Source organism: Paenibacillus sp. YAF4_2, assembly GCF_052113225.1.
GTDB lineage: Bacteria > Bacillota > Bacilli > Paenibacillales > Paenibacillaceae > Pristimantibacillus.
This window is the reverse complement of sequence record NZ_JBFRCT010000001.1, coordinates 230,687-288,357: the sequence shown is the minus strand read 5'-3', so window position 1 is coordinate 288,357 and position 57,671 is coordinate 230,687. Positions and strand designations below refer to the sequence as shown.

Here is a 57,671-nt window from a genome sequence, read left to right as displayed (position 1 = left end):
TAACATACATAACTTATAGGTTATGACAAAATAGAAAGCTGTGATGTGACAATGGAACTGCTTCAGTTAAAATATTTTCAAATGGCTGCTCGAATGGAGCATATGACGCAAGCTGCGCAGCGTCTCCATATCTCGCAGCCAGCTCTTAGCAAAATGATTGCGTCCCTCGAGTCTGAATTAGGGGTAAAGCTGTTCGAGCGGACAAGCAAAGCGATTCGTCTTAATGAGCATGGCAGGCATTTTCTAAGCAAAGTCGACATTGCTCTGCAGGCTCTAGAAGATGGACAGCGGGAACTCAAGGATTTAACAGAAGCGGCCTCGGAGTTTATTACACTTGATGTACGAGTATCTTCTCACCTGCTTCCCGGCCTGCTAGCCGAATACCGCAAGGAAAAGCCGGATACGCAGTTTCATCTGCTCCAGCATGCTTTGCCAAATGATTATGCTTATGAATTTGATCTCTGCCTATCGGACGGCGCTAATCCACCACCTGGATGCAACTCCGTCTCCCTGCTTAAGGAGGCCATTGTAGTCGCCCTCCCCTCTGAGCATCGTTATGCGAAACGTGAGTACATCAGCTTAGAGGACCTGAAGGAGGAAAGATTCATTAGCCTTCCTCCTGGCAAGTCTCTACGGGAGACAACAGATGCTTTCTGCCGGCTTGCCGGCTTCACTCCGCATATTCAATTTGAAAGTGATGATCCTGCGACTGTCCGTGGACTTATACGAGCAGGGCAAGGTGTTGCCTTTCTTCCGGCCATTACTTGGGGAGGATCAACAGGAGCAGATGTGGTTACAATCCCGTTAAAGGAAGGTTATTGTGAACGATCGATATCCCTTCATTGGCCAAAAGGACGTTATTTGACTCAGGCAGCAACCTCATTCCGGGACTGTACCATTCAATACTTCGCTGAACTTGCGAAGGCTGATACTCCTTAACGAGCTTCATACAAATGCATATCAATGGTGTCAAGATACAGCGTCCACTCTCCAGTTATATAGAGATGGAGACGGTGCATTGCTCGTGTACAAGCCGTATAGAAAAGCTTGCGCTCACTTTCCCGGTTGTACGTATGTGATGAAGCATCGTAAATCAAGACAGCATCAAATTCCACACCCTTAGCCAGGTAAGCCGGGATCACCATGATACCGGTTTCGAAGGTAAGGGTTTCTTTTGTCGTAAGCCGGATTCCTTCGCAGCCCATAGAGCTCAGACTTTCATAAGCCTCACTGCTTTCCTCTGCGGTCTTCGTAATGATGGCAATTGATCCAAAGCCTTCTGCCTTAAAATCAGCTAAATCTTTCGCAATTTGCTTCAAGCGTTCCTCTTGGCTGTTCGATGATTGAATTAATGGCTTGCTGCCGCTCCGATTAAATGGAATAATCTCCTCTCCACCTGGCAGCATAGAACGCGTAAACTCCACATTTTCCTGCGTTGAACGGTAGCTTCGCAGAAGTGGAATCAAGGTCGTTTCTGCTTCACCGTACAGCTTATTAAGTGGAGAGTCTCCTCCTTGAAGCAAGGTGGATTGGGTGAATATCGCTTGACCGAAGTCTCCGAGTACAGTCATCCGGGCATTAGGAAACAGTCTCTTCAGGAATGCATATTGGAATGGTGAATAATCCTGGCCTTCATCCACGAAGATATGCCGCACGATCGTATTCGTTCTCGAACCCTCGATCAGCTCCTTCAAGAATAGATATGGAGTCGCATCCTCATAGAACAACTCACGTTTATTCAACTTATCTTTGGTCTGCTCACTCATTTCCGACCAACATGATGGAACTTCAGCTCCTGCCATCTCACGATATTCAGACTCCTCACCAAACAGCTGCGAGTACAGCCCATTCATATCGATAAACTTCAATCGCTTCACCTTCCGCCGCAGCGGCTTAAAATGCTCCTTCACGATCATCTGACGAAGCAAGTCAACTTGCTGATCAGCAAAGTCGAAAACATTATCTTCACCAATATTTTCAAAATTGTGGATTCGATCATGTACCGCAGCATATCGCTCGGCTGCTTCAAACAGTTCTTCATCACGTTGAACCGTCTTGAGAAGCTTATTGTATGCTTCGACATACTGCTCATTGTCCAGATAATCAAGCTCTTCCGAAACCCAATCCATCTTCTTCTCTTTACGTGCGATGATCTTCAGCTCACTAAGCAGCCATTCCTGTAACTTCTCAACTCGGTTAGCAAGGCGGATTGAAGGATCATAGCTATAGAATTGTTCTTTCATTTGCTCTGCGGTGATGAGGTCACGATCCTGAAGCCTGATCCCCTTAAATAACATCCCTTCCTTGCTGAGCCACTCTGCGTAGTTGCGAAGCACTAGAAGGAAGTCTTCCGATGCCTTGTAGCGAATCCCCTCTACTCTTGCCTCGTATCCTTCTTCATTCTGCATCGTTAGAACATATTCCATTTGGTCAAACGGATCTTCAACCTTCATCGTTGATCCCAGCCAAAACGCAAGATATTCCTGGAACGTTGTTTGCTGCATATTTTCTTCACCAAGCTCTGGCAGTACGGTCGATACATAGCTGTTGAACATCGGATTAGGCGAAAATAAAACGATCTGATCGGCTTTAAGCCGATCACGGTGTTTGTACAGCAAGTAAGCAACACGCTGTAAAGCCGCGGATGTCTTCCCGCTGCCGGCAGCCCCTTGTACGATCAACATGCGGCTCGTATCATTACGAATGATGGCATTCTGCTCCTTCTGAATCGTAGCCACAATACTTTTCATCTGTGCATCTGCACCTTGACCGAGAGCTTGCTGCAGCAATGTATCGCCAATGGTAATGCTAGCATCAAAGAAGTTAATGAGCTGATTGCCCCGAATCTGGTATTGCCGCTTAAGCTCCATCGTTCCTGAAATCTGACCTCCTGGAGTATTATAGGAAGCAGGACCTGGAGAATGGTCATAATAAAGACTTGCTATAGGTGAACGCCAGTCATACACCAGGAATTCCATCCCGTCAGATGCAAGGAATGAAGATAATCCGATATAGACCTGCTCCGTGTTATTAAGGTCATACTCTTTAAAGTCTATTCGTCCAAAATAAGGAGACTTTTGGAGCCGATTAAGACTCTTCCACTGCTGCAGCCGTTTTTGATGGATGCGTTCCCTCTCGGATAACAATGCAGCTTGCTGCTTGATACTGTAGAAGGATTCTTCGAAGTCTTCATCCGTACTTGTATTTACCGTTACTTCCTCCCAGAAATGCTTGCGGAGCTCCGATGCCTGACCGTATAGTTGTAGAACTTCGGGTTCCAATTCCGTTAATTTCTCCTGCAGCTTCTCCGACACGATCTGAAGCCTTAGCTGCTCTTGTTCCCAATCTTTCTTGTTCATTTACCTGAACACTCCTTTTCGAAACTTATTTTGTTGAAAATGACATTTGACATCCCCGGCGCTGCATGATATTATTAAAGTATAGATAAGATGTAATAACTATGCCGATGTAATTTAGGGATGCAGAGATCCTTTTACTATAGCACCTTTCTTTTTAATGTGCAAATCCTTTTTTAACAGCAAAAGCCGCCCAACTGGGCGGCTTTTTTAATGGACTTTTATTTGATCAGAGATTAATGATCTTCGTCGCTATATTTTCACAGAACGCTCGGTCATGCTCAACAAACAGGATCGTAGGCGTATATTCCAGCAGCAGCTCCTCGATCTGCATCCTGGAGATAACATCAATAAAGTTAAGCGGCTCATCCCAAATATGCAAATGCGTCTTTTCGCAAAGGCTCTTCGCGATCAGTACCTTCTTCTTCTGGCCGCCGCTGAACGAGGACATATCCTTCTCGAACTGCACTCGGGAGAAATCCAGCTTCCGCAGTATAGCTTTAAAGAGACTCTCATCAATCCCCTGGTCTCGTGCATAATCGGTCAGATTCCCCTGCAAATGCGAAGTATCCTGCGATACATAAGAAATTTTCAGCTGGCTGCCCTTTCTGAAGGTACCTGTGTAATGGATATCTTCGCCGTTGATTAATTTGATCAGGCTTGATTTACCTGAACCGTTCTTCCCAGCTATAGCAATTCGTTCACCCTGCTCGATCGAGAAGCTGATATCATGGATGACACTTTTTTTCCCATAATAAATGGAGACATGCTCGAGCTCTACCAATTGAGGTTTATGGTAAGCCAGCTGTGAAATTTTTAAACTGTCCGAGTTTTCAATGTTTTTGAGCAGCATGGACTTCTCATCAATCGCCGATTGCTGTCTCTGCTCGATCGATTTTGAGCGTTTCATCATTTTCGCTGCTTTATGGCCAACGTACCCTTTATCCACCTTTGAACCGGAGTTTCTTGTGCCATTTTTGCTCTTCTCTACTTCATTTGACCAGTTATTTGTACGTTTGGCCGCATCAGACAACCGTTTAATATCTTTCCTTAGTTTATCATTCTCACCAAGCTCGTAGTTATCCTGCCGCTCTTTGTTCAACCACCAATCGGAGAAATTACCCTTCTGAATCTCAATATTCGTTCGATTAATGGACAGGATATGATCGACGCAATTATCCAGGAATGTCCGGTCATGAGAAACTAGAATAAAGCCGCTTTTGCTGTTCAAATATTGGCTGACCAGCTTCCTTGCCTCCATATCAAGATGGTTGGTTGGCTCATCGATCAGCAGGAAGCTGTTCTCCTTCAGGAATAAAGCAGCAAGCAGCACTTTCGTTTGTTCTCCGTTAGAAAGCGACTCGAAAGGCCGGTACAGCACATCGTCGGATACCCTCAGCAAAGTCAGCTCGCGCATCAGCTCCCAGAGCTGATAGTCGGGATAAATTTCCTCCACCACATCAATGGTATGATACTCCGGATGCTCGACGTGGAATGGAAAATATTCAAAGGTTACACTCGACGAAATATGACCGCTGTATTCATACTTGCCAAGCAGCAGATTCATGAATGTGGTCTTCCCTCTGCCGTTCCGGCCGGTAAATCCTAATTTCCAATCGGTGTCAATTTGGAAGCTTACATTTTCAAATATATTGTCATAGCTGCCATAATGGGCAAACGTGAGGTTAGATACGTTAATTAATGTCATAAACAAATTCCCCCTGTACATAAATAAAGAGCTGCAAGAAAGTTACCTTTCTCACAACTCAAATAAATATAGCAAATCTAGCCCGCTAATTCGCATGCAGGGTTAGAATGGGATATTCATTGAGATGAAAAAGATGTAGTAACTTTCTTGCGCATATAAAAATAAAACAACCGAAATAGATCGTCCTGGTTTGTTTTATTAATTTATACCATCGCAAGAAATTTCTACATATCTTCTTCATCCCCAATCCTTAAATTAAACGTATCTTAACATAGCCTTTTCCGGTTTTCAACCTTTGGATTTCAGAAAAGTCAACATAATATGGAAGGCCTCATTTGCAGATGCTTCCAAATAGCGGGATGAATAAGGGTCGCTGAAGCCATGCTGCCCGCTGATTTTATGAACCTCAACATGAGGTTTGTCCTTCAGTGAAGGGATGAGCTCATCCACCTGAAAGGATAGCTCAATCTCCGGGTAAAACAATAAGGCAGGGCAAGCTGGGGACACATCCGTGTAGCTGCGAATCCGAGAACCGTAGTAGCCAACGACACCGGCTACATCCGGATTGCTGCTGCAAATCCAGGATGCAGTCGCCCCCACACTAAAGCCGACTAGGAACACTTGCTTGTATGACGCTTTGAGCTCTGTCACTTTTTGCTGAATAGCAGCAGAAGCTTTATCGAAACCGATGTTGGTCATAAAATAGCTGTATGCCTCTTGCTCTTCCTCATAAACGAACGACTCAGGTCGGTCTAGTAAATTCGGACAAAACACATCATACCCATGTTCGCCTAAAGCCTTGCAGATATAAATCATATGATGATTAATGCCATAAATTTCATGGGCAACAACAATGGCGATTTCAGGTTGATTCTTGATCTCAATCATCTCCCTCTCTTCCCTTCCCTTTTCCGCGTCCTTTGTCATTCCCTTTTTTATCGTTATCATCAGATTTGTGCTTGTTCTTTTTGTCTTCCTTATCTTGCTTGCCTGGCTTATTCTTCTCAGGAGGTCCAGGTTTAGTATCTTTATCCTCTGTCTTACCTTTGTCCTTGTCGTCTTTCTTTGGTTTTGCTGGAATACCCGGTGCTTTCGGGAAAGCCAAAACTTTCTCGTCTTGCAGCGCTTCGTTCATCAACTTTTGGAATACGGCCGCTGCCGCCTTGGATGTTGTGGTCAAATAATGGCTTGCATCTGTATGATCATAACCAAGCCAAACCGCTCCAACAAGTTGCGGGGTATAGCCGACAAACCAGTTGTCCTTCATCCCCGCTCCACCTGTACCTGGCATTTCTGTAGTGCCTGTTTTACCCGCTACCGGACGATCCGTGAGCTGAGCCGCGTCGCCCGTTCCTTCACTAATGACACCTTCCATCATGGAGGTCATGGTTCTGGCTATTGCTGGTTCTGTCACTTTAATGCCGTTAACTACTTCTGCGTCAGCGACTACTTCCCCTTCGGCCGTTTCAATTCGTGTTATCGAATGCGCAGGGATCCGGGTTCCGTCATTTGCAAAGACGCTGAATGCTTCCGCCATATCAAGTGGTGAAACCCCTTCCTGCAAGCCGCCAAGGGCAAGCCCTAATGTTCGATCCGCATCCGTCAGCTCGATACCGAATCGATCTGACGATTCCATCCCCGCTTCGATTCCCATCTCGTTTAATAATTTGACTGCCGGCACATTGTAGGAATGAACAAGTGCTTCATAAAGAGACACTTCGCCATGGTAGCTGCCGCCTGCATTTTTCGGCTGATAGCCTCCAAAATTTACGGGTTCATCTACAATGGTATCTTCAGGTGAGTAGCCTCGCTCCAAGGCTGGTGTATACACTGAAATAGGCTTCATTGTTGAGCCAGGTTGGCGTTTCAGTTGAACTGCACGGTTAAAGCCACGGAATGGCTGCTCCCCGCGTCCTCCAATTAGTGCTCGAATACCCCCATCCCTAGGGTCAACCATTACCGCTCCACTTTGGATGAGCTGATCAGAGCTGCTTGCAGGGAACAAGCTGTCTTGTGAATAAACATTTTCGGCAGCCTCTTGCATTTTCGTATCCAGAGTTGTATATATCCGGAGACCACCGTGAAGTACTTCATTCTCAGTAAGGCCGTATTTCTCACCAGCCTCGCGAATCATTTGATCCACAAAATAAGGATACTTTATTGCGTTACTGCTGCTTGGCTTAGAGCTCTGAATTTGAAGTGGTTCGTTAATAGCCTTCTCATACGTTGCTTGTTCAATCTTCCCTTGATTCTTCATAAGCTGAAGCACCACATTTCTGCGTGCTTTTGCCTCGTCCGGATGGCTGTATGGTGTAAGCGCAGATGGTGCCTTAATAATGCCTGCCAAGAGAGCCGATTGAGGGAGCGTAAGCTTATCTACACTTGTGCCAAAATAGATTTCAGCCGCCTTCTTAATCCCCCAAGCCCCTTCGCCGAAATAAATCTGGTTCAAATAATACGTTATAATCTGCTGCTTATCGTAATTTTTCTCGATCTTCTCAGCAAGCAGAAGCTCCTTCCACTTCCTTGTCCAAGTCCGCTCTTGGGACAAAAAGACGTTCTTAGCTAATTGCTGCGTAATGGTACTTGCACCTTGTACGGTTTTCCCATTCGTCAGGTTGGTCATTAACGCACGACCAATTCCCTGTAGGTCCATACCACTATGCTCAAAATACCGCTTATCCTCGACAGCAACAACCGCTTCGATAAGCTGCTCCGGCAAGCTGTCATAGCTTACGGCCTCAGACTTTTTGGGAGAAATACGAAGCGCTTCCTCCTTGTTCTGATCATAAATAATGGTCGCTGCTGGTAGCGGCTCGGCCAGCAGCGATACATCTTGCCTGGATACTAGCATGTTGAAAATAATGACACATGCAACAGCTAGCAGAATGCCAGCCGCTATAACAGCAAGGGCGGCCTTTTTCCAAACGACCCGTTTCTTTGATTTTTTGTGATGCATTTCTGATCTCATACGACTTCCTCCAAGCTTCAGTCAACCTGCTACTTTTGTCTTGGATAATAATTCGTAAACGAGACTTGTTTTCTGTACGTTAGGAACTAAATTTGAATAAAAAAGGCCTGCCACTTTAGGCAGACCTACATCAAGGCTTATGTGTTCTCGTCTCGCTGTTTTCTGAGATCGTTTATGAGGATGTCGAGTCCTCCCTATAATAAAAATCGTAAAATCATAACTGTAACTACTCCAACAAGGATCGTTCCTAAGAGACTGCGAGTAAATATAGCGATTAAGAATGTTGGCAGCGCAGCAAATAACTCGATATTATCCTTCAGAGGAGTGATCTCTCCATCTGTCATCAGCAATTCATTCCCTAATAAAGCAGCCATAACGGCAACGGGAATATAGCTTAGCCATCTCATCGCCAAACCTGGTATTTGCAGACGGCTGAGCACCATGAGCGGAAGCACCCGCGGAATAAAAGTAACGAGTGAAGCACCAATAATAATTGCGAATATTCCCCATCTTATTTCCATTTTTCAATCAGCACTCCTATTGTTGCGGCACTAATGGTTGCGATGATGACCGCCACGCTGCCGGATGTCACCATACTTATTCCCACTACGATGACGACCGCACTCATGACGACAATGAGGTCTCTTGCGAGCTTCTTGCGCCCAAGCAGCTGTAGAACAAGAAGTCCGATGAACATCGCTGACAGTGCAAAATCCAGCCCAAACTTCTCCGGATTCGTAATCCATTGTCCGAAGAAAGCCCCTGCCATCGTAGCGAAAATCCAATTAAGATAAGCGGTCACATTCAGGCCGTTCATCCACTTTTCGCTAAGCGATGTTTGATCAGACGCCTTGTTGATGGATACGCCAAAGGTCTCATCGGTAAGCAAGGAGCCAATCATCATGGTCTTTAACGTGGTTAAATGACGGAAATAAGGCGACAATGCCGCGCTTAACAGGAGATGTCGAAGGTTAACGATAAATACAGTAAATACAATCGCAGCTATGGAACCATGCGCAGCCACCATACCCGCAATAATGAATTGTGCCGAGCCTGCATAAATGAGGACAGACATCAAGGTGATCTCTAGGACACTTAAACCGGATGTATGTCCAACCACCCCTGCTGCAAACCCAATGCTTAAATAACCTAGTAATGTTGGTACGCAATCTTTAATCCCTTGAAGGAAGCTGTCCTCGCTGCTCTCAAATCTAAGTTGTACGTTCTCTTGCTGCATGTACTTCCCTCTCTAGCTGAATAGTTATCCTGCTATAATAGCATAAACCGTATCCTCTGTTAGACTTTTTTCAAATATCAGCAGCTGTCTCTCTTGTCTCTTTTGGTTTGAGCTTATACAAGATCAATCCGGCGATCAGTGTGGTCACACCAATGGCTTTTTGCGGTAAAAAAGGAACCTGTTCTAGTCCAAACCAGCCCGCCGAGTCCCACCATAATGCGAATAACAGTTGAGAAGACATGACGATCGAAATCGCATAGCTTGGCCCTAACAAATTCACTCCGCGGACCACACAAGTAACAACCCCTATCCCAAACAATCCGCTGAACCAGAACCAAACTGGCATCGCTCTCCAGTTAAAGAAATCTGTGCCCTCAAATAGTACGCCCATACTTAGAGAAGCGATAAACCCCATTCCGAGCACCAGAGCAGTTGTCGTGTGCGAATGAACAGCTGCGCTTACTTTATTATTAAACAGCGTTTGGATACTGATTAGTGTCCCCGCCACCAACGCTAAAAATATACCTGCGATCATGACTGATCTCTCCTATCTCCATTCTCATAAATATTACGGCCAGCAGCCGTTTCAAGGCCTCCCCGGTCTTTCAATACAAGTGTTCCGCGATTGCGTTCAATCAAACCTTCCGCGCAAAAGCTTTGAACCACCCTGTTCAAATGCCGATAGCTGGTACCAATTAAGTTCGCCATATCTTTCAGATTAGCGGTACTAACCGCTGCGTCTTCTAGTGAGGTGACAGAAAGCAGATAACTTGCAAGCCTAACCTCTACCGGATATAACAGATTAAAGCTTAGAGATACCGATTTGTTATAAAATTTCTGAGTCACCAAATGAAGCATAAATTGCAAGAAGGAAACTTCCTCTTCATATTGGCTTAACAAACGTTTGTGAATGCCAATAGCCTCGACAGGAGTTACGGCTGTTACGGTATTTAGATTTTCCAATCCCCTGAGACATTCTATCTCCCCAATAACGCCAAGTGGAGAGGTAAAGTTAATGAGCAGCGTTCGTCCTTCAGCCGAGGTGGTGTAAACCTTAACCTTTCCACGCACAAGAAAGAAGAAATATTCCGGCACCTCACCTTGCTGGCAAAGCGCTTCTTCTGGCTCGAACCGATACAGAGACAGGTGCTGCTGTAGTGGCTTCGGTAACACACTCTCAAGAGCAAACTCATTAAGATATTGATTAATCCGCTCTGACTCAAATATTTGCTTCATTGCAGCGCACCTCCTTACTGGATATTATATCCTCTAAAAGGATAAACACAGAATACCAATGATCATCAGACCAAGACCAATCCATTGTGGTGTCTTTAACCGTATAGGAACCGTGCCAAACCAGCCGGCTTTTTCCATCAATAAAGTGACAATAATTTGTGCAATTAGAACAGCCGATACGGTTACAGCTGCCCCATTATGATGAAACGCTGTGATGTTGCTGAACAATATAAACGCAGCAAAAGCACCGCCGAATAGGAATGGCAGCTTCACCTGCGAAAGTTGTCTCCATGATCGATCCCCTGTGAACCATACGATAAGTAATGCCGCCACAAAACCTGTGCCTTGCGTGAGTACTGCTGCCTGCCAGGTTCCAAGATAGTCACCAATTGCCGCGTTAGCTGTGCCTTGTAAGGTAAGGAACATTCCACCAAGCAGGGCATAGAATACGCCTTTCATTTAATTTCCCCCTCCTCGTTAATCCCGCTCCCCTTATTTAACGATGAGCGATGGATTCCGAAAAGGACATATGTCCTCGATTACGATTTTTAGGACAAATAAAAAAAGCATCACCTCTTAAGCAGCGATGCTTTCCTTATCTTTTTCTTTATTGTTGTCATCCTTCTTACCTTGCATTTGATTGTTCAGATCACGAAGCTCTTGCAGCATCTTATCAAGCTCGGAACGAAGCTGATGAAGTTCATTTGTACATAAGAATTGAAGTTTGTCGAGCTCGCTAGCGCTCATATTTCCTGTACGGATCTGATAAAGCAGCTTGTATTGCATCGATTCGCTTTCGCTAATTCGGAATTCCGCCATTTTGACAGGCTCGGTTTTTTGCAATTTAATCATTGTCATCGTTATATAGCTCCTTTGTGCTTTTTTATTATCATAAAGGAACTATATTAACCACGTATTTATTCATTGTTAGATTAGTATTAACTTTAGGGATGAATGTTATCTCCGCGCCCTTACAATAAGAAACCATGGTTCGGTCATTAGACGCTCATACCACCGGCTATACCAGTTACTTGCTTCGGGAAGATCGATAAATTCCTTACTTGGCTGCACCTCAACCATACGATAAGCCGGACGTTCATAAAAAGCGTTATGCCCGCTGCTTGTATCCACATTTCTTTCATAATCAATGGCAAGTTTATCAAAGGCTTGGAGAACTTTTTCTTTCATACCATCACATCCTTCCTCAAATTTAAGATGGAGCAAATCCAATCTGTACTAAGCCTGCTTCTGTGACAGCCAAGTAGATCTGCCGGTTATGTAATACCGGATGGGATACCAGAAAATTTCGGTAATCTCCATCTATTCTTCCTCCCACTCTGTATAGGTGATTTTCCTCTATATGAGCCGAGAATTCAAGCCTACTCTAGGAACAACAAAAAAGCCGCGAAACTCGCGGCTTCTACGCTATTTAAAGTTTACTCCACAATGAGCTTGCCGACCATCTTGCTATGTCCGGCACCACATACAACAGAGCATTGGAACTCATGTTCACCGGCTTTATCTGCCGTAAATTCTGCTGTTCCGTTGTTTTCTTTGATATCCACATTGAAGTCGGGAATGGCAAAGCCATGGAAGCCTTCCGCATTGTTCAGTGTAATTTTCACTTTATCCCCTTGCTTCACACGAATCTCCGGTTGATCAAATTCAAAATTTTTCGCTTTGACAGTGAACGATTTCTCGCCTCCACCGCCAGCAGCATTACCGCCAGTGTTAGTACCAGCATTAGTACCGGCGTTTGTGCCGGCGTTATTACCAGCTGTATTATCTGTACCTGTATTGTTGTTTGTATTATTGTCTTTGCTAGAGCCGCAGCCTGCAGCGGTACCCATGACCGTAACAGCAAGTGAGGCAATCATAAGCAGCTTACGAATATTCATGATGTTGTTCTCCTTTAACCTTTAATTTTTTGACTGGTCAAGCTCAATGATGTTTGATTTGACTTCAGGCTCGTCATCGGCAATTCCTTTTGTCGAGTTTCTGAATTCACGCAGCGTATCGCCAAAAGCACGTCCAAGCTGAGGAAGCTTAGCCGGTCCAAAGACAATTAACGCAATAGCCAATATAATAATCAGCCCTGAAATACCAACGTTGTTAAACATAACAGGCACCTCCCTCCAGGATTAGATCGTTTGCATCGCAAGCTTCCGCCTATAGTAGCGCGTCGAGATAAAAGCGCTGATCTCAAACAAGACAATGAGCGGTAAAGTAACGGACAAATGGGATACAAAATCCGGAGGCGAAATAAGTGTTCCCACAATCGCCAACCCAACATACGCGTATTTACGAACTTGCTTTAGCTTGTCCGGTGTCAGCATACCTATACGCGTCAGGAAGGTCATAACAAGCGGCATTTCAAATGCAATTCCCATAGGCAGCAAGAAGCTGATCAGAAACGACATATAATGCTGAATGCCATACACTTCATTGGCTCCCATCGACTGATTCAGCTTGATCATAAACTTAATCATCATCGGCAAGGCAACCGTGTATCCGAACAGCACGCCGCAGACGAATAGCAACGACGAAGTGGGTACATATAAAAGGGTGCTCTTTGCTTCATTTTCTGTCATGCCGGGTCTTGCAAATGCCCATAAGTGGTACATCAAGAACGGTAAGGTCAAGATGATCCCCACAAGGAGCGCACATTTCATATAGACCGCGATGCCATCTGACAAAGCGAATACGCTCCACTCCACTTCAATCGAACCCAAATGTCCTTTTACAAAGGTAAGTATCCTTGGCGCAACATATAGTCCTGCACATAAGGAGGCAATAAACCAGCCAGCCACAAAGATAAGGCGTTTGCGGAGCTCTGTTAAATGACTGATCAAATCGCTGTCGATCGCCTCTGCCGCTTTGCCCATCGTTTTGCTCACACGAGTGAACCGCCTTTATCCAAATATTTCTGAACCCCTTCTGCCGTCCGGTAAGCCAGTGCACCAACCGTCGAGGTTGGATTATACCCACTGTTATGCGGGAAGTTGGAAGCGCCGCAGATGAACACATTCTCAGCATCCCACATCTGGAGATAGTTGTTGACGACAGAAGTTTTAGGGTCTGCTCCCATAATCGTTCCGCCTGTATTATGGGTGGATTGATAAGGGACGATATTGTATTGCTTAATCGAATCATGAATCTCCGTTTTGGTCGCACCCATCTCATCCGCAATCGCTTTTGTCTTCTGAGCGATGAACTTCACGAGCTCACGATCCTGATCTTCGAAATCAAATGTCATCCGAATCAGCGGCATGCCAAACGCATCCTTATATTCCGGATCGAGATCCAAATAATGATAACGGTTCGGCATACTTGCACCTTGTCCGGTAACGGATAACACCCGGTTTGCGTTATGGATCGTTGCCTTCTTGAACTCAGCTCCCCACTTCGGTGTGTCGGCTGGAACAGGTTGATATTGAATTGGCCGTAAGCCAGTCTGGGTAAATCGGATATTCGCGCCATGCAGGAAGTTCAGATCGCTATGGTCGAAGTTATCGCCATTGAAATCATCAATGCTGCTGCCTAGTGCCCCTGCACCCATGGCGAGGTTAAACTCACGGTCCTCATAAAAGGCACTTGTACTTGCACCATTCACCTGGTAGGCATAGTTACGTCCAACAGAGCCCTTTTCCGTTTGCGGATCGTATGGCTCCCCTAGTTTGGAGGTCAACAGCAGTTTTACGTTCGTAAACAAGTAACCAGCAAGGATAACAACATCTGCAGGCTGCGTATATTCTTCACCTGTTGGTGTGTGGACATAAGTGACGCCTGTTGCTTTTTTGCCATCATGAATGATCTTGGTCACATTGGAATGGGTACGAAGCTCGAACTTACCTGTATTTTTGGCAACAGGTAGCACCGTAACAACAGGATCTGCTTTCGCGCCGTATTCACAGCCGAACCGTTCGCAGTAGCCGCAATATTGGCAAGGTGCTCTTTCCACACCATCAGGATTTTTGTATACCTCAGACAAGTTAGCTGACGGAATAACGTAAGGATGGTAGCCTAGCTTTTTCGCTGCATTTTCAAACAGCTTCATCCCTGGTGATTTCTTCATTGGTCCTGTAGGGAAAGGTGTAGACATCGCACCGATATTAGAAGGTATTTCCTTCTCTCCAGAAATGCCGGCCATTTGTTCATATTTCACAAAATAAGGCTCGAGCTGCTCGTACGTGATACCCCAGTCACGGATCGTCATATTTTCCGGGATTTTCTTTTTGCCATAACGCTCTACTGTCTTGCTGTAGATCTCGAAATCATAAGGCAAGAAACGATAATATTGACCGTTCCAATGAACCCCTGCTCCACCTAATCCATCTCCAAGCAGGAATGACCCGTATGTACGCATTGGCAATGCTCTCATTTTTATCGTGTTCCGGAAGGCTACGGTTTCCTTGGACAAATCCTGCATCAGCTCATAACGTGCGGCATATCGAAGCTCGTCATGTACATGATAATAGTCCTGCGTATCACGGCTTTTGCCTCGTTCAATTCCTACAACGGATATCCCGGCCTTTGACAATTCAGATGCAATTATGCCGCCGACCCAGCCCATGCCAACGATTACAACGGGAACCTTTGGAAGTTTAGTTGCCATTATGCTTTCCTCCTTTATCCGAGCTCAAGATGATCATGCAAGCTCATCGGCTCAAGTTTTACAAATTCTTCTTTTTCGATGTAATCGGTATAGCTCATTTGGTTGCCAGGGAAATTCCTCATTTTCCAGCCGGCCATATTCTTATTGCCGCCATACAGTGGGTCAGCGTAAACTCCCTCTAGCGTCAAATTGAGAAACATGGCGAAGAAGTTCGAAGCTGGAACGTCCTTGATCCCAATATCGTCTTTATCAAAAGCTGTCAAGACGGCATCCTGCTCTTCTGGTGTAATCTCCACAAATGGTTTCTGATATTTCGTTGTGCTGTACTGATCTAGAGCATCCAAACCAAGTGCGATGAGCTCTCTGCGTTTAAATACAAGCTGGTAACCCTGCGTCGCTTCTGCTTTGTAATAAGGAGGTTGCATATAATCCCTTGAATTTGTGCCAAAAGCGCTTGCCATCTGATGGTCGATAAAGAAAGCAACCCCAAGCTCCTTCGCACCTGGTCCTAGATCGTCCTTCGGGAACAGCCGTTCAGCAGCAGCTTCTGCCGTAAGGAATTGATTCTGATTGAAAAACATCAGCGCCTGGTTATAATCTTTGTTATCCGTTGCCGTCTGCGGCGCAGCCGGTGCCTCTTCCTTGTCTTTATCCTTGAGGTTAGCGCCAACTAATCCGCCAATCACTCCGCCTAAAACGACTCCGCCAATTGCTGTACCGGAATACTTAAGGAACCTTCGCCGTGATTCATCCTGCGGCTGATTTGGTTTATCATTTGCCATGATGGTTGTCTCCTTACTATATCTTTTTAGAAGGTTTTCTAATTTTCTTCCAAAAGGTGATAAATTATTCAAATAAGGAAACAACACAAAAAAACCCGCCAAAACATAGCGAGCTTACAAGTAGATGTAAATCTTCTAATCCAACACAAATCAATGAAATAACCTAGAACGGATCAATCCTAGCCTTAATACGATAATACCAGTTCTATTATTAGGAGGTTCGTCCAATATGCTTAGAAAAAGAGCGACAATTAATAAGAAAGCGGTACCATGTTACAAGGTACAAAGGCATGTCCATGAGTTTCAGGGCAGCACTCAGCTTGCTGAAGAAGGAGATGATCGTCATAATCACCGCTTCGCAGGTGTTACAGGTCAAGCGATTCCGCGAGGAAACAGTCATGTCCATGAAATTGATTTGACCAATACAGATTTCTTTAATCATTTTCATAAATTGAAAAAAATTACGACAGGACCAGCTATCCCTGTCGGAAGAGGCAAGCATGTTCATTTTGTAAAAGGCATGACGACCTTCAATGATGGTCATGTTCATCAATTTAAATTTTCGACCTTAATTCAAGCTCCGCTAGTTAAATAAAGACCAAGAAGAGATAGAATGTCGGCTATACCAATCGTCTATCTCTTTTTGAAACTATATTAATACGTTTACCGGTAAACCATTCAAATACGCCTCAACATCTCCTACAATTCCTTGATAAAATCCGCGATACGCAGCTTCCGTTACATAGCCGATATGCGGGGTAGCCAGCACATTTGGCAGCGACCGGAACGGATCATCCTGAGGCAGCGGCTCTTGTTCGAATACATCAATGCCGGCACCAGCTATCTTGCCGGTTCGCAGTGCTTCGAGCAGAGCTTCACGGTCAACGATGGGTCCACGAGAGGTATTGATCAGATACGCAGTTGGGCGCATTCTTTCGAGCTCCTGAGCACCAATTAAACCTCTCGTACGATCACCTAATACAAGATGAATGGATATAAAATCGCTGTTCTCGAGCAGCTCTTCCTTGGAAGACGCAAGCGTAACTCCTGCCGCCTCCGCTTTCTCAGCAGTGAGATTCTGGCTCCAGGCCATAACCTCCATGCCAAAGGCTTGTCCAATCCGAGCAACATTTGTCCCGATATGACCAAGTCCAAGTAATCCAAGTCGTTTGCCTTTCAGATCAACCCCAATGGTCGATTGCCATCCACCGCTCCGTACCGCTTCATTTTCCAGTACAAGCTTCCTTGCAAGACCAAGAATTAGCGCCCAAGTCAGTTCAGTTGTACCCTCGCCCCCACCGCGTGTACCACATACTATTACACCTAATTCGGCTGCAGCTGCGAGGTCAATAGAGTTATTCCGCATACCGGTCGTTACCAGAAGTTTTAAGTTCGGCAAGCGTTCCAGTAACTCTCTCTGGAATGGTGTCCTCTCCCGCATGATCACGATAATCTCGCAATCTATGATCGCGGCAACAAGCTCATCCTTATTGTAAAAATGATGGGTGAACACTTTTAAGTTAATCTGGTCAGTAACTGTCGACCAATCCGCCATTGACAAGGCGGCGTTCTGGTAATCATCTAATACTGCACACTTCATAGGACCTTCTCCTCCTCATACACAAACGATAATAGGCAGAAATTAAAAAAAACAGCAAGCCCCTTAAAAGCTAGTAGGAGCTTGCTGCAGCTTATCATTATTTCGCTTGGATATAGCCTTCAGCTTTCAACAGCTCGGCGATCAATACTGCGCCGCCTGCTGCGCCTCGAAGCGTGTTATGCGACAAACCTACGAATTTGAAATCATAGAGGGAGTCTTCACGAAGACGTCCTACTGATACACCCATTCCGCCTTCAATATCACGATCCAGGTTCGTTTGTGGTCTGTTCTCTTCTTCGAAGTACGTAATGAATTGTTTAGGTGCACTTGGCAGACCCAGCTCTTGCGGACGGCCTTGGAACTCTTTCCAGCGTGCAAGAACTTCTTCTTTCGAAGGTTTATTCTCAAACTTTACGAATACAGTAGCCAAATGTCCATCCGTTACAGGAACACGGATACATTGTGTTGTGATGATTGGCGAGCTCGCTTTTACGATCTCTCCGTCTTCTACGGTGCCCCAAATCCGAAGCGGCTCTTGTTCGCTTTTCTCTTCTTCGCCGCCAATGTATGGGATTACGTTATCCAGCATTTCCGGCCAGTCAGTAAAGTTTTTACCCGCACCAGAGATCGCTTGATAAGTCGACGCTACTACTGTTGTAGGGTTGAATTCACGCAAAGCATGAAGGGCCGGCACATAGCTTTGAATCGAGCAGTTTGGTTTTACGGCGATAAAGCCAGTTGTTGTGCCCAGACGTTTTCTTTGCGCTTCTATCACTTCAAGATGACTTGGGTTAATTTCAGGGATAACCATAGGAACATCCGCCGTCCAGCGGTGAGCCGAGTTGTTCGATACAACAGGCGTGCCTGTCTTCGCATAAGCTTCTTCCAGTGCTTGAATCTCTTTCTTAGGCATATCTACTGCGCAGAATACGAAATCGACTCCTGCGGCAACTTCTTCTACTTTAGAAGCGTCTTGTACGACAATATTTTTAACGGCTTCAGGAATTGGCGTAGCGAGCTTCCATCTTTTTTGGACAGATTCCAAATACGATTTGCCTGCCGAGCTTGCACTCGCTGCGATAGCCGTAACTTCAAACCAAGGATGCTGATCCAGCAATTGAACAAAGCGCTGGCCAACCATGCCTGTTCCTCCAACAATACCAACTTTGAGTTTTTGTGACATAAGTGTATTCAAATCCCTTCAGTCTGATTTTGTATGCCATACCTTACATGTATGCGGTATATTTTCCTTTGCAACTATGGTGAATTCCCCGTCCAATAAAAAAATCCCACCCCCAAGACTCCTATAGTCTCAGGGACGAGATTTGAATACTCGTGGTACCACCCTAAATTCGCGGATATGTCGCCATATCAGCCTCTTCGAGTACGGCATAACAACTGTAACGCTTATACTCTAGCTCTGTAACAGGAGCTCCTGTCACACCATCCCCTACCTATCGGTTCCGATGTGCTGCTCAGAGTCTTTCTTCAATAAATGATTCTTTGCTCCTTTTCAGCAGGCGGAGCTCTCTGGGAAAGAATTCGTTTATTTACTCGTCTCTTCATTGCATTTCATATTGCGATTATAATAACAAAAATCCTACCTGAGGTAAACCCATTTTGCAAAAAAATTAACGGCTTTCAACCGCTATCACATTCAGTTGTTTATAGGCTTTGAAATAAACCCAAGCTGCATTGAGGAGCAGAATGGTTCCAGTTGTGAAGAATACAGCCCGTAGACCAAACCATGCAGCAATTTGACCGCCAAGAATTGAACCGATGAATACGCCAAGATATCCTGCCGACATGGAAAAACCGAACACTCTGCCTGTCAGTGCATCCGGTGTAATTTTCTTAAGAAGAATGTTGACCGAAGGATTAAGTCCTCCAGCTGCCAGACCAAGCAAAAAGCGGAGAACCATAAGCTCCCAAGGCTGATGGACTAAAGCCTGCGGAATAAACAACAGCCCTGCAAAGATTAACGCGATTAGCATTACTTTATGGGCACCAATCTTGTCAGAAAGCCTGCCAAGTCTAGGTGCAGCTATCATATTTGCGAGCCCGGACGAGGAGAATATAACCCCAGCCAGCAAAGCAACATGCTCCGTATTACTCGTTAAACTTGTTACATACAACGTTAGGACCGGCTCAATGGAATACATGGCCATCGTCAAGGCAAAATACGTCACGAACAACGTGATGATTAGGTTTTTCTCAGGGATACTCCCCCATACTTCCTTCATGCTCTGCGCCTTTTTATCTACACGGGTGAAATTCTCTTTCACGAACAGAAGGGTTGTAATAAAGGCGAACATTAAGAGCACTCCGGTAATAAAAAATACATTCCGCATGCCGAAATGCAATTCAATAAAACCGCCGATTGACGGCCCCAGCAGTGAACCTGCAATACCTGCCGTAGACAAAGTTCCGAGCGCCCAGCCGGCATGTGCTTTATCGGTCTGTGTAGCAATTAGAGCTGTACAGGCTGAGGCATATCCGGTAATGATCCCTTGCAGCAAGCGAAGGCCAATCAGTTCATACACATTTTGTGCAAAGCCCATACTAAATATGACGATTGCCATGCCAAGACTTGCCCTTAGCAGCATAGGCTTCCGCCCAAATTTATCTGCAGCGATACCCCATATTGGGGAAAACACAGCGGAAAGGATAAAAGTAATACCAAACGCAAGACCGGAATACTGCTCAACTAAATGGGTATCAGAAACACCAAGATGGTTAATGTACAGCGGTAACACCGGTGCAATCTGGCTCATACCGATACTTGCAACAAACACGCCGAACCAACAGACGTACAGGTTTCTTTTCCAAATTGGCATTGCTGCCAGGCCTCCTTCTATCTAAAGCCCACTTGTTGATTAAGACAGAGTCTGAGTCCAAGCATCAACAGTCTGTACTTCAGCCTGACGAGGGAATACTTTCTCCGTAAGAACGCGGTGAACCTCAGGATCTGCATCGAGGCAGGCATCGGATAGTACGGTAATGACATAATCTTTGTCCGCTGCTTCACGCACTGTAGACAAAACAACACCACTTGTTGAGATGCCGCAGATCACAAGATTCTCGATTTGTTTGCCCCGAAGAATAACCTCCAGATTACTACCGGCAAACGCGCTAATCCGGAACTTCGTGACGACAGGCTCGCCTTGCTGTGGTTTTACTAATTCATGAATTTGCGTGGCATGATCCGTGACAGTCATTCCGCCATGTTTAGCAAGTGCAGAGAAAGACTTATTTCTTGGACTCACTTCAGGGTATCCTTCGCTAAATGCAACCCGAACATAGATTACCGGGATTTGATTCTGCCGAGCAGCATCAATCGCTTTCTGGAACGGGAGCAAAACCTCCTCATTTTCCGCGAATCGCGAAACGAAGCCATTTTGTAAATCCATCACTAATAAAGCGGTATTGTTGTTCATGCGTTGTACACACTCCTTGTTCGTATGATAGTATTAAGCGGAGAACTCTCCTCTTGACCTCTTGATATTAAACGGAGACCTCTCCGTTTGTCAACAAAGGTGGAAAATAATCACTAGGATAGGATGTGAAACGATCGTGAAAGATGAAGAAATCACTCCCCCAAAAGCGGAACGCCGGGATGCTGCCGAGAATCGTCAGCGTATCTTGAATGCCGCTCTTCAATTGTTTGAACAGCATGGTGTCGAACAAGTCAGTATGAATCAAATCGCGGCATTAGCACAGATCGGACCTGGTACCCTATATCGTCGTTACCGAAATAAGAGCGAGCTATGTCTAGACTTGATGAAAGATAATCTGGTGATCCTGTTTGAGGACATTGATGCCTATCTGGAGCAGCAACGGGATGATTCACCAAGCTCGAGACTGAAAGGTATTCTTGGCTTATTCATCCGCTTCCGGGAGAAGAAAGCTCAACTGCTAAAAGGCGTTGAAGATTCTTCTTCTATGAATCGTCCGAACTCAAGGACAAAAGGTCCCCTCTACCACGAGCTTCATGAATTGCTGGTTCAGCTCTTTGATGAGATGCTTGCTGTATCCGGTCAAACTCAGCCTAACAGCGTATTCCGTGCCGATATGCTTCTAAGCGGGATAAGCAGTGACTCCTATTTATTTCAGCGAGAAGTTCGCGGATATACACCAGAGATCATCCTGGAGCAAATTTGCACAACCTTTATCTCAGAAAATTAAGCAAAAAACCAGCAAAATCCATGGAACTGGATTGCTGGTTTTTTATGCTGGTTATAATCGTTTCAACGGCTTCTCTGCAGGACCCTCGAGCACTTCACCTGTGATCGCAAAGCGAGATCCATGACATGGACAATCCCATGTACGTTCCCCATTGTTCCATTCCACTTCACAGCCCATATGCGTACATGTCGTATCCACAAGATATAGCTGACCATCCTTGTCGCGATAACCACCTGCCCGGCGCCCATGGATTTGTACAACGCTTCCCTCATCCTTCTCGAGCAGTTCCGGACGTTTCTTAACATGCTCCAGCTTGCCGGTAATCAGATGCTTGGCAACATCGACATTATCAGTAATCAGCTTGCCTACCGTCTTCCAGGATAAGGAGCGTGATGGAGTGAACAGCGATTCGTAAGGATTATCCTTTTCCATGATCAAATCCCGAATAAGAAGAGCTGCTGCTGTACCGTTCGTCATCCCCCATTTTCTGAAACCTGTTGCGATATAGACGTTAGGGGTTGAAGCAGTTATTCGCCCGATAAAAGGAAGCTTATCTCCCGTTGTCAGATCCTGCGCGGACCATCTGTAGGCAATTTCCTGTAGCTTAAACTGATTTTCAGCAAATCTTCTCAGCTCATCGTAATGATTAATTGTGCAGATGCCCTGCCCTGCTTTATGACTCTGGCCGCCTAGAATAATTAACTTAGATTGATCCTCAAGCTCCGTATAGCGAATGGAACGCTTTGGATCCTCTGCACTTAGATACATACCGCCGGGATAATCATCCTCCACCTTCAAGCCAAGTACATAAGAACGATCGGCATGCATGCGAGCAAAATAAAACCCCTGCCCATCATAGAAAGGAAAATGGGTGCATGAAACGACATACTTGCATTCGATTCTGTGCCCGTCGCTTGTCATGACCTTTGGTGTATCGACTTGTTCTATATCGACAGCCGTAGTTTGCTCATAGATCTGACCACCTTGCTTGATAAATTCATCAACGAGCTTATGAAGATAGTTCAAGGGGTGGAACTGCGCTTGGCTTTCCATTTTAACAGCACCAAACATCGGAAGCTGCAAAGGTATTTTGTCAAGATATGCTCCTGGAATGCCTAATTCCTGATAAGCCTTCGCTTCCTTCTCAACCTTCACGATAAAATCCACATTATGGGTATATACATAAGCATCCTGCATGGTATAACCGCATTCGATTTGGTGCTTGTCGATCGTTTGCTCGATAAAGCTCATAGCCTCTTTCGCCGCTTGATAATACAGAGAAGCTTTCTCTTTCCCTTCGGATTGAATAAGTTCATCGTAGATCAAGTCATGTTGTGCGGTTATTTTGGCTGTCGTATGGGCAGTTGTTCCGCTCAAAATTTCTCCAGCTTCCAACAAGACAACGCGGAAGCCTTCCTGGATGAGTAAATACGCTGTTGTAATCCCGGAGATTCCGCCGCCTACGACAACAATATCGGTCTCACTATTTTGCTCCAGCTTCGGATATTTCGGGCGTTCCGTCTCTGAAGCAGTCCAATAGGACTCGGGAAACTGCGGCAGCTGCTTATGATAGGTCATTGGTATAGTCCTCTCTCTTGTCGGTATACATATTTCCTTAATTTGCACCTGAAGGAGGATTATATTCATTGGTCTGTCAAAGAATTGATCGCTTTCTTGTCTCTCTTATGAGAGGAAGTATGAAGGAAGAACCTGCAATGATTAATACACCACTTATCACATACACCGTAAGAAGTGAGAATGAATTCTTTAAATAACCGGACAAAAACATCCCAATCACCATCATCCCCATAAAGACCGGCATAATCGCTCCAGATACCCGCCCGATATAAGCCATCTCTGTGTTCCGGACAATCAGCGTCTGGATTCCGCCCTGAATGGCAGGATAAACGAATCCGCTAATGATTAGTAAGACTAACGTCAGCCAAATGACAGTGGAAGCTCCAATTCCAATCGTACAGACGGCAGTGACAAGCAAGCCCGAAACAAAGAGCAGCTGCGGTTTTACCTTTTTAGCCGCCCCCATGATTACAGCTCCTCCTATGAGCATAGCAGCACCATTTGTCATCACCAGCCATTGAAGAAAAGATTTCTCCTGCCCCAATTGCTCTACGACGATAAAAATCTGAAGCGGCTGCGTTAGTCCCGATGCAAACCCTACAACCGCAAAGGTTAGGATGAGTGTTCGTAAGGACAGATTAGACCAGACGTAGTTCAGTCCTGCAATTAATTCTTTGGCAACGCTGCTGTCTTCGTTTGTTGTTGATTCGTCTGTGTCTCGAGGAAGTGTTGCTAAGATAAACGATGAACCTAGGAATAGAACAGCCGTAAGGATCAGAGAGACATGAATACCAAGCTTGAGAAAAATAATTGTACCAACGACGGGTCCAAGCACCATAAAAATCGCGGCGAGTGTCTGAGACATCGCCATCACACTCTGCAGCTGCTCACCCGGTACATGCCGTTTATACAGCTTCATAGCTGATGGCTGAGAAAATTGTGACAAGCTGGCGGAAATAAATGATCCGATAAGCAGCGCCATCCATCCACCGGATAGAAGAGCAATCAGAACAGCGACTACGGATAAGGAGGACAGCAGATCACTCCCCACCATGGTCCGCTTTGGCTTCCATCTGTCTGCTAAAGTCCCGCCAATAAGCGCAAACAGAAAGATCGGAGCAAATTCCGCTACCGAGATCAGGGATACATAGACCGGATTATTATCTGTAAGGTCCGTCACATATAGAAGGACGGCATAATTTCGAATCCATATTCCCAAATGCAGAAGCACCCTGGAGAAAATTATCGTTCGAACATAACGATTGGTGAACATGTTAAATACCTCTTATCTTTTGATTTTTTAAAAACTAAACATGAGGTCGCCAGAAGATTTCCTCCAACAACAGGGATAGATTGCTTTTTCCATTTCACCTCTTCAACTCGTTTTCACTAGATTACTTATTTACTAATTTACTAAATAACTGGTGTCAGTGTATCTTGGATTTCCTCGTACGTCAACTCGTTTTTTACAGACTTTTCTAGCTGGCCTCTGTCCACCAATCTCGTTCTTGCCTGCTGCAGCACGGTTTTTCCAACCTATTTGGCAACTTTCCTAAATTGCCCTGAACCTTGTAAACCCTTCAATTCCGCGCTTACAAAAGAAAATCAAAAAACTTTCTGCTCACCTGTCACAAATCCGGATCCTCAATTGTCTTAGATAACGAGAACAACACAAAACGATTATATTGGAGGAAATTCATATGAAATTACGTTTAGATCACCGCGAGGCTAACCCTGCAGCTCTTCAAGCTTTGATGAAACTGGAAGGTACAGCCATGCAATTGAACCCGGACAAAACGCTGTACGAGTTGATCAAAATTCGTGCATCGCAAATTAACGGCTGTGCTTTCTGTCTGGATATGCATACTACGGACGCTCGTAAAATTGGCGAATCGGAGCAGCGTATTAATCTGATCGTGGTTTGGCGGGAAACACCTTTGTTTACTGAGAAGGAACGCGCTGTACTTGCTCTTACGGAAGCACTCACTCTTGTAGCAAACGCTGGTGTCCCACAAGAGATTTATGAAGAGGTTCGTAAGCACTTTACAGAAGCGGAATATGTCGGCTTGATCATGGCGGTTAATGCCATCAACAGCTGGAATCGAATCGCTATTGCTACTGGCATGTTCCCAGGTTGTTACGAGGCTTAACAACAGCTTGTCCCAAAGAAACCACTCTATGGAGAGTGGTTTCTTGTTGTTCTTTACGATATGATCAATTTAGCTAATATTAGGAGGTCGATGTGCTTGACGTCGAACGAAATGACATTGGAAGTGGAACAACTATACCGGGAATTTAAGCCCCTGCTTACCTCAATAGCCTATCGAATGCTTGGTTCCATGAGTGAAGCAGAGGATGCGGTCCAGGATGTGTTCGTCACGGTCAGTAAGCTCGACGGAATCGACATCGAACATCCAAAAGCTTATCTAGTCAAACTCGTAACGAACCGCGTATTGAATCTCATGAAATCTGCCCCCCGCCAGCGGGAAAGCTATCCCGGGCAATGGCTGCCCGAGCCGGTTATTGAGTTCGATACGGAGTCTATGCCGCTTGAAAGCGTCATTCAACATGAGCAGCTAGGCTATGCCCTGCTTGTGTTATTACAGACTTGCACCCCGCCCGAGCGTGCAGTATTTGTTTTGCGGGAGTCCTTCGGATATGATTATGCCGAAATTGCGGCGATGCTGGATAAATCAGAAGCTGCCTGCCGTAAAATTTTCAGCCGTGCTTCAACGAAGATTGGCCATTCTTCTGTCATAGAAAATGAGACATCTCTTGATGACTCCATGAATCGCTTTATTCAATCCTTCTCGCAAGCGACTCATACAGGCCGTTTAGACGGCTTCATCCACCTGCTTACTGACGATGCGGTGCTGTTAACCGACGGCGGAGGAATTGTTCGGTCTGCTCTTAATCCGATTATGGGTCCACAACGAATAATCGCTTTTTTCGATGGCATTGCAAAAAAAGGTGCATTCGAAGGAACCTGGCAGCCGGCATCAATTAGTGGTCAGCAAGGCCTTCTTCTTATGCATAACAATCAGATTGTGAAAGCCTATGTTTTCGAGCCTGATGAACACTCAAATAAAATTAGAGCTATTTATGTGGTCTCTAATCCGGAGAAGCTGACCCGATAGCCTTAAACCAACAGACCTTTTCTCGAACCATGAGAAAGGTCTTTTTTTAATTAAACTTTGCAATTTTCTTTCTTTAGCGTTAAAATAACCAAACATCCTACGTTTAAAGAAGGAGCATGACCATGTTAAAGCAAACGAAACGATTAACGCTTGTCGAGCAAGTCGCTGAGCAGATCGAAGGTTTGATCACATCTGGTGTTTGGGCGGTTGGTTCACGTGTCCCTCCTGAGCCTGAACTAATGGAACAGCTTCAGGTAAGTCGTAACACATTAAGAGAATCCATTCGTGCACTTACGCATGCTGGTTTGTTAAAAACTAGACAAGGCGACGGTACATACGTGTGCTCTTCAAGTGCGCTTGGACCTGTTCTGAAGAAGAGAATTATGCGTTCCAAAATGCTCGAGACACTTGAAGTCAGGCAAGCCTTAGAGCAAGAAGCCGTCAAGCTAGCCGCTTTACGCAGGGACGAAGAGGATCTGGTGAAGATAACCCATTGTCTTGAGCAATGCAAGCTGGCGATTAACACGCAGGATCCCCAAACCTATGCCCAATGGGACATTGAGTTCCATCAGGCCGTTGTCTCTGCTTCTCATAATGACTTACTTATTGAGCTATATGATTATATCTCCGAAAGCCTGCAGCACATTGTAGTGGAGCTATTCGAAAAAGCTGATTTTAAAAAGTACTATGACACGCATGAACAGCTTCTCAAGGCTATCCAAGAACAAGACAGTGATATGGCGGTTGAAATCGCTCATCTATTCATACAAGAATCTCAACAACATCTTACGAGTGACAACACGACCGGAACCGGAGGACATCTTCATGAATCAAATAAACAGTCTGATCAGACCAGAGGTTAAAAAAACTTCCGGGTTTCTGCTCGTATTAGGCATCATTTTTGTTGCAGCCAACCTCAGAGCACCAATCACTTCGGTTGGTCCACTAGTCAATTACATCCGGGAGTCCACGGGTATTACCCATACCGTAGCCGGACTTCTAACTACAGTACCTTTGCTGGCTTTTACCTTCATGTCCCCTTTCGCCCCGCAGCTTGCGAGACGTTATGGCATGGAGCGTGCCATCCTGTATGCCTTGCTGCTGCTGGCGGCAGGTACAGTCATTCGTTCCTTTTCAAGTGCATTTGCGTTATTTGGCGGGACGATGCTGATTGGCTTAGCGATTGCGGTATGTAATGTGTTAATACCTGGTCTTGTTAAACGTGATTATTCGAAAAAAGTTGGTCTGATGACCGGCATATATTCTGTTTCTATGAATTTATGCGGAGCACTTGCTTCGGGGATCAGCGTGCCGCTTGCCCGTGATGCGGGACTTGGCTGGCAAGGTGCTTTAACCTGCTGGCTGGTACTCACAGCGATCGCTATTGTATGCTGGCTTCCACGAATCCGGCAGGTTCAAATGAAAGCAGCTATTTCTCATTCCGACAGCAAATCTGTCGCAGCTAGACCATGGCGTTCCTCTTTAGCCTGGCAGGTTACTTTCTTTATGGGACTTCAATCGTTTATCTTCTATAATTTGGTCGCTTGGCTTCCTGAAATATTAAACAGCCGTGGGATGAGTGATGACACAGCCGGCTGGATGCTGTCGCTTATTCAATTATCCATGCTGCCTTTTACTTTTCTAATTCCGATCATTGCCAGCCGGATGAAAAACCAACGGGTTCTTGTTATTATCACTACTCTTCTCTATCTCGCAGGCATTGGTGGACTCTTTATCGACGGAAATACACTAGTACCTTTATGGTCCGTTCTTATCGGCATTGCAGGTGCAGGTTCCTTCAGTCTCGCAATGTTATTCTTCACCTTGCGAACTCGCACAGCACAAACCGCTGCAGAGCTATCCGGTATGGCACAATCCGTTGGTTACCTGCTTGCAGCCATTGGCCCTTTACTATTTGGTGTCATCCATGACGCAACGCATCACTGGACGGTATCTATTCTGATGCTGATTGCGGCAAGCTTGCTTATCTTTATTTTTGGCATGGGAGCAGCACGTGATCGTTATGTAGGCGATCAAGCCAAATAAACTAAAAAAACAACTCCGACGTTCGGAGTTGTTTTTTATTTAACCTTCTACAATATCAGCTTCCAGCTCGCTGGCGATCTCAAGCATCATCGGAATCACTGCTTCGTTAGTACCGGACACATACAAGTCTCCATCATAAAGCCGGAATGGGATCTTCACTTCTCCAAGGCTCCACATAAAGAAATCCCCATCTATGGACATCGTGCTCTCAGGACCCTTCACCGTAAAGACAGGACTATATTCAAAATCCAGCTTGGCAGCAAACAGCTCCTTGCATTCCTCTATAGTAAGGTCAAGCACATTGCCCGATTCTTTAAGTGATCTAGTAATGCGATAACGTTGGCTCATTATAAGGCTTCCTTCTTTATCAATTGTCATAAACATTCCTATTATTATACATGACTACCCCTCTCTCATCAAAAGGAAATAACCTAGGATGCCGCTAATCGCGGGCAGCCTAGGTTATTTAATTAATGCTATAAAATAACGCCGTCTTTAAAAATAGCTATTTCGCGGAATCCATTACGTTCATTATTCGTCTTACGATCTCCGGAGGCAAGCTCAACGATTTGCCCAAGCAGATCATCCCTTAATTCATCCATTGTCTTGCCTTCAATTAATTGACCAGCATTGAAGTCTATCCAATTCTTCTTACGCTCGGCAAGCTGTGTATTCGTAGCAATCTTGACAGTTGGCACAGGTCCGCCAAATGGTGTTCCACGTCCAGTCGTGAACAACACGATATGCGCTCCAGCTGCGGAAAGTGCCGTTACCGATACAAGATCATTGCCCGGCGCCTGAATCAGATTTAATCCCGGCTTCCTGGACGGCTCTCCGTACTGCAGAACATTCGTTACCGTTGCGTGTCCACCCTTTTGTGTACAGCCAAGCGACTTCTCCTCGAGAGTTGTAATGCCTCCATCCTTATTACCCGGTGACGGATTCTCGTAGATCTCCTGCCCATGCCGAATGAAGTAGGCCTTAAAATCATTAACGAGGTTAACTATCCCGTTAAATACCTGCTCGTCAGCTGCCCGATCCATCAGAATCGTCTCCGCGCCGAACATTTCAGGCACTTCGGTCAACAGCGCCGTGCCGCCTGCAGACGTAATAGCATCCGCAATCCGACCAACTAGAGGATTCGCCGTAATCCCAGAGAAGCCGTCAGAACCGCCGCATTTTAAGCCGATACGAAGCTTAGAAAGTGGCAGCTCTTGCCGTTTGAAGCGTTCAGCATATTCCACCAGCTCGCCAATCAGCTTAACCCCCTCTTCCAGCTCATCTTCAACCTCTTGGGATTTCAGAAACTTCACACGATCCGGGTTATAATCCCCTATCGCCTTCTTGAATGAATCGATCTGGTTATTCTCACAGCCTAATCCAATGACCAGAACACCTGCCGCATTGCCATGCCGCACCAGTGCGGAAAGAAGCTTTTGTGTAGCCGTTAAGTCATCTCCCAGCTGTGAGCAGCCATATGGATGTGGGAAATGATGTACACCGTCGATCGCATTCCCCTCGAATTGGCGATTAGCCAGCTTGGCAATGGTTTCACAGGTTTTATTGATACATCCTACTGTGTTGATGATCCAGATTTCATTCCGGATCCCAACCTCGCCGTCTTCACGAACATACCCTTGGAAAGTTTTTGGTTTCACAGACAAGGCTGGTGCAGAAGGCTTTGACTCCACCATAGGCTTATACTCATATTCCAGCACTTCACCTAATCCAGTACGGAGATTATGGGTATGAACCCAGCGGCCGGTCGTAATATCCTCTTTGGCGACTCCAATGGAATAGCCGAATTTATGAACATGCTCACCTGCAGCTACTGGATGAATAATAATCTTATGACCACGTGGTATCGGCTCAGCGACCGCAACGGATTGCTCGTGCTCGCTGCTATCTGACGAAGGCCATCTGACGATCTCACCGGGCTCAATATCGCGCAGCGCGATGACCACATCATCCTGAGGATGAAGAAGCGTTGCGTTCGTTACGGTTGAATTTCTCATGCTTTCTCCTCCAACTGTGCGAGCTCATCCGTCAATACATCCAGCAATCCCGGTATCTCAGTCAGATCGCTGCCCCACCACGAAGCTCGGCTAAGAACGTCAGCAATCAGCTCTTTCACTTGCAGCTCGCTATTGTCGACTTTGCTCCACAATGCTGTGAGTTCCGAAAGTGCCGCTGCATCATCTCTGATGACTTGACTCTCACCATTAAGCTTGCTGCCTGCATACCCGCCATCTTCCGTTTGCTGAACACGATAGAGCCGAAGAAGGGAAGCAAAGGATTTCATAATAAGCGGCGGCAGTTCGCCTGTCCGTTCATGGTATGCCATAAGCGTCGGCAGCAGCCGAACCTTAAACTTGGACAGACTATTCATCGCAATATCCGTCAGCTTATGCCGGACATAAGGATTGGCGAAGCGCTCAATCACTTGCCCTGCATAGACTCTCATCTCTGCTTCCGGCAGAGGGACTGATGGGACAATTTCATCAAAAATAACTCTGCGAAGCTGCTCGCCGTATACCGAATGCTCGACGACTTCTCTTACTTCTCTTAATCCATGAAGCACTCCAAATGCTGCCATCCAGGTATGTGCACCATTCAGAATACGGACTTTACGCTGCTGATACGGCTTAAGATCATGGGTCCATACGACATTTAATCCTGCCTGTACGAATGGCAGCCGTTGATCCAGCTCCTCTTCGCCTTCAATCGCCCAGATATGGTAAGGCTCTGCTGCATTAAGCAGCCGATCCTTGACACCCCATTCCGCATAACGATCATCAGCTTCCTCAGCAGGAAGACCCGTCACAATTCGGTCGACAAGCGAATTAAGGAAACGATTATGATTTCGAATCCAATTCACGAATGCCTCAGGAAGCTGCCAATCCGCAGCATGCTGCAGGACGATCTCCCGAAGCTTATCTCCATTCCGTTCAACGAGCTCGCATGGCAGCAATAAGAGCCCCTTGCCTGGGTCACCGCCAAAATGCTCAAATCTGCGGAATAGCAGCAGCGTCAGCTTGCCCGGATAAGATAATATTGGCTGATCTGGCGCCCATTCGGATGGCGTGTAGACCAGTCCCGCTTCCGTTGTATTTGATACAATCAGTTCTAGGTCTGAGCTCTCTGCCATAGCCAAGAATTGATTCCATTCCTTATAAGGGTCTATACATGCAGAGAAAACAGAAATAAGCTCCCGCCGATCGATAAGCTCCCCTTCGTGTAATCCTCTAATCCATTGATAATAGAGACCATCTTGCTCGTCAAGTTCCTTGAGCTTAGCCGCGCCAGAGGGCCGCGGCTGTGACACCGCGACGCTGCCTAGGAATAAGCCTTGCTGATTACAGCGATGAATCATCCAGTCGACAAACCCCCGAAGGAAATTACCTTCGCCGATTTGCAGGACTTTCACCGGATAAGTCTTCATTCGATCATAGGCTGCTGCTTCTTCGGCCGTTAGACTTGCATAGTTCAGCGGTTGAATGCCATTTTGCAGCTGGCTCATCGTGAAACCTCCGCCTGAACTTTAATGCTGCCCGATTCTGAGCCGAAACGGAAATATTGTTCCGCATTCCGGTAACATACGCCTTCCACGATTTGTCCAAGCAGCTCCATATCTGCCGGCACTTGACCAGATTCCACCCAATCTCCGAGCAAATTGCAAAGAATTCGGCGGAAGTATTCATGGCGTGGGTAAGACAAGAAGCTCCGAGAGTCCGTTAGCATACCAACAAAACGGCTGATAAGCCCCATATTCGCGAGTGACTTCATCTGTGCCAGCATGCCGTCAATCGTATCGTTGAACCACCAAGCCGAACCGAGCTGAATTTTGCCAGCAATCGTGCCATCCTGGAAGCTGCCGATGATCGTCCCCAGCACATCATTATCCGATGCATTCAGCGAATACAAGATGGTACGCGGCAGACCGCCATTGCTTTCCATGCTGTCCAGCAGTCTAACAAGCGGGCCTGCTAATACACCTGTATGAATCGAATCATAGCCCGTATCTGGACCAAGACGCTTCATCATAGCTGTATTGTTATTTCGGTGAGCATGAATATGAAGCTGCATCGCCCAGCCGTGCTCTGCATACAGACGAGACAAGTACACCAATGTATAAGTCTTGTACTGTGCCTCTTCCTCCAGACTTACAGCTTCGCCACGAAGCGCTTTGGCATAAATAGCTGCCGCCTGCTCCTCAGTGGAATCTGCATACATGACCGTATCGATGGCATGGTCAGATAACAGACATCCCGTCTGATGGAAGAATTCCACTCTCTCCTTCAGTGCTTTAAGCAGCAAGCTGTAATCCGAAACCTCATAACCACTTACGTCCTCCAGACGGCTGATCCATGGCAGGAAAGTCGCACGGTTAATCTCGAGCGCTTTGTCCGGACGGAACGAAGGCCGAACCTGGAAACCATGACGGTCTTCCTCAATGAGCTTAATATGATAGTCTAGCGAGTCCGCAGGATCATCCGTTGTACACACGACACGGACATTAGACACACGAATCAAGTCTTGAGGCGTCATTCCATTGCCTTCGAACACTTTATTTGCTTTTTCCCAAATGACCGGGGCATTCTTCTCGTTAATGAGCTCCTCGATCCCGAATAATCTCTTAAGCTCCAGATGAGACCAGTGATATAACGGATTTCCAATTGCCATTGGAACTGTCCGTGCATAGGCAAGGAAACGATCGTAATCGCTTACTCCTTCGCCGCCAGTCACATATTCCTCGGAGATGCCGTTTGCCCGCATCGCACGCCATTTATAATGATCGCCGTACAGCCATACCTCCGTCAGATTACGGAAGGGTACATTTTCATAGATCGCTTTAGGATCAAGATGGCAGTGGTAATCGATAATCGGCATTGCTTTGGCAAACTGTTCGTACAGGTGGAAAGCTGTCTCGCTATTCAATAGAAATTGATCATCCATAAAAGCTCTCATTCTGCCACTCTCCTATTTATAAAATTTCACAAGCTCATCAACTTTTACAGCTTGGCCAGTGCGGATCGACTTGTTCGCTGCAATACCTGTCAGAATGGAGCGTGCACCGTCGATATGATTAGCCGCACGTTTGAAACGATCCTCAACTGGCACGCCGAAGATATCGTTCAAGAGAACCGGGTCGCCGCCGCCATGACCGCCTTCTGCCTCTTCAAACTGTGCCGTGTAAGCTTCGTCAAACATCGGGAAGACAATGATGTTAACGCCTTGTACCGCGCCTTCAAGCGCTTTGTCGCCTCCGGAGTTAACGTATGACTGTTCAATGACATTCATTTCGATACGGCCTTTTGTACCATTAAAAGCAATACGGTAGCCTTCCCATGGCAGATAGGCATTAAGCGAATACGTCAACAATGCTTTGTTCTTGTAGCGTACAAGTACACTCATCGTATCTTCAATCGAGATGCCATCGCCAAACACGCTTTGGTCGCGACGGTAGCCGTCTTCTGACTCTGCATCCAGGTACATGGCCTTCAGATGCTCATTATCATCAAGCGTAAGGGCAAATGGATCGTCTTTGGCATTCGGATTACCTGTTGCACGCTCATAGAACTTCGTTACTCCACGTTTCTCCGCATTTTCACGTCCGTAGAAGAGCAAATCCCCCATCGCAAATACAGACTCCGGCTCCGAGCCAATCCAGAAGTTAACGAGGTCGAAATGATGCGTCGATTTATGAACCAGAAGTCCACCGCTGTTGCGTTTATCGCGATGCCATCTGCGGAAGTAGTCCGCGCCATGCTGGGTGTTTAGCAGCCACTCGAAGTGAACCGATGTAATATCGCCAATTGTTCCATCTTCAATCAATTCACGAGCTTTCGTATGATGCGGTGCATAACGATAGTTGAAGGTTACGCGCACTTGGCGACCTGTCCGCTCAACAGCATCAAGAATTTCCTGGCATTTCTCCTCGTCAACCGTCATTGGTTTCTCAGTAATGACATCACAGCCAAGCTCAAGCGCACGAATGATGTATTGGTGATGCGTACGGTCGACAGTTGTAACAATCACGTAATCCGGTTTGATTTCCTCGATCATACGCTCGAACTCATCACTCTTATAAGTGCGTATTTCCGGATAGTCGTATTTTTCTTTCAATAGTTTATTGGCATAATCCATACGAACCTGATTAATATCGCAAAAAGCCAGAAGCTCCGAAGTTTCCCGGAATCTGGTCGCTATCGCCTGATAGAAAAATTCCGCTCTTCCGCCTGTTCCTACCTGCACATATGTTTTTTTCGAAGTCATGAATATACCTCTCCTTATTTTGTAATCGCTTTATACCTAAAAGATACAGCAATATTTGCTCAATATCTCCGCAATATATGCTAGAATTATAGCGATGCCGCAAATTTTGTCTTTCGGAGGTACATCTGTCATGAATCTAGGAACCGAACTAACGTATGGCAACTCGGAGGATTTATTTTTCCTCGAATATAACAAACGCAAAGGGCATTTCACGATGTCCATCGACCATATACACGGGCAATATGAGCTTTATTATTTGTTTAGTGGTGAACGGCAGTATTTTATTAAAGACCGTACTTACCCGATTCAAGCTGGTGATCTAGTCCTGATCCCAAGCAATGAGCTGCATAAGACCTCGGATACCGGCGTACCTAATCATGCTCGGATTGTGCTCTATTACAATGAACGTTATTTCGACAGCTACTCGAAGGAAGAAGCTGCTCTACTCCGGTCTCCCTTCCTTGGTTCGCGGAGAGTACTGCGCCTTACCCATCAGGAAAGACTGCGCTTTGAGCAGCTGTTATATGGACTTCTTCAAGAGGTTCAGGAACAAACACCCGGACATGAACTGCCGATTCGTCATGCAGCAGCCGAAGCGTTATTGTTCGCAGCCCGTCATATGATAAACAGCAAACTGGAACCTACCGAAGGATCTTCTCCTCCCTCGCCAGCTGCCGCCAAAGCCATGGAGATTGCAAGCTATATCGCTGAGCATTACCGGGAGCCTTTGACACTGGACGAGCTGAGCCGCAGGTTTCATTTAAGCACTAGTTATCTGAGCCGTACCTTTAAGAAATATACAGGCTTCGGATTAACCGAATATATCGGTATTACCCGTGTGAAGGAAGCGCAGCTCCAACTGCGAGAGACGGCTGAACGTGTGACGGAGATTGCCGCAGATGTAGGATTTGAGAGTTTATCGCAATTCGAGCGTGTTTTTAAAACCCACGTACGCCTCTCGCCGCGGGATTACCGCAATCAATATGGGCAAAAGTGCTAAGCGAATGCAGCGTCAAAAATTACCCTTCGTCTTTTCGTTAAGTGGTAAGGTATAATAGAGGCTTACATCATGTTGAACATCCGGGAGCAAGCAATAATATCATGAGAATGTTATCGAATTATCCTAAAGAGATTAAAGTTTTCCTCTTAGCTAGTCTTATTAATGCCATTGGCAGCGCCTTGATGTGGCCGCTTGTCACCATGTTCGTCTTCGATCAGCTTGGGCGCACCATGTCTGACGCTGGTTTTGTTATTCTCGTACAATCCATTGGCGGCATCGCCGGACAACTGCTCGGAGGTGCACTCTATCACCGGGTTGGTGTCAAAAAGCTCATTATTGGAGCGTTGACATTAAACGCTGCTGGGCTGCTCTTATTGCCGGCACTCAGCCAGTCATGGTCCGTGTTTATCGTCACGATGGGCTTAATCGGGCTGTTTAACTCCCTTTCGATGCCGGCTATTCAAGCTTTTATCGGCTTCCGCTTTGCCGACCAGCGTGGAGAGTTGTTTAATATCGTCTATATCGCCAACAATATTGGTGTTGCGGTGGGTACTGCACTCAGCGGCTTTCTTGCGGATGTCTCCTACTCGCTCAGCTTTATCTTGAATGGTGTGACTTCTGGTGTCTTTGCGCTATTCTTCCTATTCTACCTGCAGCGTGTTGGGACAGGCAGTGGCGACTATGAAGCGATAAAGCTGAAGAAACGTGCTTCAAGCGGGACAAATCTATGGCTGCTTGTAAAAGATGTCCGGCTTTACTTGTTCATGGCACTCGGAGGCATGTTGATCAACTTAGGCAACAGTATCTGGAATACGGGGGTCTCACCTTTTATAATCGAGCATGGTATGTCGAAGCAAATGTTCGGCTACCTCTGGACGCTGAATGGGATTTTGATCTTCGTCGCCCAGCCGGTAACGAATATGATCAAGCGTATTGCAGCAAGCTCCATTAAAGCTCAAATGACTGCAAGTGCCGTGTTTTATATGAGCGGCTATGTTGTTATACTAGCGATGCACAGCTTTTCCGGAATGGTGCTGGGGATGATTCTTACGACTTTGGGCGAGATGCTGATCGCACCTGCTATGCCGGCATTCCTCAGTGAGAACAGCGGCAAAAACGCGCCATTCTATCTAGGCTTAACGGGGGGAATCGGTTCTGTAGGACGGGTGATCGGCCCTTATATGATGGGTGGATTCTATGACAGCGGCGGATTAACTCCGGTTGCTTGGCTGGCTGTTCTGACCGCAGCCATTTCCGTTGTCTCATTTATCATTCATACTCTTGTTAATAAAGAGAATTCAGTCCCGGTTAACTTGCAGAGGCCAGTTAGTTCTTGAATTGGATTAAACAACACACTGCGCATTCGATTAGGCTTACGATCGTCATTGCTCTCGAATTGCTCCGTTTGCAGTAAACCTGGATATAAAAATCACAAACAAAGAAGCCAATCCTTATTAAAATGTTGGTCCCACCAACCACTTTAATAAAGAAAGGCTTTCTTTTTTCTTATATATCAAGCCTCACTGTCCTATAGCATTGGCCAATCTGCATTGCAGTATGGGGAAAGAAAATGCAGGAGATTCGTTTTAACATGGAATCTTGCACATATGTATGAAAGGAAGAAATAAATTAACTGTTACTGCCCTCATGGACTAAATTTCTGCAACGCAGGGGGTGAAACCAATTCCTCTTATCACTCGGGCGACGTTTAACGCTACCGGGGCGATTACTTTTACCGGAAATACACTGGGCTTAAGCCGTTCCGATACGGCAGGCGTACCAGGTACTCAAGATAGTATTGGAGCTTTTACAACGACAAACAACACTTCCGTCTATGGTACATACCCTGCCGGTACGACAAGTGTATACACAAGCAATAGCTCCTCTGCTATCTTGACCTTACCAGCTGGAAGCACCATTCTGTACGCTGAGCTGATCTGGGGCGGTTCTTATATTAACGGAACCGTTGATTTGAGTGCCTTTATTAATAATCCTGTTACGTTCATAACGCCGACAGGAACATCTAGTATTACCTCAGATGCAGCAACCAGAAATCAAGTCGACCTCGGTGGTGGAGCGTTTGCTTATACGCGTTCAGCCAATGTAACGACACTTATCTCGCAAGGCGGAGCAGGCACCTATACGACAGGCAATGTAGTCGGCACCATCGTTATTCCTGGAGATTCTACGGCAAATCATTGCGGATGGACACTTGGCGTCATTTATCAAAATCCGACACTTCCCTTCCGCAACATGTCGCTCCGCGCAGGTGCTGTGCTCGTGCAAGCTTCATCGGGACCTGTGTCAACCACCTTAACCGGATTTGCAACTCCAATCTCAGGTGCCCTTGGAGGAAGAGCATTATTTAGCGCACAAGAAGGCGATGCGAACCGAACTGGTGATCAAGCACTATTTGGCCCTACAACAGCTACTGCGGTTGCCTTATCTGGCACCAATAACTTTGCAGCCAACTTTTTTGCCTCTCAGATCAATAACGATGCCGGTGCATTGAATACAACAGGTACGTTTGGCAATCGAAATCAAACGAATGGTGCACCAGGCTCTAATATCTCAGCTGGCAGGCAAGGCTGGGATATTACGAATGTCGATGTTTCCGCACGCCTGGTTAACAACCAGTCTTCTGCCGTACTAATCCTGACGACTTCCGGCGATGCTTATGTCGTAAATGCCAATGCGATTCAGATCAATATCAATTCACCAACTATTAATGTCGTTAAAGGTGCAAGTGTAGCAGGCGCGGTTGTCGGAGACACGATTACTTACTCGGTTACAGTCAGCAACACGGGTACAGCCAATGCAGCCAGCGTTGTTCTAACCGATGCTCTCCCGACAGGTCTTACCTTTGTCAGTGGAAGTGTAACGGTTGCTGGTGTAGCAAAACCAACGAACGATATTCTTTCCGGCGTTCCATTAGGACCTTTAAATCTAGGAAGCTCCATCATTGTAACTTATCGAGCAGTAGTATCTTCGTTGCCGAGTACATTTTTACTGCCCAATAACGCCAAAGCAGCCTTTACATTCCAAATGGTGGCTGGCGGTGACAATATTACTGGGGTAATCCCATCCAACACGGTATCTACACCGGTATACTCCCCAATCATTGGGATCGCCAAAAGCTCGAATCGCACAACCGCAACTGTAGGAAGTACAGTCACCTACACCCTATTAGTCTCGAATACAGGTAATATTGCAGCGAATGTGACCCTTGCTGATAACATCCCAACAGGAAGCACCTTTATAGCCGGTACATTCCGGGTTAATGGAACGGTCATACCAGGTGCTAACCCCTCTGCAGGTGTTGCGATTGGGTCTATTGCTGCTGGCGCTAGTTCTACCATCACTTTTAACGTACAGGTCAACTCCCTGCCTTCACCACCTCAATTCGTAGACCAAGGCACAGCTACCTATACTTACACTCCACCTGATGGTCGGACGATAACCGGTTCAGCGGCATCGAATACGTATACGCTTCCTGTGTCGCTGCCGAATGTGACGGTGGCCAAATCGGTGAATGTAACCGATGTCGCGGTTGGTGAGACCATTACCTATTCCTCTGTCATCACCAACAATGGAGTAGAAGCTGTCACGAATGTATCGCTGACTGACGTACTGCCAGCTGGTACAACGTTTGTACCAGGCAGTGTTACCATTGGCGGAACTGCAAGCACTTCTGCTAACCCAGGAACGGGTATTGCCGTAGGAACAGTTCCTGCTAACCGTTCAGTTACCATTACTTTACAAGCTGCGGTGACCACTCTGCCAGCAAGCGCACAGCTCAGTAATCAATCCAGTGTTTCCTACACCGTTGGCACCTTTTCCGGAACAACAGCTTCAAACAGCACGATAACGCCAGTCTTTCAACCAGTCATTCCATTAACCAAATCAGCAAGTACAACTTCGGCAACGGTCGGCGACACGATTACGTATACGGTTCTAGCCCGAAATACAGGCAATAGAGCAGCAGCCGTCACCTTACTGGATAATATTCCTGCTGGCTCAACCTTTGTGCCAGGGTCAGTCACGATTAATGGAGCTGCAAGCCCTGCCTCCTCTCCATTAACGGGAATTCCCATTGGAAGTTTGGCACCTGCAGGTCAAACTACCGTTACCTTCCAAACGTTGCTGAACAGTCTGCCGTCTCCTGCTGTGCTCGTAGACCAGGCAACCTCGAGCTATACATACACCTTGCCAAGTGGAAGAAGCCTGAGCGGCGGCAGCAGTTCGAATACCGTAACCATTACAGCCTCCTCTCCGAATGTGACGATTACGAAGACGGCTAGTGCTACAGCAGCTGCTGTGCAGGATGTACTCACCTATACGATGCTTATAACGAACAATGGTATTGCTCCTGTTATTAATGTGGTTCTGTCGGATCCCATTCCTCAAGGAGCAAGCTTCCTTACCGGCAGCGTGACGATCAATGGATCTGTCTCACCTCTTGCTAATCCAAACGCAGGGATTTCACTAGGAACGATTAATGCGGGAGTTACGATTACCGTTACCTTCCAGATTCGAGTCACTTCTCTTCCATCGACCGGATCGCTGAGCAACGTTGGAAGCGTAGGTTTTACTTCCGGGGCTTTTACAAGCACCTCGGTCTCGAATACTGTCATCACACCGGTCTCAGAAGCGGTCGTATCTATTGTCAAATCAGCAAGTACAGCGAATGCAACAGTAGGGGATACGTTCTCGTACAGCTTCACCTTATCGAATTCTGGAAATACGGAAGCGACAGTTACCTTAAGTGATGTTATCCCCGACGGCAGCGCCTTTATCGAGAACAGCGTACTGATCAATGGCGTACCTACTCCAGGTGTAAGTCCTGTAACCGGCATTTCGGTAGGTGCCATTCCTGCAGGCGGGTCAGCAGTAGTCAGTTATGTCGTCAACATTGTTTCTTATCCGGCAAGCAGACAACTCGTGAATCAGGCATCTGCAGCGTATACCTTCACTCTTTCTAACGGAAATCTCGTTAACCGCTCTGCCGTATCCAATACGGTTACGGTTCAGGTCGCATTACCTAATGTGTCTCTTGTAAAAAGTGTGAGCCGGACAGTCGCCGTAGTTGGTGATTCGATGACCTATTCTTCCGTGCTGACGAATAATGGTATTGCTACGGCGAACAACATTGTCCTTCGCGACCAGCTTCAAGCAAGTACGGCCTTTGTTCCCGGAAGTGTCTTGGTTCAAGGTGTTTCCCTGCCGGGGGCTTCCCCAGATTCCGGCATATCTATCGGTAGCCTGGCACCAGGGGCCTCGGTTACCGTAACATTCGAGGTGATCATTACGATGGCAATCCCTACACAGATTACGAACCAATCGACAGCCAGCTTTACTTCCGGTACCTTCTCAGCTACTACGGCATCGAATACGACAGTAACACCGGTTACGCAGCCACAAATTGCAGTCGTCAAAAGCTCCAACTCGAGCAATGCCACTCTGGGTGATTCAATTATCTATACCCTTGTTGTTTCCAACACGGGTAATTTCGGTGCTGCCGTTATCCTCACGGATACCATCCCAACAGGCGCGACCTTCACGGAAAACAGTGTAATCGTGAACGGTGTGCCTTTTCCAGGCATTTCTCCCATTACAGGGATCGATATTGGCAGTGTAGCACCTGGCGGGACAACGACGGTTACCTTTGGGGTAGTCATTACTGCACTGCCATCCCCACAAGTTCTGAACAATACAGGAACTGCTTCGTACTCGTATACACCAGCAGATGGCCGTACGCTTACCGGTTCCGTAAATTCCAATACAGTCAGCTTTCCAGTTAACGCCCCCAATGTCGGGGTAGTATTAAGTGCAAACTACACATCAGTCACAGTTGGAGATACGATCACCTATACAGCCGTAATCACCAACAGCGGGATCGAATCCATTAATAATGTTCAGTTTACTGCCCCTTCTCCAACAGGTTCTTCCTTTATTCCTGGGACCGTTACGATAAATGGTATCCCTGCACCAGGAGCGAATCCTACGGGAGGTGTTCTTGTTGGTCCCATTGCACCTGGCGGGTCTGCGACAATTATCTACAGTAACAGTGTTAACACAGTCCCTGATCCTGCAGTACTGAACAATACGGGTACGGTTACCTTCACGTCTGGTGCGTTTTCTGGTCTAACCAATTCGAATACCGTATCTACGCCTGTGTATCAGCCGGTTATTGCGGTAGCGAAGAGCTCCAGTACCTCCAATGCTTCCGTTGGCCAGACCGTAACCTATAGCTTTATCGTCTCGAATAGCGGTAATTATCCGGCAACGATTATCTTGACCGATAATATTCCTACGGGAACATCTTTTGTACCAAACAGTGCTATTGTCGGAGGAAATCCAGCCCCGGGCGTTGATCCGGTAACAGGCATTCCGGTTGGTTCTATAGCAGCAGGTGCATCGACGGGGGTCATGTTCTCCGTCGTTATCAATTCTTTGCCAACTCCTCAGCAGTTGTCTGACACAGGTACAGCCAGCATTTCATACACCCTGCCAGATGGCAGGCCCTTTAACCAGACAGCCACCTCCAATACAGTTACTTTCCCAGTATCAGCTCCACATGCATCCGTTGTGAAAAGCACAACTTCAACTACCGTATCGATCGGGGATACGATTACTTATTCGACAACCATTACGAACACAGGTATTGCATCCATTAGCAATGTCTTATTTACAGATCCCATTCCAACGGGCGCAAGCTTTGTTGCAGGATCCCTTACGGTTGATGGTATCCCAAGACCTGCTGCAAATCCCGCAACAGGCATCATTATTGATGCCATCACTCCAGGGGGATCAACAACAATTTTATTTAATGTGATCGTGACTTCTCTGCCTTCTCCAGCCGTGCTTAACAATCAGTCTTCTGTCACTTTCACCTCTGGTGCTTTCTCAGGCGTTACTTTCTCGAATACGGTAACAACATCCGTCTATCAGCCGATTTTAAGCGCCGTAAAGACCGGCAGCACCTCAAATGCAACGGTTGGTGATACCGTGACATACACGGTAGCTCTATCTAACACCGGAAACTATGGTGCAAATGTCATCTTAACGGATACCATTCCGACAAGTACCGTCTTTGTTCCCAATAGTGTTATTGTCAATAGTCAGCCAATTCCAGGGGCTGATCCTTCGACGGGAATTCCACTCGGCAATGTTACTGGAACAGCGACGGTCTCCTTCTCTGTTATCATTCAGTCGGTACCAGTTGGCCAGCAGCTTACGAACCAAGCATCCGCAACCTATAGCTATACCTTGCCAGATGGGCGTACATTAGGCGGCTCACTCACTTCCAATACGCTCAATATTCAGGTGTCCGCACCTAACGTTGCGGTTGTCAAATCCGTACCGGTTACAACGGCTGTTGTAGGCGATACAGTCACTTACTCGATTGCGGTTACCAACAGCGGTATAGCACCAATTAATAACGTTGTAATCGTAGATCCTATTCCTGCCGGCTCCGTCTTTGTTGCCAATAGTGTGACCGTGGATGGTCTGCCTCGTCCAGGAGCTGCACCAAATGCCGGAATCTCGATCGGTACCATTGCTCCGGGGGCAACATCCACAGTTACATTCAACTTGACAATTACAAGCCTGCCAACACCAGCTCAGCTAAGCAATCAGGCAAGCGCAACCTTTACTTCCGGCGCATTTTCTGGCTCAACCTTCTCGAATACCGTCATTTTACCAGTCTATCAGGCGATAATCGCCATCCAGAAAACAGCCAATACACTAAATGCAACAGTTGGCGATACAATCACATATGATCTGCATGTTACTAATACCGGCAATCTCCCAGCAGAAGTTACCATAACCGATCCGCTACCTTCTGGTGGAGCATTTATTCCAAACAGCGTACAGGTTAACGGTGTTCCTCAGCCTGGTGCTGTTCCGGCAGCTGGATTCTCGATTGGTATCGTTAATCCTGGACAATTGGTTGTTGTTTCGGTATCCTATGAGGTCGTTATTCAAACCTTGCCGCCTTCTCAGCAGCTTGTGAATACGGCAACTGGAGGCTATTCGTATACTGCACCGGACGGACGGGTGTATACAGGTACAGTGACCTCCAATACGTTATCGATCCCTGTCTCCTCACCGGATGTATCCGTTGTGAAGAGCACAACAGCTATCGATGCGGTGGTAGGCGATACGATTACGTATACGATTGTAGTCACTAATCTCGGTATTGCCACCGTGAATAATGTTATCCTAGTTGACCCCGTTCCTGTTGGCACCGTCTTTGTAGATGGCAGTGTTACGGTTGATGGGACGCCAAGACCATCAAGCAATCCTAATACCGGCATTTCAATCGGTTCTATCGCAGCAGGTGCCTTTTCGACCATTACGTTTAATGTGCTGGTGGTTACGATATGACGTCAGCTCATAATTTTAAGCTTCTGAACCAGACACTTGTCCGGTTCAGAAGTGGTGCTTATGAAAGTGTCGCTTATTCCAATACGGTACTGACACCTTTGGTTGGACCCATATTAACCGCGCAGAAAAGCGCTGCTCCTTCGAAGCTTATCCTTAATCAAACCGTGACATTTACGATTGTAATAGGCAACACTGGTAATCGGTCTGCAAATGTAACTCTAGTTGACGTTCTGCCAACGGGGTTATCATTTATCCCTAACAGCGTCCTGCTGGATGGTGCTCCCCTTCCGGGAGCGTCGCCTGCCACAGGCATTTTAATTGGGAGTGTCCCTGTTGGAAGTACCGTACAGCTTATATTCCAAGCGATTGTCATATCGTTCCCACCTGCTTTTATCTTTCAGAACGAGGCGGCGCTCAACTACAGCTTTACAACGCAGGACGGGAGAGTCGTATCGGATACGGTTCAGTCGAATCGAATTACCCTTGAAGTCGTACCTTTCTTACTGAATGTTCATGCCAGATTAAGCACTCCAGTTACGTTCCTTGGTGATGTTATATTCTATGATCTTGTGTTACACAATGAAGGTCTATTGCCAATGGAGAATGTAGTGATTCGCCTCCCGCTGCCGGAAGGCTTCACCTTCATACCTGGCAGTGTCGTTATTGATGGCGTGCTTGTTCCGTGGATTGATCCGAATAATGGTATTGTTATTGGTTATCTCGCTCCTGGTGCAACGGTAACCGTTAGAATTGGTATTCGACTTGCTCAAATGCCGCTTGATTCGGAAGTCACTTTCCAAGCTATTGTCGACTATACGGTGAATGGTACCACATACAGCACACTTGCCAACCTGCTTGTGCTTAGTGTCATTACTCCGACTTTGACAGTTAACCTAGCCGTCAATCATTCCCAAGCGACGGTTAGTTCAACACTAACGTATACGGCAACGGTCACGAATGACAGCAGCTTTGCAGTTGACGCACAATTGACGACTCTTCTCCCACCGGGGACTACATTCGTTCCAAACAGTATTGTGATTGGAGGTGTACCAAGACAAGGCACATCGCTTGGTCCTGGTATTTCACTTGGTACCTTATTAGCTGGCTCAAGTACCGTCGTCAGTTACCAGGTTGTCGTACAGAAGCAGCAAGCAGCTATTGATTATGGGCAAATTACGAATCAGGTACAGGTGGATTATACGTATCGGCTGTCAGACGGTAGAGTTGTCAAACAGAATGCCTTGTCAAATCCCGTTGTAACTGTCATTCTGGCACCAAAAATCAAGGTCACGGCAACTGCTCAGCCTATGTATTATGAAGTTGAAGAATCCGTAGCCTTTACCATCCATGTTCAAAATACCGGGAATCTCGCTGCAGAAGTCACGCTGTTCCGTACGGGGTATCCGCTAGGCTTTTACTTGCTGGATCCGCAAGTTGACGACATGCGTGTACTTGGTTTTACGCTCGAGGAAGGGGTATATCTAGGCCTGCTCTCCCCAGGAGCAACAGTTAGAGTAACCTATTGGATCTACGTATCGGATTCTGAGGAAATTCAGGATGAAAGCTTAACACAGGTGACTTCGCGCTACATTGCACGGTATCGCTATTACTATGAAGACAATCTCTATTCCGATGAAAGCTTGTCGAACGAACTTACTTTACCGCTTGACCAGAACATCGAATAATAGACGAAAAAAAGCAGAGGCGGGAAGCCTCTGCTTTTTCGTGAGTTCCTAATCAACTGTAGGGTCAAGATTACATTCTTCAAGCTTTAACACTTTGGTTTTGTATTTCCATTTGTACCCCAGCCAGATCACCAGGAAGAACGGAATACCGATATAAGAAGCAAGCATGAACACCCAGTCAACCTTGCCGTCTGAGAATGCGCTGAAGCTCTGGCCAATGATCACAATCATACACATGATACCTGCAAGAATTGGACCAAACGGATACCATAACGAGCGGTATGGCAGGTCTTCTACTTTATTCCCTTGAGCAACATAAGCTTTACGGAAACGGTAATGGCTCACCGCAATACCAAGCCAAGCGATAAAACCGGACATGCCGGATGCATTGAGCAGCCAGATGTAGACTTGACCGTCTCCGAAGAAGGAAGCAAGGAAAGCGAGCATGCCAATTGCTGCAGTAGCGAGCAAGGCATAGACCGGGATCCCCCGTTTATTGAGCTTAGCGAAGATTTTGGGAGCCTTGCCCTCTTTGGCCAATACCCAGAGCATACGAGTAGATGCGTACATTCCCGAGTTGCCGGCAGACAATACTGAGCTTAAGATAACCGCGTTCATAACGGATGCAGCTACACTCAGACCAGCTTTTTCAAAAATAATCGTAAACGGACTTGCCGCTACACTGCCTTCCGCAAGCGTATCTGTTGTGAATGGAATAAGCATGCCCACCACGAAGATAGCCAAGATGTAGAACAACAGAATTCTCCAGAATACACTGCGAATCGCGCGAGGAACATTTTCCCGAGGATTCTCGGATTCCCCTGCCGCGATACCAACGAGCTCCGTTCCTTGGAAAGAGAAGCCAGCCGCCATACAAATACCAAGTACAGCAAGCCAACCACCCGAGATCGGAGCATCCCCAGCAGTAAAGTTACTGAAGCCTACCGCATCACCTTTCCAGATCCCAACGATCATGAGCAGACCGATAGCAATAAACACAATAACCGTAATGATCTTGATCATAGCGAACCAATATTCCGATTCCCCATAACCCTTAACAGAAAGCAAGTTAAGACCTACCATCAAAGCAAGAAATAAGGCACTCCATATGAATGACGGACTGTCCGGCAGCCAGAACTTAATAATTAATGTTGCCGCTGACAGCTCTGCTGCAATGGTAATCGCCCAGTTATACCAATAGTTCCACCCTAGTGCGAATCCAAAGGATGGATCTACGAATCTTGTTGCATAAGTACTAAATGTTCCGGATACCGGCATATAAGTTGCCATTTCCCCGAGGCTTGTAACCAAGAAATAAACCATGATACCAATAATAAAATAACCTAGCAGGGCACCGCCTGGACCAGCATCATGAATAGCTCCGCCGCTAGCCAGGAATAGTCCTGTTCCAATTGATCCGCCGAGGGAAATCATAGCCATATGTCTCGACTTTAGACCTCTGCGTAATGTGTTCTCTTCCACGAACTGAACTCTCCCCTTATCTTTTTTTCCATTAGTGTCCCAATAAATAGCTGCATTAAAACGCAAAAAAGCCGTCTTTCTCAAGTATTGAAGAAAGACCGCCTTATCTTCCCCACTTTCCATGTATCAAGATAGCACAACATATCGCTGTTGATTACAGCCATATGACAGTTCCGCCCCTATTCGGATACGGCCCCAGCCCATCACAGTCAGTAAACTGGACGGCTTCGGCGGTGTTGCCTTTTCATCGGAATCCATGGTCTCTACTGGACCTCCTCCGATGTCGTCATCAACATCGCGACCTCTACCTCATCTTGGTGATGAGGATTTACTATTTAATTTGATTTTATAATAATAATTATCTTCTTATAATAAATCAATGGATATTCCAACCAGTTGTCAAAAATCTTTCCGCCTGATTGCAAATAACCCTGCGACGAGGAAAATCAAAAAGTAAACTGCCGTATAATATAAAAAAGTGTTCGAGGGCGGATTCACGATAGAAAAGTAACCTAATGTATCTCTTGAAGAGAACTCATCTCCTAATTCCTTAACCATAAACATTTCAGATAACATCCGCTGCTGAAGCGCATCAGTTGGAATAAGCAATCGGATAAGGCCTGACACGATCTCCATCGTATGAGACGTTTTGGACGCTTCATCTGAAGCGAACATACCTGCTTCAATTACCCGGTCAAGCATGGTCCCCAGCCAGCCCATACCAAAGAGCATTACCATGGCTACCCCATTACCGAGCGGCGCAAACCAGCAGGAGGCGAGCATCGTCAGGGTAACAAGCAGCAGAACTGGACTGATGAACAAGAGAATCGCTGGACCTATCGTAGACCAATCCGGGTGAATACCTGTCGCTTGATAAACAATAGCAATGATGGACACAAATAGAATTAGTGCATAAGTCAGACAAAAGGTAACAAAGCCAAACCATCGTCCCATATACCAGCGGGTACGCGGAATTGGCCTAGCTAGTACCGATTGCAGCACCCCGTGCTCCGCTTCCCCACTAACGGCGGCAACCGAACTAAAGATGGCTAGGAACCCCGTTGCAAATGATCCGAAGAAAAATCCGACCCACAGCAAAATAGCGCTTCCTCTGAAGCGATCGACCAAACTATAAAAGCTGGATAAAGCGTAATCTGAATCTCCAGCACCTCTGCCTGCGCTGCTTGCGATGAAATAAAATGCGATCCAAAATAGAATAGTCAGCAGCAAAGTGATCAAGGTGACTTTTTTGCGTATTAATTCCTTCCAGGTTAACATCCAAACGGCAATCATCGGTTTTCCCCCCTATGCTCCAAACCCGATACTGCCTGCAAAAACCACTCATCCAGGCTTGATTTCACTTTCTGTGTTTCGTATAACGTTATACCTTGTTCAATGAGCAGACGGTTGAAATAACCAACTTGCTCATCCTCTTCAAGCTCGACCTCCAGCCAATGCTCCCCCCATGCTGGCGTTTCTCCTTCTTGCCAACGCAGGAGATGAACCGGGGCAACAAGGATTTCCCGAAGATCGTCCAGCAGATCCGGTGTCATTCCGCCAACCCGGAAGTGCCATCGTGCTGAGGACGCCCGAAGCACATCTGATACTCGTCCATCCGCCAATATTCGACCGTTATTTAACAAGGCAACACGATCACATAATTGTTCGACATCTTCGAGTAAATGCGAGTTCAGAAAGATCGTTTTGCCCTCCTTACGCAAACGCTGCAGCAGCTCTCGCACTTCATGACGACCAACAGGGTCCAGTGCTGAAGCTGGCTCATCCAAAAATACAATGTCAGGATCTGATAACAGGGCACAGGCAAGACCAAGCCGCTGCTGCATCCCTTTGGAATAACCCTTTATACGGTCTCGTCCCCGATGCCCGATACCAACTTCATCCAGAAGATGATCGATCCGGCTTTTGACTGATGTTCCCTTCATCCCGCATAACTTCGCGTGAAACTGCAATGCTTCTTCCCCACTTAACCATCCGGGATAGCGGAATAATTCCGGCAAGTAGCCGATACGGCGCCTTGCTTCCACTGAGCCTGCAGGCTGGCCGAACAATAGTGCTTTTCCGTCTGTTGGGGTCGTCAAACCTACAAGCATCTTGACGATAGTGCTTTTGCCAGCCCCATTAGGGCCAAGGAAGCCAAAGGCTTCCCCGGCAGGAATACGGAGCGTGACATCGTGACAGCCACGTCCGTTCCCGTAGTTTTTCGTTAAGCTGAACGTTTCAATCGCATAACTCATCCGGTTATCAATTCCTTCACGATCTTTTCCGCATCTTCGCGGGATTGGATATCATACAAGGTAACACGTTTAACAAGACCTTCTTCAAGCCAAGTGGCACTCCAGCCGCCGCCATTGCTGACACTGTTCTCGAAGTAGACATCCGTGCCTTTCAATACCGTCTTCGTCACTTTTCCATCCGTAATAAGCGGGAAAGGTACTTCGCCTTCAGAGATCCGTGTGCTTTGCATCAGAACGGATTTCAAGTTCTCCGGCAAGATGGGAAAACGGATCAAAGCTTCATATGCATCTTCCGCATCGATGGACGGGTCCATATCCAGAACTGGTGCAGGGGTGATGGATAGCCCGATAAAATGATCATTGTCATTCGTGTCTACAATGTGGTAATCAGCATTCACGCCTTGATCCATTCGCAGCGTGATCGGTTTCCCGTCTACCGAAGCAGGCAGTAATTTTTCTGCTCCTAGCTTCTTCATAACACCATTGATCGCATCGACATCCAGACGGAATGTAATGGCTTGGCCTTGCTGAGCATTAATATGAAGCTCGGTTTGCTCGCCAAATGGTGTGTCCAGCTTTTCAGGCACCTGGATGCCGTATTCATCAAGGGCTTGAGCAGCCGTTATTTCAGGGTAGCCGTTCCCAATTACCGAGCGTTCGAATTTGCCGTATTTATTCGAAGACTCCACCGACACATCCGTTCCAAAGAAGCCTTCCAGTGCCGACCTGAAATCGTCCTCCTGAACAACCGCTACCTGATTCATCTTGAACTTGCTCAGAATAGCAGCCAGAGCATTATTCGTTGTTGGTGTAGCGATAACTGCGCAGATCAGTACAGCAGCTGCAGCAATCCCTGTTTTCATGCCATGTTTCTTCAGCCAGCGACGGTTAGGCGCCGGTGCGGGCTTTGCTTGTTGGGTTCCAGTGCTTGCTGCATTCAGGTGCTCCCCCAAGACATCGTGTTCTTCTACGAGATTCTCCTGTGCAGCGCTGGCGGACTTTGGCTCCGTCTCCTCAGCCGTTATTCCTTCCCTGCTCCATGCTTCCCAGACTGGAGAAGCTTCCTGCTGTTGAAGCTTACTTGCAAGCTTCTCCCATGCCGCGTTTGTCTGCTCATCAGTCGGCAAGCCTGCGAGCTTCCGGTCCAAAGAGTCCATTTTATCTATCGGATGATTTGTCATGTGATTCTTATCCTCCTTCATCTTGCTACCACTGATTCTCGTTTTTAATCACTTGTTTTCTTAACCGTTCGCTAGCCCGCTTCAGCAGCATACCTACTTGAGGCTGCTGAACCTTCAGCTCCTGCGCAATTTCGGAATAGCTGTAGCCAGAATATCTGAGCAGCAGCAACTCTCTGTCTCTATCCGGCAGCGAGCTTAACCAGTCTTGCAATTGTTCCTCTTCATCCTGCTTAATCACGGCATGTTCACCAGATTGATGGGACTGCGGCTCCGTCAGCATATGTCTCTCCTGCCGCTGTACCAGCAAGCGCTCCCGCGCCTTTTGATCCAAGTAATCATATGCACTTCTCGTAAGCACCCGATGCAGCCATGCCCCAACGGCGTCTGGCTTTTCAGGAGGATTCTTATATAGCTTAAGGAATACCTCCTGAGCCAAATCTTCAGCGGCCGCTTTGTCTCGCAGCAGCGCTATTAGTTTTCGAAGTACGGACGGATAATGCTTATGAAAGATATCTTTAAACAAATCCGGCGCCGGATCTTGATTGATCATTGTCCATTGCCTCCTTATTATTCATTGCCTCTACGCTTGCCCCGGGCTTAACGTTGACATTTATAAGACGGTTAACAACTCTATTTTGTAACACCCTAACCTCAGATATGAATAGATTTAAATAAATTATACGATAAAAAGAAAACCACCTTAGTAAAAAGGCGGTTTAATGATAGATGATCGATTGTCTTTTAGTAAAGATTGATGAGATGTATAGAACGTTACAACTCCTTGGATGATTGGAATCACTCCTCAGACTTATTTACTTTCCTTAATTACCTGCTGAGTAATACTTGTCATAGTTGCTTCGTCTAAATTACTGTAATTCATGGTAATTGAACCTTTATCACCGTTGAATAGGAAAAAGGTATGCTCACCAATTTTTACTCTTTGAACCTTTTCCCCGTCCATTTCAACCATTTCACTCTTTTCTAGATTAGATTGAATGGTACTATAAGTTAATTCAATCTTTGTATCACCTTGATAGGGTCCATATAAGATTTCTCTTTCATCATTCCCTTTCTGTTCATTTGTTAGCTTATTTAACTTCCCTTTGTTGTCCGTGTAAGTAATGAATACTTCTTGTTTATTTCCAAGGACATTTCCTTGTTTATCTTGTGGCGGAAATACATGATGTACATAACTTACTTCATATCCATCCAACTTCGGGATTTCAAAAGCAAGATTGGATTTGTCGATTTTCTTCTGAGCTTCATCTAATTCGTTGTTAGAATTATTGCTTTGACATCCAGTTGCTAACAATATTGCTACTAAGAAAAGCATAAGTCCAAGTCTTTTGATAAAAATCACCTCTCACCAAATGGTCTATCTCAATAATAACGTTACTTCATTGAAAACGGCAACCGATCAAGACCGGCTGCCGTTTTACATCTATCTCCTTAGCTCTCGCTCAGCGAAAAATCATCGAAGTACAGCTCGCCCGCCAAACTATTCACGTAGAGCTGTACCCTTACTCTAGCGGCGTTTGCTGGAGCGGTTTTCATTGCGTGAACGTTTTCGAATCCACTCGTATTCGAGTCATAATCCTTAAGCCACTCTTCAGATAGCTGTCCACCTGCCGAATCATAGAAGATGAGCTTAACCTGCAGCTTGCCGTCACTCCCCTGCTTGGTCAATTGAACGAATCCATCGAGTGTATATGATTTCCCAGGGGTTACAAGCGCATCCTGATAGACGGAGAACCAGTCTGGATTCGAAGGATTTACTTTCATTGATGCGATTCCCGACCGTTTCGTCTGGTCCGTCCATTGGCACAACCATTCTTTTTCGCATGTCCAAATGGCTGTTTTCCAAGAATCGTTATGATCGTCGAATCCAGCGTTAAGCAGCAAATTGGCCGAAGGCTCTTCCGGCGTCACGACGCCATCCCCGTAACCTCTGATCGAGAAGTCATCCAGGTTAATGACAGCGTTCAACCCTTCGATGTAAATATAAGCTCTCACTTTTGCCGTGTTAGCAGGAGCTACAAACGCTCCATAAATATTGTCGTACCCGCTCGTCGTGCCATTGTAGACTTTGATTGTTTTATCATCCAGGATACTGTTTACCGCGTTCAAAAACTGCATTCTGACTTTAATGGTTGAACCGTTGTTAACTGATACATTCGCGAAGCTGTCCATCATGTACGTATGGCCTGCTACAGCTGGCGCAGCTGCGGATACGACGCCAAACCAAGCGCTAGTATCTCCGTTGATACGCAGCGAAGCTTCTCCGGACTTTTTCTCCGCCAAATCACTCGCGCAATATTGTGATTGTTCGCAAGTCCAGCCTCCAGGCATGCCGCTTTCGATCGTCTCGAATCCCGGATTGTGCAGCAAGTTGTCAGTCATTGACGGACTCTCGGTCGTCGCTGTGACCGCAACGCTTGCAGCAGATACATTTAACGACTTATCCTTAGCTTTTACCGTGTACGTGTAGCCAGTACCTGGACGTAAGTCCCCATCTTGGAAAGTCGTACCTGAGGTCATCCCGATCAGGATCGTGTCCCGATAAATAAGGTAGCCGGATACACCTGTGTTATCGGAGGATGCTGACCAGTCTAATGCAATGGTATTAATTCCGGTATCGGTTACCGCAAGATTGAGTGGTGTCGATGGCTGCAACGAATCCAAAGCTTTCGTAGTTGCCGTTAGCTTCGTACTCTTGGAAGATTCGTTTCCAGCCTCATCATGTGCCTGAATCACATATTGATAAGTGGTTCCCGGCTGAAGCGCAACGTCCCGATAAGAGTTCGTTAACCCGCTGACAGCTCCTATTTTCTCACCATTCCGATATACATTGTATCCAGTGACAGCCACGTTATCCGAAGAAGCATTCCATGTCAATTTTAACGTATGTTCCGTGGTCACTGTGCTCACAAGCTGGGAAGGAGCCGAAGGAGCCTGTTTATCCTTGTCAGATTTACCGGTCAATACGACTTTGAATGCAATATCCCGAGAAAACGCCGGAATTGCAAGGTTTAAGCCTTGATTACCACCCGTCATTGTTACCGTTGCTGCTAGAGTAGTTCCCGTATAAGTATTATAAAAAGATACCTGATATTTGCCCGCCTGCAGCCCAGTTAAGTTAAGATGCATCTCCGATACCGTTCTTCCGCTAACAGCATCATACGGGTATTGAGTATCGTTGATCCAGCCAATCGCTCTTGTTTGGTCTTGAAATACACCGGCTTTTGTCCCGTTATTTTGGGTCCCATAATCCTTAAAGCTCATGTTCACCAGATGCTGTTCTTCCGGCTGGAGGAAGCGTGCCAAATTCGTATATTGCTCCTTATAGGCCTCTGGCATATTAAATCCGTTCTCGAAAATCCACCAGACGTTTGATCCGGCTGCTCCCGACCGGAATATTGGCGACCAAACGCCGTCATGGACGTAGTTCATCAAGTTGGCGTCTGTACTTACGTCGTTGCCGGTCTTGCCGGCTTCCCCAATAAATACTGGACGGTCTCCGAACGTCTTAAGCGCGTTTAGATTTGCCTCCCATACGCCGGTTATGTCGGAGTCTGCAGCATACAAATGCATGTTAACCGCATCCAAGCTCTCGAGCCCATCCCAAGAATCTTGGGTCGCGTGCTGCTCAACGTGATCCTTCCATGCGAAGCTTGTTGTCGTCGGATGCTTGTAGAAATCCCAGCTTTTCCAATACTCATCGAGTGTTGCATGCCAGCTGTCACGGATCTCCGCTGTTGTGTCTACCCGGTTATCGGATTCATTCCAGTACTCGAGCATGCCTAGCGATGTGCTGTAGCCCCAGCGTGCGAACACATAACGAAGCAATTTCTTTTGATAGTCAATTGCCTCAGGATTATACCAAAAGTCCGTTTGATTCTCTTTCCATTGAGACGTGCCGCCGTTATCGCGATTGTACGCGTGGTAAGCCCAATCGTACCAGAAATCTCCAAAGCTGTTTAAGGTCAACATGACATATAGATCGTTAGCCTTGGCTGTCTCGATCAACGTATCCATACGCTCCATATTATCCAAATTGTAATTGCCAATTCCATCGTATGTCATCGTAATTCCATTCTGAGTTGTCGAAACAGGGCCATACTCAGGCGAATAGTTCCCCCACCACGTGGAAAGCCATACCCGAATGAGATTCATCCCGGCAGCTTTGTATTCAGGCATAGCAGCTAGCGTCTCCGGCGGGTTGCCCCAAGCGTAGTTCGTTCCTAGCAGCGTAATTTGCTTCCCATAGCTATCGACGAATCGGTCGCCAGATGCATTCATAAATCCACGGCTGGAATCCGGCTTTTTCGCATTAAACTTCATTTTCCCAGATCGGGAAATCCCGTTTTTGTCTTTCACTACGATGATTAACTCGTGCTTGCCCTGTTGGCGTGGAGAATAGCGGACCGTCCAACTTGGGGATGTAGGCGAAGCGTGAAAGGCAGGAACGATTTCTTTAATACCCGAAGGCGTCGTAATCTCAGCAACCACATCCACTTCTTCCGGATCAAATGGATTCGAGTACGTCGTCCCCAAGTTGAAGGTTGCTTCAAGCTTTGAGTACTGCGACGGTTTATCGGTATTCAAATTCACATTCGTAATCGAAGTCGAAATGGTTTTCTCGGAAGCGCTTGCATAACTTGTGTTTACTAACCCACCTCCGAGCATCGTTATTATTAAACAACCTGCCAATAGCCATAACAACCTGTGTTTCATGCGTATCATTACCTTCGATTCCCCCTCATATTAATCACGAATACGAGACGGTTTGACCTTGTCTCCCCTTCATTGTGTGCCGAATTACAGGCTCCCACAACCAGAGGGAATAGACATTTTCACCCTACGATTACCATTTCTCACACTATTCCATAATCATATCAATAACTTGCTTCGCAAACGCTGCTTGGGATTCAATCCGATCCTCACTCTGATCAATAGCCCACCTGAGGTATTAAATGGTTTAAAAATAGAGTAATACCGATCTATTTAATTCTGTAATTAATTAAATAAAATTGGGCATCAGCAGTGTCGTTCTTAAAGAGCATTTCGATACGAGTTCCTTCTGGTCTACATAGTCCAACTAAGATTTCAAAATATTGTGCACCATGTATCGCATCTACCCGTATAGCTTTGTCCTTATTTTTAGTAGTAGTAACTCTTTCGTTTATTGAAAGAACTTGTTCACAATTATATTGCTGAACGTTTTCTTTATATATTTCACGTAGAGACTTTACTATCACGGGTCTTAATTGCTGTAGTAAAGCTTTTTCCATTACCTCTAATTGCGGGTCCGTGTGGGCTAATACTTCAGTGTCCGATTTGAAGGAAACGATGCAGCATATGGTTATCATACCTATCAAAATCCGGTTCATAAATCTCAAAGAAAATAACCTCCCTGATATCGTTTTGGTTATTTTCTCCTTTTAATATGTAGAATATCCTACCTTAAATGCAACAAAGCTACCGTTTATGTGCCGGCAGCTTTGTCAGAGAAGATGAAATATCCAGGTTCTAAGCGTATTCCGTTCAAAAGAAATTCAGAGCGATTTGCCTCGTGCTCGCTCTTCAATATCCCTTTCCAACTCCTTGTAATAATCGGTTTTCTCGTTTAAGGAATCTAAGCTTTCGATTAGCTGGTCGATCTGCTGCCGAATCTGTTGCTTATGGTCCTCGAGCATCCGTCTGCGCTCGGTAACCGTCTCTTCACCGCGGTAGCGAAGCTCGGCGAAATGCTGCATGTCGCGGATCGGCATGCCTGTATCGCGTAGGCGAATGAGGAACTTGAGCCATTCCACGTCTTTTCCGGAATAATAGCGGTATCCGTTATCTTCTCTTTCAATAGCTCGGATGAGACTAACCTTCTCGTAGTAACGCAGCGTATGAGAGGATAGACCAGTCATCTTTGTAACCTGTTGAATAGTATACGTCGTTTTCATACTGTTATTATATATCAGAATGCATCGTTATTTCCTTCACCCGGCAAAGTCATGCTGTTTAGTAGATTCATTCCGTTAATGGCCGTCGGGAATCCCCCGTAAAGAACCGATTGAATGATAACCTCCTTCATTTCCTGCCGAGTTAGCCCTACGTTGGATCCGGCCTCCAAATGAACTCTCAATTGCGTCTCCCTGTTCAATACTGTCAACATAGCTATCGTTGCGATTTCCCGTTCCCTTAAAGTTAATCCTTCGCGCCCGTAAATATCGCCGAACCATTCCACGAGAATATTCCCTAAATCACCTAATGGGGCCACAACGGTTTCTCCAACATGCCCATCTACTTTCTTCAACATTTCCATTCCGAATTCATATCGACTTTTCATCTGATCAGCTCCTTATGTTTTAGCTGATTCTCATTCTAAACTTTAGAGCGCGCTCTAAAGCAAGACATTTTTGAAATCTTCATTCCTGTCGAGAAGGTGCGTACCTATCTGGCGGCAAGTTGAACAACCCGCTAGTGATAATTTGCATTCTTGCTGCCAGTGTTCTGAACTAATATTCCTCGATAGTGATTACTCATCCCATTTGGAATGAAGTACATGATGGCAGAAATTGGGCCGCTTATATCCCGGAAGAAGCAGTTCGCACACGTCGGCGTTAATCGTGCCGTATGTCGTCTCCGGTTTGTGTCTGAAGCCTTCCAAGAATGCAAGTAAGATATTTTGTTTGAACTGGTTGCGAGGAAAAGCCTCAACGACTTGCTGCCTTGCTTCTGCTGAGATGAGATCGAAGTTCTTCCCCACCACATCATAACCGACTCCAAAATTCATAAGCGCCACTTCGGTTTCCTTATATTCGACGATACCCATGGTTGTATGAAGGGCAACGGTATCCCATACAAGCCGAATGGAATCTTCCGGGACGCCGTGACTCTTAAGAAAATCACGGGCTGCATTAGCCCCATCCACCTCAAAGCGTTTGTCCGTACTTCGGAAT

General features: G+C 46.3%; 49 protein-coding genes, 1 riboswitch and 1 other annotated feature (1 of these 51 cut by a window edge). Of the genes, 11 read left to right on the top strand and 38 right to left on the bottom strand.

The features are described 5' to 3' along the window. Positions 1 to 51: 51 nt before the first annotated feature. Positions 52 to 939 carry a LysR family transcriptional regulator gene (locus AB4Y93_RS01370; RefSeq protein ID WP_441889207.1) on the top strand — a complete coding sequence of 296 codons (888 nt, stop codon included), beginning with the start codon at positions 52 to 54 and terminating at the stop codon, positions 937 to 939. Here the strand turns inward: AB4Y93_RS01370 and helD are convergent. From helD to AB4Y93_RS01290, 16 genes are all read right to left on the bottom strand, one after another. Beyond that, entirely contained in the window at positions 936 to 3,359 is a 2,424-nt protein-coding gene (gene helD / locus AB4Y93_RS01365; RefSeq protein ID WP_441888231.1) for an RNA polymerase recycling motor HelD, read from the bottom strand. The genes AB4Y93_RS01370 and helD overlap by 4 nt on opposite strands. Positions 3,360 to 3,585: 226 nt before the next feature. Further along, positions 3,586 to 5,064 carry an Lsa family ABC-F type ribosomal protection protein gene (locus AB4Y93_RS01360; protein ID WP_441888230.1) on the bottom strand — a complete coding sequence of 493 codons (1,479 nt, stop codon included), beginning with the start codon at positions 5,062 to 5,064 and terminating at the stop codon, positions 3,586 to 3,588. A gap of 288 nt (positions 5,065 to 5,352) precedes the next feature. Then, a complete protein-coding gene (locus tag AB4Y93_RS01355) occupies positions 5,353 to 5,952 on the bottom strand; it encodes a dienelactone hydrolase family protein (protein ID WP_441888229.1) in 600 nt (199 codons plus the stop codon). Next, positions 5,945 to 8,035 (bottom strand): transglycosylase domain-containing protein, encoded by a 2,091-nt coding sequence (locus tag AB4Y93_RS01350; RefSeq protein ID WP_441888228.1) that lies wholly within the window; start codon positions 8,033 to 8,035, stop codon positions 5,945 to 5,947. The genes AB4Y93_RS01355 and AB4Y93_RS01350 overlap by 8 nt, the downstream gene beginning before the upstream one ends. A gap of 194 nt (positions 8,036 to 8,229) precedes the next feature. After that, complete coding sequence (locus tag AB4Y93_RS01345) at positions 8,230 to 8,556, bottom strand: AzlD domain-containing protein (protein WP_441888227.1); 327 nt, start codon at positions 8,554 to 8,556, stop codon at positions 8,230 to 8,232. After that, the gene (locus AB4Y93_RS01340; RefSeq protein ID WP_441888226.1) at positions 8,547 to 9,272 is read right to left on the bottom strand and encodes an AzlC family ABC transporter permease; all 726 of its coding nucleotides are present in this window, start codon (positions 9,270 to 9,272) and stop codon (positions 8,547 to 8,549) included. Before AB4Y93_RS01340 ends, AB4Y93_RS01345 begins: the two co-directional genes overlap by 10 nt. Positions 9,273 to 9,342: 70 nt before the next feature. Then, positions 9,343 to 9,807, bottom strand: coding sequence for a DMT family transporter (locus AB4Y93_RS01335; RefSeq protein WP_441888225.1), 465 nt, complete (start codon positions 9,805 to 9,807; stop codon positions 9,343 to 9,345). Then, positions 9,804 to 10,508, bottom strand: a complete 705-nt coding sequence (locus AB4Y93_RS01330; RefSeq protein ID WP_441888224.1) for a Crp/Fnr family transcriptional regulator — start codon at positions 10,506 to 10,508, stop codon at positions 9,804 to 9,806. Before AB4Y93_RS01330 ends, AB4Y93_RS01335 begins: the two co-directional genes overlap by 4 nt. Positions 10,509 to 10,541: 33 nt before the next feature. Beyond that, complete coding sequence (locus AB4Y93_RS01325) at positions 10,542 to 10,967, bottom strand: DMT family transporter (RefSeq protein ID WP_441888223.1); 426 nt, start codon at positions 10,965 to 10,967, stop codon at positions 10,542 to 10,544. A gap of 117 nt (positions 10,968 to 11,084) precedes the next feature. Further along, a complete protein-coding gene (locus tag AB4Y93_RS01320) occupies positions 11,085 to 11,366 on the bottom strand; it encodes a hypothetical protein (RefSeq protein WP_441888222.1) in 282 nt (93 codons plus the stop codon). Between the two features lie 99 nt (positions 11,367 to 11,465). Next, complete coding sequence (locus tag AB4Y93_RS01315; protein ID WP_441888221.1) at positions 11,466 to 11,696, bottom strand: hypothetical protein; 231 nt, start codon at positions 11,694 to 11,696, stop codon at positions 11,466 to 11,468. Between the two features lie 248 nt (positions 11,697 to 11,944). Further along, positions 11,945 to 12,406: a cupredoxin domain-containing protein gene (locus tag AB4Y93_RS01310; protein WP_441888220.1), complete on the bottom strand. Its 462-nt coding sequence runs from the start codon at positions 12,404 to 12,406 to the stop codon at positions 11,945 to 11,947. Positions 12,407 to 12,427: 21 nt separating this feature from the next. Further along, positions 12,428 to 12,628: a twin-arginine translocase TatA/TatE family subunit gene (gene tatA, locus AB4Y93_RS01305; RefSeq protein WP_167274951.1), complete on the bottom strand. Its 201-nt coding sequence runs from the start codon at positions 12,626 to 12,628 to the stop codon at positions 12,428 to 12,430. A 21-nt stretch (positions 12,629 to 12,649) separates the two neighbouring features. Then, positions 12,650 to 13,405 carry a twin-arginine translocase subunit TatC gene (gene tatC, locus AB4Y93_RS01300; RefSeq protein ID WP_441888219.1) on the bottom strand — a complete coding sequence of 252 codons (756 nt, stop codon included), beginning with the start codon at positions 13,403 to 13,405 and terminating at the stop codon, positions 12,650 to 12,652. Further along, on the bottom strand, positions 13,402 to 15,123 hold the full coding sequence (locus AB4Y93_RS01295) for a GMC family oxidoreductase (protein ID WP_441888218.1): 1,722 nt from the start codon (positions 15,121 to 15,123) through the stop codon (positions 13,402 to 13,404). The genes tatC and AB4Y93_RS01295 overlap by 4 nt, the downstream gene beginning before the upstream one ends. 14 nt (positions 15,124 to 15,137) lie before the next feature. Further along, the gene (locus tag AB4Y93_RS01290; RefSeq protein ID WP_441888217.1) at positions 15,138 to 15,905 is read right to left on the bottom strand and encodes a gluconate 2-dehydrogenase subunit 3 family protein; all 768 of its coding nucleotides are present in this window, start codon (positions 15,903 to 15,905) and stop codon (positions 15,138 to 15,140) included. 229 nt (positions 15,906 to 16,134) lie between these two features. Here AB4Y93_RS01290 and AB4Y93_RS01285 point away from each other — a divergent pair, with 229 nt between their 5' ends. Further along, entirely contained in the window at positions 16,135 to 16,500 is a 366-nt protein-coding gene (locus AB4Y93_RS01285) for a YmaF family protein (protein WP_441888216.1), read from the top strand. A gap of 54 nt (positions 16,501 to 16,554) precedes the next feature. Here AB4Y93_RS01285 and AB4Y93_RS01280 read toward each other — a convergent pair whose 3' ends face one another. From AB4Y93_RS01280 to AB4Y93_RS01265, 4 genes are all read right to left on the bottom strand, one after another. Then, entirely contained in the window at positions 16,555 to 17,505 is a 951-nt protein-coding gene (locus tag AB4Y93_RS01280) for a D-2-hydroxyacid dehydrogenase family protein (protein WP_441888215.1), read from the bottom strand. 97 nt (positions 17,506 to 17,602) lie between these two features. Beyond that, the gene (gene asd / locus AB4Y93_RS01275; RefSeq protein WP_441888214.1) at positions 17,603 to 18,688 is read right to left on the bottom strand and encodes an aspartate-semialdehyde dehydrogenase; all 1,086 of its coding nucleotides are present in this window, start codon (positions 18,686 to 18,688) and stop codon (positions 17,603 to 17,605) included. Between the two features lie 128 nt (positions 18,689 to 18,816). Next, positions 18,817 to 19,080 (bottom strand) — a binding site (T-box leader). A 56-nt stretch (positions 19,081 to 19,136) separates the two neighbouring features. Continuing rightward, the gene (locus AB4Y93_RS01270) at positions 19,137 to 20,342 is read right to left on the bottom strand and encodes a multidrug efflux MFS transporter (RefSeq protein WP_441888213.1); all 1,206 of its coding nucleotides are present in this window, start codon (positions 20,340 to 20,342) and stop codon (positions 19,137 to 19,139) included. Between the two features lie 39 nt (positions 20,343 to 20,381). Continuing rightward, positions 20,382 to 20,942, bottom strand: a complete 561-nt coding sequence (locus AB4Y93_RS01265; protein WP_441888212.1) for a cysteine hydrolase family protein — start codon at positions 20,940 to 20,942, stop codon at positions 20,382 to 20,384. A 136-nt stretch (positions 20,943 to 21,078) separates the two neighbouring features. Here AB4Y93_RS01265 and AB4Y93_RS01260 point away from each other — a divergent pair, with 136 nt between their 5' ends. Next, positions 21,079 to 21,690 carry a TetR/AcrR family transcriptional regulator gene (locus tag AB4Y93_RS01260; RefSeq protein ID WP_441888211.1) on the top strand — a complete coding sequence of 204 codons (612 nt, stop codon included), beginning with the start codon at positions 21,079 to 21,081 and terminating at the stop codon, positions 21,688 to 21,690. 51 nt (positions 21,691 to 21,741) lie between these two features. Here the strand turns inward: AB4Y93_RS01260 and AB4Y93_RS01255 are convergent, their stop codons facing one another. Both AB4Y93_RS01255 and AB4Y93_RS01250 read right to left on the bottom strand, forming a co-directional pair. After that, on the bottom strand, positions 21,742 to 23,268 hold the full coding sequence (locus AB4Y93_RS01255) for an FAD-dependent oxidoreductase (protein ID WP_441888210.1): 1,527 nt from the start codon (positions 23,266 to 23,268) through the stop codon (positions 21,742 to 21,744). Positions 23,269 to 23,344: 76 nt separating this feature from the next. Then, positions 23,345 to 24,541: an MFS transporter gene (locus tag AB4Y93_RS01250; RefSeq protein WP_441888209.1), complete on the bottom strand. Its 1,197-nt coding sequence runs from the start codon at positions 24,539 to 24,541 to the stop codon at positions 23,345 to 23,347. A 427-nt stretch (positions 24,542 to 24,968) separates the two neighbouring features. Between AB4Y93_RS01250 and AB4Y93_RS01245 the strand changes: the two genes are divergently transcribed. From AB4Y93_RS01245 to AB4Y93_RS01230, 4 genes are all read left to right on the top strand, one after another. After that, entirely contained in the window at positions 24,969 to 25,418 is a 450-nt protein-coding gene (locus AB4Y93_RS01245; protein ID WP_441888208.1) for a carboxymuconolactone decarboxylase family protein, read from the top strand. 90 nt (positions 25,419 to 25,508) lie between these two features. Beyond that, a complete protein-coding gene (locus AB4Y93_RS01240; protein WP_441888207.1) occupies positions 25,509 to 26,405 on the top strand; it encodes a sigma-70 family RNA polymerase sigma factor in 897 nt (298 codons plus the stop codon). Positions 26,406 to 26,527: 122 nt separating this feature from the next. Next, a complete protein-coding gene (locus AB4Y93_RS01235; RefSeq protein WP_441888206.1) occupies positions 26,528 to 27,268 on the top strand; it encodes a FadR/GntR family transcriptional regulator in 741 nt (246 codons plus the stop codon). Next, positions 27,231 to 28,451, top strand: a complete 1,221-nt coding sequence (locus AB4Y93_RS01230; protein WP_441888205.1) for a CynX/NimT family MFS transporter — start codon at positions 27,231 to 27,233, stop codon at positions 28,449 to 28,451. Before AB4Y93_RS01235 ends, AB4Y93_RS01230 begins: the two co-directional genes overlap by 38 nt. A 39-nt stretch (positions 28,452 to 28,490) precedes the next feature. On the opposite strand, the gene AB4Y93_RS01225 is transcribed toward AB4Y93_RS01230, so the two are convergent. The 5 genes from AB4Y93_RS01225 to AB4Y93_RS01205 all read right to left on the bottom strand — a co-directional run bounded on the left by AB4Y93_RS01225 (position 28,491) and on the right by AB4Y93_RS01205 (position 34,727). Further along, positions 28,491 to 28,799, bottom strand: a complete 309-nt coding sequence (locus AB4Y93_RS01225; protein WP_441888204.1) for a hypothetical protein — start codon at positions 28,797 to 28,799, stop codon at positions 28,491 to 28,493. A gap of 128 nt (positions 28,800 to 28,927) precedes the next feature. Continuing rightward, positions 28,928 to 30,466, bottom strand: a complete 1,539-nt coding sequence (locus AB4Y93_RS01220) for a UxaA family hydrolase (RefSeq protein WP_441888203.1) — start codon at positions 30,464 to 30,466, stop codon at positions 28,928 to 28,930. Continuing rightward, a complete protein-coding gene (locus tag AB4Y93_RS01215) occupies positions 30,463 to 31,971 on the bottom strand; it encodes a tagaturonate reductase (protein WP_441888202.1) in 1,509 nt (502 codons plus the stop codon). The genes AB4Y93_RS01220 and AB4Y93_RS01215 overlap by 4 nt, the downstream gene beginning before the upstream one ends. Continuing rightward, entirely contained in the window at positions 31,968 to 33,419 is a 1,452-nt protein-coding gene (gene uxaC / locus AB4Y93_RS01210; RefSeq protein ID WP_441888201.1) for a glucuronate isomerase, read from the bottom strand. Before uxaC ends, AB4Y93_RS01215 begins: the two co-directional genes overlap by 4 nt. A 12-nt stretch (positions 33,420 to 33,431) precedes the next feature. Further along, positions 33,432 to 34,727: a Gfo/Idh/MocA family protein gene (locus tag AB4Y93_RS01205; protein WP_441888200.1), complete on the bottom strand. Its 1,296-nt coding sequence runs from the start codon at positions 34,725 to 34,727 to the stop codon at positions 33,432 to 33,434. Between the two features lie 130 nt (positions 34,728 to 34,857). Here AB4Y93_RS01205 and AB4Y93_RS01200 point away from each other — a divergent pair, with 130 nt between their 5' ends. From AB4Y93_RS01200 to AB4Y93_RS01185, 4 genes are all read left to right on the top strand, one after another. Next, positions 34,858 to 35,727: a helix-turn-helix domain-containing protein gene (locus tag AB4Y93_RS01200; protein WP_441888199.1), complete on the top strand. Its 870-nt coding sequence runs from the start codon at positions 34,858 to 34,860 to the stop codon at positions 35,725 to 35,727. Positions 35,728 to 35,828: 101 nt separating this feature from the next. Continuing rightward, positions 35,829 to 37,064, top strand: coding sequence for an MFS transporter (locus tag AB4Y93_RS01195; RefSeq protein ID WP_441888198.1), 1,236 nt, complete (start codon positions 35,829 to 35,831; stop codon positions 37,062 to 37,064). A 337-nt stretch (positions 37,065 to 37,401) separates the two neighbouring features. Continuing rightward, positions 37,402 to 44,115: a DUF7507 domain-containing protein gene (locus tag AB4Y93_RS01190; protein ID WP_441888197.1), complete on the top strand. Its 6,714-nt coding sequence runs from the start codon at positions 37,402 to 37,404 to the stop codon at positions 44,113 to 44,115. Beyond that, positions 44,112 to 45,800: a hypothetical protein gene (locus AB4Y93_RS01185; protein WP_441888196.1), complete on the top strand. Its 1,689-nt coding sequence runs from the start codon at positions 44,112 to 44,114 to the stop codon at positions 45,798 to 45,800. Before AB4Y93_RS01190 ends, AB4Y93_RS01185 begins: the two co-directional genes overlap by 4 nt. Before the next feature lie 48 nt (positions 45,801 to 45,848). Here AB4Y93_RS01185 and AB4Y93_RS01180 read toward each other — a convergent pair whose 3' ends face one another. From AB4Y93_RS01180 to AB4Y93_RS01130, 11 genes are all read right to left on the bottom strand, one after another. Then, positions 45,849 to 47,240, bottom strand: coding sequence for an amino acid permease (locus AB4Y93_RS01180; RefSeq protein ID WP_441889205.1), 1,392 nt, complete (start codon positions 47,238 to 47,240; stop codon positions 45,849 to 45,851). A 166-nt stretch (positions 47,241 to 47,406) separates the two neighbouring features. Beyond that, positions 47,407 to 47,597, bottom strand: a riboswitch (Lysine riboswitch). Positions 47,598 to 47,681: 84 nt separating this feature from the next. Next, positions 47,682 to 48,575 carry an ABC transporter permease subunit gene (locus AB4Y93_RS01175; RefSeq protein WP_441888195.1) on the bottom strand — a complete coding sequence of 298 codons (894 nt, stop codon included), beginning with the start codon at positions 48,573 to 48,575 and terminating at the stop codon, positions 47,682 to 47,684. Next, a complete protein-coding gene (locus tag AB4Y93_RS01170; RefSeq protein WP_441888194.1) occupies positions 48,572 to 49,537 on the bottom strand; it encodes an ABC transporter ATP-binding protein in 966 nt (321 codons plus the stop codon). The genes AB4Y93_RS01175 and AB4Y93_RS01170 overlap by 4 nt, the downstream gene beginning before the upstream one ends. Next, positions 49,534 to 50,718 (bottom strand): hypothetical protein, encoded by a 1,185-nt coding sequence (locus AB4Y93_RS01165; protein ID WP_441888193.1) that lies wholly within the window; start codon positions 50,716 to 50,718, stop codon positions 49,534 to 49,536. The genes AB4Y93_RS01170 and AB4Y93_RS01165 overlap by 4 nt, the downstream gene beginning before the upstream one ends. Before the next feature lie 25 nt (positions 50,719 to 50,743). Beyond that, positions 50,744 to 51,268, bottom strand: coding sequence for a sigma-70 family RNA polymerase sigma factor (locus tag AB4Y93_RS01160; RefSeq protein WP_441888192.1), 525 nt, complete (start codon positions 51,266 to 51,268; stop codon positions 50,744 to 50,746). A gap of 258 nt (positions 51,269 to 51,526) precedes the next feature. Beyond that, a complete protein-coding gene (locus AB4Y93_RS01155; protein ID WP_441888191.1) occupies positions 51,527 to 52,051 on the bottom strand; it encodes a hypothetical protein in 525 nt (174 codons plus the stop codon). Positions 52,052 to 52,167: 116 nt separating this feature from the next. Beyond that, positions 52,168 to 55,461: a fibronectin type III domain-containing protein gene (locus AB4Y93_RS01150; RefSeq protein WP_441888190.1), complete on the bottom strand. Its 3,294-nt coding sequence runs from the start codon at positions 55,459 to 55,461 to the stop codon at positions 52,168 to 52,170. Positions 55,462 to 55,718: 257 nt separating this feature from the next. Then, the gene (locus tag AB4Y93_RS01145) at positions 55,719 to 56,117 is read right to left on the bottom strand and encodes a hypothetical protein (protein ID WP_441888189.1); all 399 of its coding nucleotides are present in this window, start codon (positions 56,115 to 56,117) and stop codon (positions 55,719 to 55,721) included. Positions 56,118 to 56,273: 156 nt separating this feature from the next. Next, a complete protein-coding gene (locus AB4Y93_RS01140) occupies positions 56,274 to 56,672 on the bottom strand; it encodes a MerR family transcriptional regulator (RefSeq protein ID WP_441888188.1) in 399 nt (132 codons plus the stop codon). Positions 56,673 to 56,686: 14 nt separating this feature from the next. Beyond that, positions 56,687 to 57,058 carry a carboxymuconolactone decarboxylase family protein gene (locus tag AB4Y93_RS01135; RefSeq protein ID WP_441888187.1) on the bottom strand — a complete coding sequence of 124 codons (372 nt, stop codon included), beginning with the start codon at positions 57,056 to 57,058 and terminating at the stop codon, positions 56,687 to 56,689. Positions 57,059 to 57,247: 189 nt separating this feature from the next. Then, positions 57,248 to 57,671, bottom strand: partial view of an HD domain-containing protein gene (locus tag AB4Y93_RS01130; RefSeq protein ID WP_441888186.1) — the 3' portion only. The gene runs 215 nt beyond the window's last position; only the last 424 of its 639 coding nucleotides appear in the window; the start codon falls outside the window, past its right edge; it ends in the stop codon at positions 57,248 to 57,250.

Coding starts and splice junctions, on each gene's coding strand:
- uxaC (WP_441888201.1), bottom strand. CDS start 33,419: ATGAGAGCTTTTATGGATGATCAATTTCTATTGAATAGCGAGACAGCT.
- AB4Y93_RS01175 (WP_441888195.1), bottom strand. CDS start 48,575: ATGATTGCCGTTTGGATGTTAACCTGGAAGGAATTAATACGCAAAAAA.
- AB4Y93_RS01185 (WP_441888196.1), top strand. CDS start 44,112: ATGACGTCAGCTCATAATTTTAAGCTTCTGAACCAGACACTTGTCCGG.
- AB4Y93_RS01270 (WP_441888213.1), bottom strand. CDS start 20,342: ATGCCAATTTGGAAAAGAAACCTGTACGTCTGTTGGTTCGGCGTGTTT.
- AB4Y93_RS01225 (WP_441888204.1), bottom strand. CDS start 28,799: ATGAGCCAACGTTATCGCATTACTAGATCACTTAAAGAATCGGGCAAT.
- AB4Y93_RS01240 (WP_441888207.1), top strand. CDS start 25,509: ATGTGCTTGACGTCGAACGAAATGACATTGGAAGTGGAACAACTATAC.
- AB4Y93_RS01370 (WP_441889207.1), top strand. CDS start 52: ATGGAACTGCTTCAGTTAAAATATTTTCAAATGGCTGCTCGAATGGAG.
- AB4Y93_RS01245 (WP_441888208.1), top strand. CDS start 24,969: ATGAAATTACGTTTAGATCACCGCGAGGCTAACCCTGCAGCTCTTCAA.
- AB4Y93_RS01180 (WP_441889205.1), bottom strand. CDS start 47,240: ATGGCTATGATTTCCCTCGGCGGATCAATTGGAACAGGACTATTCCTG.
- AB4Y93_RS01170 (WP_441888194.1), bottom strand. CDS start 49,537: ATGAGTTATGCGATTGAAACGTTCAGCTTAACGAAAAACTACGGGAAC.
- AB4Y93_RS01160 (WP_441888192.1), bottom strand. CDS start 51,268: ATGATCAATCAAGATCCGGCGCCGGATTTGTTTAAAGATATCTTTCAT.
- helD (WP_441888231.1), bottom strand. CDS start 3,359: ATGAACAAGAAAGATTGGGAACAAGAGCAGCTAAGGCTTCAGATCGTG.
- AB4Y93_RS01140 (WP_441888188.1), bottom strand. CDS start 56,672: ATGAAAACGACGTATACTATTCAACAGGTTACAAAGATGACTGGTCTA.
- AB4Y93_RS01195 (WP_441888198.1), top strand. CDS start 35,829: ATGAGAATGTTATCGAATTATCCTAAAGAGATTAAAGTTTTCCTCTTA.
- AB4Y93_RS01335 (WP_441888225.1), bottom strand. CDS start 9,807: ATGATCGCAGGTATATTTTTAGCGTTGGTGGCGGGGACACTAATCAGT.
- AB4Y93_RS01150 (WP_441888190.1), bottom strand. CDS start 55,461: ATGATACGCATGAAACACAGGTTGTTATGGCTATTGGCAGGTTGTTTA.
- AB4Y93_RS01345 (WP_441888227.1), bottom strand. CDS start 8,556: ATGGAAATAAGATGGGGAATATTCGCAATTATTATTGGTGCTTCACTC.
- AB4Y93_RS01200 (WP_441888199.1), top strand. CDS start 34,858: ATGAATCTAGGAACCGAACTAACGTATGGCAACTCGGAGGATTTATTT.
- AB4Y93_RS01135 (WP_441888187.1), bottom strand. CDS start 57,058: ATGAAAAGTCGATATGAATTCGGAATGGAAATGTTGAAGAAAGTAGAT.
- AB4Y93_RS01155 (WP_441888191.1), bottom strand. CDS start 52,051: ATGCTTTTCTTAGTAGCAATATTGTTAGCAACTGGATGTCAAAGCAAT.
- AB4Y93_RS01220 (WP_441888203.1), bottom strand. CDS start 30,466: ATGAGAAATTCAACCGTAACGAACGCAACGCTTCTTCATCCTCAGGAT.
- AB4Y93_RS01325 (WP_441888223.1), bottom strand. CDS start 10,967: ATGAAAGGCGTATTCTATGCCCTGCTTGGTGGAATGTTCCTTACCTTA.
- AB4Y93_RS01235 (WP_441888206.1), top strand. CDS start 26,528: ATGTTAAAGCAAACGAAACGATTAACGCTTGTCGAGCAAGTCGCTGAG.
- AB4Y93_RS01280 (WP_441888215.1), bottom strand. CDS start 17,505: ATGAAGTGTGCAGTATTAGATGATTACCAGAACGCCGCCTTGTCAATG.
- AB4Y93_RS01330 (WP_441888224.1), bottom strand. CDS start 10,508: ATGAAGCAAATATTTGAGTCAGAGCGGATTAATCAATATCTTAATGAG.
- AB4Y93_RS01355 (WP_441888229.1), bottom strand. CDS start 5,952: ATGATTGAGATCAAGAATCAACCTGAAATCGCCATTGTTGTTGCCCAT.
- AB4Y93_RS01310 (WP_441888220.1), bottom strand. CDS start 12,406: ATGAATATTCGTAAGCTGCTTATGATTGCCTCACTTGCTGTTACGGTC.
- AB4Y93_RS01205 (WP_441888200.1), bottom strand. CDS start 34,727: ATGACTTCGAAAAAAACATATGTGCAGGTAGGAACAGGCGGAAGAGCG.
- tatA (WP_167274951.1), bottom strand. CDS start 12,628: ATGTTTAACAACGTTGGTATTTCAGGGCTGATTATTATATTGGCTATT.
- AB4Y93_RS01285 (WP_441888216.1), top strand. CDS start 16,135: ATGCTTAGAAAAAGAGCGACAATTAATAAGAAAGCGGTACCATGTTAC.
- AB4Y93_RS01320 (WP_441888222.1), bottom strand. CDS start 11,366: ATGACAATGATTAAATTGCAAAAAACCGAGCCTGTCAAAATGGCGGAA.
- AB4Y93_RS01350 (WP_441888228.1), bottom strand. CDS start 8,035: ATGAGATCAGAAATGCATCACAAAAAATCAAAGAAACGGGTCGTTTGG.
- AB4Y93_RS01265 (WP_441888212.1), bottom strand. CDS start 20,942: ATGAACAACAATACCGCTTTATTAGTGATGGATTTACAAAATGGCTTC.
- AB4Y93_RS01230 (WP_441888205.1), top strand. CDS start 27,231: ATGAATCAAATAAACAGTCTGATCAGACCAGAGGTTAAAAAAACTTCC.
- asd (WP_441888214.1), bottom strand. CDS start 18,688: ATGTCACAAAAACTCAAAGTTGGTATTGTTGGAGGAACAGGCATGGTT.
- AB4Y93_RS01315 (WP_441888221.1), bottom strand. CDS start 11,696: ATGAAAGAAAAAGTTCTCCAAGCCTTTGATAAACTTGCCATTGATTAT.
- AB4Y93_RS01340 (WP_441888226.1), bottom strand. CDS start 9,272: ATGCAGCAAGAGAACGTACAACTTAGATTTGAGAGCAGCGAGGACAGC.
- AB4Y93_RS01250 (WP_441888209.1), bottom strand. CDS start 24,541: ATGTTCACCAATCGTTATGTTCGAACGATAATTTTCTCCAGGGTGCTT.
- AB4Y93_RS01360 (WP_441888230.1), bottom strand. CDS start 5,064: ATGACATTAATTAACGTATCTAACCTCACGTTTGCCCATTATGGCAGC.
- AB4Y93_RS01215 (WP_441888202.1), bottom strand. CDS start 31,971: ATGAGCCAGCTGCAAAATGGCATTCAACCGCTGAACTATGCAAGTCTA.
- AB4Y93_RS01255 (WP_441888210.1), bottom strand. CDS start 23,268: ATGACCTATCATAAGCAGCTGCCGCAGTTTCCCGAGTCCTATTGGACT.
- AB4Y93_RS01295 (WP_441888218.1), bottom strand. CDS start 15,123: ATGGCAACTAAACTTCCAAAGGTTCCCGTTGTAATCGTTGGCATGGGC.
- AB4Y93_RS01290 (WP_441888217.1), bottom strand. CDS start 15,905: ATGGCAAATGATAAACCAAATCAGCCGCAGGATGAATCACGGCGAAGG.
- AB4Y93_RS01165 (WP_441888193.1), bottom strand. CDS start 50,718: ATGACAAATCATCCGATAGATAAAATGGACTCTTTGGACCGGAAGCTC.